This window comes from Oceanicola sp. 22II-s10i, assembly GCF_002210105.1.
Classification (GTDB): Bacteria; Pseudomonadota; Alphaproteobacteria; order Rhodobacterales; family Rhodobacteraceae; genus Pseudooceanicola.
On record NZ_AQQU01000003.1, the window covers coordinates 220,296 to 275,889 of the forward strand.

53 protein-coding genes (1 of these 53 running past the window's edge) are annotated in these 55,594 nt (G+C 67.8%); 23 read left to right on the forward strand and 30 right to left on the reverse strand.

Annotation, left to right across the window (positions count from 1 at the left end):
- The 6 genes in view from ATO6_RS11210 to ATO6_RS11235 are tightly spaced (at most 16 nt apart) and all read right to left on the reverse strand, a layout consistent with a single transcriptional unit that may run on beyond the window.
- Positions 1-495 carry the 5' end (the start) of an SDR family oxidoreductase gene (locus ATO6_RS11210; RefSeq protein WP_088624085.1) on the reverse strand. The gene continues 807 nt to the left of window position 1, outside the view, so 495 of the gene's 1,302 nt are visible here — the first part of the coding sequence; its start codon is at positions 493-495; the stop codon falls past the left edge of the window.
- Positions 492-1,334, reverse strand: a complete 843-nt coding sequence (gene rsmA / locus ATO6_RS11215) for a 16S rRNA (adenine(1518)-N(6)/adenine(1519)-N(6))-dimethyltransferase RsmA (RefSeq protein WP_088624086.1) — start codon at positions 1,332-1,334, stop codon at positions 492-494. Before rsmA ends, ATO6_RS11210 begins: the two co-directional genes overlap by 4 nt.
- Positions 1,335-1,350: 16 nt before the next feature.
- Positions 1,351-2,601, reverse strand: a complete 1,251-nt coding sequence (locus ATO6_RS11220) for a peptidylprolyl isomerase (protein ID WP_254919125.1) — start codon at positions 2,599-2,601, stop codon at positions 1,351-1,353.
- Positions 2,598-4,763, reverse strand: a complete 2,166-nt coding sequence (locus ATO6_RS11225) for an LPS-assembly protein LptD (RefSeq protein WP_088624088.1) — start codon at positions 4,761-4,763, stop codon at positions 2,598-2,600. Before ATO6_RS11225 ends, ATO6_RS11220 begins: the two co-directional genes overlap by 4 nt.
- Before the next feature lies 1 nt (position 4,764).
- Entirely contained in the window at positions 4,765-5,862 is a 1,098-nt protein-coding gene (gene lptG / locus ATO6_RS11230; RefSeq protein ID WP_088624089.1) for an LPS export ABC transporter permease LptG, read from the reverse strand.
- Entirely contained in the window at positions 5,859-7,004 is a 1,146-nt protein-coding gene (locus ATO6_RS11235) for an LptF/LptG family permease (RefSeq protein WP_141101970.1), read from the reverse strand. The genes lptG and ATO6_RS11235 overlap by 4 nt, the downstream gene beginning before the upstream one ends.
- 160 nt (positions 7,005-7,164) lie before the next feature.
- On the opposite strand from ATO6_RS11235, the gene ATO6_RS11240 reads away from it, so the two are divergent.
- A complete protein-coding gene (locus ATO6_RS11240) occupies positions 7,165-8,634 on the forward strand; it encodes a leucyl aminopeptidase (RefSeq protein ID WP_088624091.1) in 1,470 nt (489 codons plus the stop codon).
- Between the two features lie 3 nt (positions 8,635-8,637).
- Positions 8,638-9,105, forward strand: coding sequence for a DNA polymerase III subunit chi (locus ATO6_RS11245; RefSeq protein WP_088624092.1), 468 nt, complete (start codon positions 8,638-8,640; stop codon positions 9,103-9,105).
- Positions 9,106-9,243: 138 nt separating this feature from the next.
- On the opposite strand, the gene ATO6_RS11250 is transcribed toward ATO6_RS11245, so the two are convergent.
- The 4 genes from ATO6_RS11250 to hpt all read right to left on the reverse strand — a co-directional run bounded on the left by ATO6_RS11250 (position 9,244) and on the right by hpt (position 11,515).
- Entirely contained in the window at positions 9,244-10,134 is an 891-nt protein-coding gene (locus ATO6_RS11250; RefSeq protein WP_088624093.1) for a cytochrome c, read from the reverse strand.
- 39 nt (positions 10,135-10,173) lie between these two features.
- On the reverse strand, positions 10,174-10,650 hold the full coding sequence (locus ATO6_RS11255; protein ID WP_088624094.1) for a cytochrome c: 477 nt from the start codon (positions 10,648-10,650) through the stop codon (positions 10,174-10,176).
- 147 nt (positions 10,651-10,797) lie between these two features.
- Entirely contained in the window at positions 10,798-10,974 is a 177-nt protein-coding gene (locus tag ATO6_RS25055) for a hypothetical protein (RefSeq protein ID WP_176440897.1), read from the reverse strand.
- 1 nt (position 10,975) lies between these two features.
- Positions 10,976-11,515: a hypoxanthine phosphoribosyltransferase gene (gene hpt, locus ATO6_RS11260; protein ID WP_088624095.1), complete on the reverse strand. Its 540-nt coding sequence runs from the start codon at positions 11,513-11,515 to the stop codon at positions 10,976-10,978.
- A 66-nt stretch (positions 11,516-11,581) separates the two neighbouring features.
- Here hpt and ATO6_RS11265 point away from each other — a divergent pair, with 66 nt between their 5' ends.
- Entirely contained in the window at positions 11,582-12,031 is a 450-nt protein-coding gene (locus ATO6_RS11265) for a type II toxin-antitoxin system RatA family toxin (protein WP_088624096.1), read from the forward strand.
- Between the two features lie 29 nt (positions 12,032-12,060).
- On the opposite strand, the gene ATO6_RS11270 is transcribed toward ATO6_RS11265, so the two are convergent.
- Positions 12,061-13,239, reverse strand: a complete 1,179-nt coding sequence (locus ATO6_RS11270) for an ammonium transporter (protein ID WP_088624097.1) — start codon at positions 13,237-13,239, stop codon at positions 12,061-12,063.
- Positions 13,240-13,363: 124 nt separating this feature from the next.
- Entirely contained in the window at positions 13,364-13,852 is a 489-nt protein-coding gene (locus ATO6_RS11275; protein WP_088624098.1) for a CinA family protein, read from the reverse strand.
- 155 nt (positions 13,853-14,007) lie between these two features.
- Between ATO6_RS11275 and ATO6_RS11280 the strand changes: the two genes are divergently transcribed.
- A complete protein-coding gene (locus tag ATO6_RS11280) occupies positions 14,008-14,547 on the forward strand; it encodes a hypothetical protein (RefSeq protein ID WP_141101971.1) in 540 nt (179 codons plus the stop codon).
- A gap of 55 nt (positions 14,548-14,602) precedes the next feature.
- On the opposite strand, the gene ATO6_RS11285 is transcribed toward ATO6_RS11280, so the two are convergent.
- Both ATO6_RS11285 and ATO6_RS11290 read right to left on the reverse strand, forming a co-directional pair.
- Entirely contained in the window at positions 14,603-15,094 is a 492-nt protein-coding gene (locus tag ATO6_RS11285; protein ID WP_088624100.1) for a phosphatidylglycerophosphatase A, read from the reverse strand.
- Complete coding sequence (locus tag ATO6_RS11290) at positions 15,091-16,248, reverse strand: bifunctional 2-C-methyl-D-erythritol 4-phosphate cytidylyltransferase/2-C-methyl-D-erythritol 2,4-cyclodiphosphate synthase (RefSeq protein WP_088624101.1); 1,158 nt, start codon at positions 16,246-16,248, stop codon at positions 15,091-15,093. Before ATO6_RS11290 ends, ATO6_RS11285 begins: the two co-directional genes overlap by 4 nt.
- 182 nt (positions 16,249-16,430) lie before the next feature.
- On the opposite strand from ATO6_RS11290, the gene dusB reads away from it, so the two are divergent.
- From dusB to ATO6_RS11315, 5 genes are all read left to right on the forward strand, one after another.
- Positions 16,431-17,420 (forward strand): tRNA dihydrouridine synthase DusB, encoded by a 990-nt coding sequence (dusB, locus tag ATO6_RS11295; RefSeq protein ID WP_088624102.1) that lies wholly within the window; start codon positions 16,431-16,433, stop codon positions 17,418-17,420.
- The gene (locus tag ATO6_RS11300; protein ID WP_088624103.1) at positions 17,417-18,499 is read left to right on the forward strand and encodes a nitrogen regulation protein NR(II); all 1,083 of its coding nucleotides are present in this window, start codon (positions 17,417-17,419) and stop codon (positions 18,497-18,499) included. Before dusB ends, ATO6_RS11300 begins: the two co-directional genes overlap by 4 nt.
- A 6-nt stretch (positions 18,500-18,505) precedes the next feature.
- The gene (locus ATO6_RS11305) at positions 18,506-19,879 is read left to right on the forward strand and encodes a response regulator (RefSeq protein ID WP_088624104.1); all 1,374 of its coding nucleotides are present in this window, start codon (positions 18,506-18,508) and stop codon (positions 19,877-19,879) included.
- 95 nt (positions 19,880-19,974) lie between these two features.
- Positions 19,975-22,260 carry a PAS domain-containing sensor histidine kinase gene (locus ATO6_RS11310; protein ID WP_088624105.1) on the forward strand — a complete coding sequence of 762 codons (2,286 nt, stop codon included), beginning with the start codon at positions 19,975-19,977 and terminating at the stop codon, positions 22,258-22,260.
- Positions 22,257-23,675 carry a sigma-54 dependent transcriptional regulator gene (locus ATO6_RS11315; protein WP_088624106.1) on the forward strand — a complete coding sequence of 473 codons (1,419 nt, stop codon included), beginning with the start codon at positions 22,257-22,259 and terminating at the stop codon, positions 23,673-23,675. Before ATO6_RS11310 ends, ATO6_RS11315 begins: the two co-directional genes overlap by 4 nt.
- Before the next feature lie 150 nt (positions 23,676-23,825).
- Here ATO6_RS11315 and ATO6_RS11320 read toward each other — a convergent pair whose 3' ends face one another.
- A complete protein-coding gene (locus tag ATO6_RS11320; RefSeq protein ID WP_088624107.1) occupies positions 23,826-25,136 on the reverse strand; it encodes an HlyC/CorC family transporter in 1,311 nt (436 codons plus the stop codon).
- Positions 25,137-25,221: 85 nt separating this feature from the next.
- Positions 25,222-25,815 (reverse strand): gamma-glutamyl kinase, encoded by a 594-nt coding sequence (locus tag ATO6_RS11325; protein ID WP_088624108.1) that lies wholly within the window; start codon positions 25,813-25,815, stop codon positions 25,222-25,224.
- A gap of 201 nt (positions 25,816-26,016) precedes the next feature.
- Between ATO6_RS11325 and recA the strand changes: the two genes are divergently transcribed.
- The 3 genes from recA to ATO6_RS11340 all read left to right on the forward strand — a co-directional run bounded on the left by recA (position 26,017) and on the right by ATO6_RS11340 (position 30,250).
- Positions 26,017-27,087 carry a recombinase RecA gene (gene recA / locus ATO6_RS11330; protein WP_088624109.1) on the forward strand — a complete coding sequence of 357 codons (1,071 nt, stop codon included), beginning with the start codon at positions 26,017-26,019 and terminating at the stop codon, positions 27,085-27,087.
- A gap of 215 nt (positions 27,088-27,302) precedes the next feature.
- Positions 27,303-29,960 (forward strand): alanine--tRNA ligase, encoded by a 2,658-nt coding sequence (alaS, locus tag ATO6_RS11335; protein ID WP_088624110.1) that lies wholly within the window; start codon positions 27,303-27,305, stop codon positions 29,958-29,960.
- Positions 29,961-29,962: 2 nt separating this feature from the next.
- Entirely contained in the window at positions 29,963-30,250 is a 288-nt protein-coding gene (locus ATO6_RS11340; protein WP_088624111.1) for a DUF1330 domain-containing protein, read from the forward strand.
- A 158-nt stretch (positions 30,251-30,408) separates the two neighbouring features.
- On the opposite strand, the gene ATO6_RS11345 is transcribed toward ATO6_RS11340, so the two are convergent.
- From ATO6_RS11345 to ATO6_RS11375, 7 genes are all read right to left on the reverse strand, one after another.
- Positions 30,409-31,704 carry a branched-chain amino acid ABC transporter permease gene (locus ATO6_RS11345; protein WP_088624112.1) on the reverse strand — a complete coding sequence of 432 codons (1,296 nt, stop codon included), beginning with the start codon at positions 31,702-31,704 and terminating at the stop codon, positions 30,409-30,411.
- On the reverse strand, positions 31,701-32,711 hold the full coding sequence (locus ATO6_RS11350) for a branched-chain amino acid ABC transporter permease (RefSeq protein ID WP_088624113.1): 1,011 nt from the start codon (positions 32,709-32,711) through the stop codon (positions 31,701-31,703). Before ATO6_RS11350 ends, ATO6_RS11345 begins: the two co-directional genes overlap by 4 nt.
- On the reverse strand, positions 32,711-33,112 hold the full coding sequence (locus ATO6_RS11355; RefSeq protein ID WP_088624114.1) for a hypothetical protein: 402 nt from the start codon (positions 33,110-33,112) through the stop codon (positions 32,711-32,713). Before ATO6_RS11355 ends, ATO6_RS11350 begins: the two co-directional genes overlap by 1 nt.
- Positions 33,112-33,546, reverse strand: coding sequence for a hypothetical protein (locus tag ATO6_RS11360; protein WP_088624115.1), 435 nt, complete (start codon positions 33,544-33,546; stop codon positions 33,112-33,114). The genes ATO6_RS11355 and ATO6_RS11360 overlap by 1 nt, the downstream gene beginning before the upstream one ends.
- Before the next feature lie 4 nt (positions 33,547-33,550).
- Entirely contained in the window at positions 33,551-34,369 is an 819-nt protein-coding gene (locus tag ATO6_RS11365) for an ABC transporter ATP-binding protein (protein ID WP_088624116.1), read from the reverse strand.
- The gene (locus ATO6_RS11370; RefSeq protein ID WP_088624117.1) at positions 34,366-35,151 is read right to left on the reverse strand and encodes an ABC transporter ATP-binding protein; all 786 of its coding nucleotides are present in this window, start codon (positions 35,149-35,151) and stop codon (positions 34,366-34,368) included. Before ATO6_RS11370 ends, ATO6_RS11365 begins: the two co-directional genes overlap by 4 nt.
- A gap of 84 nt (positions 35,152-35,235) precedes the next feature.
- Complete coding sequence (locus tag ATO6_RS11375; RefSeq protein ID WP_088624118.1) at positions 35,236-36,411, reverse strand: ABC transporter substrate-binding protein; 1,176 nt, start codon at positions 36,409-36,411, stop codon at positions 35,236-35,238.
- A gap of 168 nt (positions 36,412-36,579) precedes the next feature.
- On the opposite strand from ATO6_RS11375, the gene ATO6_RS11380 reads away from it, so the two are divergent.
- Positions 36,580-37,671, forward strand: coding sequence for a PQQ-dependent sugar dehydrogenase (locus ATO6_RS11380; protein ID WP_088624119.1), 1,092 nt, complete (start codon positions 36,580-36,582; stop codon positions 37,669-37,671).
- A gap of 25 nt (positions 37,672-37,696) precedes the next feature.
- Here the strand turns inward: ATO6_RS11380 and ATO6_RS11385 are convergent, their stop codons facing one another.
- Positions 37,697-38,701, reverse strand: a complete 1,005-nt coding sequence (locus ATO6_RS11385) for a GlxA family transcriptional regulator (protein WP_088624120.1) — start codon at positions 38,699-38,701, stop codon at positions 37,697-37,699.
- Between the two features lie 200 nt (positions 38,702-38,901).
- Between ATO6_RS11385 and ATO6_RS11390 the strand changes: the two genes are divergently transcribed.
- Entirely contained in the window at positions 38,902-40,278 is a 1,377-nt protein-coding gene (locus ATO6_RS11390) for a class II 3-deoxy-7-phosphoheptulonate synthase (protein WP_088624121.1), read from the forward strand.
- Positions 40,279-40,492: 214 nt separating this feature from the next.
- Positions 40,493-41,068, forward strand: a complete 576-nt coding sequence (locus tag ATO6_RS11395) for a hypothetical protein (RefSeq protein ID WP_088624122.1) — start codon at positions 40,493-40,495, stop codon at positions 41,066-41,068.
- A gap of 92 nt (positions 41,069-41,160) precedes the next feature.
- On the opposite strand, the gene ATO6_RS11400 is transcribed toward ATO6_RS11395, so the two are convergent.
- Positions 41,161-41,853, reverse strand: a complete 693-nt coding sequence (locus ATO6_RS11400) for a PAS domain-containing protein (protein ID WP_254919126.1) — start codon at positions 41,851-41,853, stop codon at positions 41,161-41,163.
- A gap of 227 nt (positions 41,854-42,080) precedes the next feature.
- Between ATO6_RS11400 and ATO6_RS11405 the strand changes: the two genes are divergently transcribed.
- On the forward strand, positions 42,081-42,971 hold the full coding sequence (locus ATO6_RS11405; protein ID WP_088624123.1) for a YicC/YloC family endoribonuclease: 891 nt from the start codon (positions 42,081-42,083) through the stop codon (positions 42,969-42,971).
- A gap of 80 nt (positions 42,972-43,051) precedes the next feature.
- Entirely contained in the window at positions 43,052-43,444 is a 393-nt protein-coding gene (locus ATO6_RS11410) for a hypothetical protein (RefSeq protein ID WP_088624124.1), read from the forward strand.
- Here ATO6_RS11410 and ATO6_RS11415 read toward each other — a convergent pair whose 3' ends face one another.
- The gene (locus tag ATO6_RS11415; RefSeq protein WP_088624125.1) at positions 43,445-44,047 is read right to left on the reverse strand and encodes a YitT family protein; all 603 of its coding nucleotides are present in this window, start codon (positions 44,045-44,047) and stop codon (positions 43,445-43,447) included.
- Between the two features lie 8 nt (positions 44,048-44,055).
- Positions 44,056-44,682 (reverse strand): YitT family protein, encoded by a 627-nt coding sequence (locus ATO6_RS11420; RefSeq protein ID WP_088624126.1) that lies wholly within the window; start codon positions 44,680-44,682, stop codon positions 44,056-44,058.
- Between the two features lie 157 nt (positions 44,683-44,839).
- Here ATO6_RS11420 and argC point away from each other — a divergent pair, with 157 nt between their 5' ends.
- A complete protein-coding gene (gene argC, locus ATO6_RS11425; protein ID WP_088624127.1) occupies positions 44,840-45,760 on the forward strand; it encodes an N-acetyl-gamma-glutamyl-phosphate reductase in 921 nt (306 codons plus the stop codon).
- Between the two features lie 375 nt (positions 45,761-46,135).
- Here the strand turns inward: argC and ATO6_RS11430 are convergent, their stop codons facing one another.
- The 3 genes from ATO6_RS11430 to ATO6_RS11440 all read right to left on the reverse strand — a co-directional run bounded on the left by ATO6_RS11430 (position 46,136) and on the right by ATO6_RS11440 (position 48,469).
- On the reverse strand, positions 46,136-47,113 hold the full coding sequence (locus ATO6_RS11430; protein ID WP_088624128.1) for a methyltetrahydrofolate cobalamin methyltransferase: 978 nt from the start codon (positions 47,111-47,113) through the stop codon (positions 46,136-46,138).
- Between the two features lie 100 nt (positions 47,114-47,213).
- Positions 47,214-48,146, reverse strand: coding sequence for a 5,10-methylenetetrahydrofolate reductase (locus ATO6_RS11435; RefSeq protein ID WP_088624129.1), 933 nt, complete (start codon positions 48,144-48,146; stop codon positions 47,214-47,216).
- 26 nt (positions 48,147-48,172) lie between these two features.
- A complete protein-coding gene (locus tag ATO6_RS11440; RefSeq protein ID WP_088624130.1) occupies positions 48,173-48,469 on the reverse strand; it encodes a virulence factor in 297 nt (98 codons plus the stop codon).
- Positions 48,470-48,678: 209 nt separating this feature from the next.
- On the opposite strand from ATO6_RS11440, the gene ATO6_RS11445 reads away from it, so the two are divergent.
- The 5 genes from ATO6_RS11445 (at position 48,679) to ATO6_RS11465 (ending at position 55,277) form a co-directional block, all read left to right on the forward strand.
- Positions 48,679-49,791: a Ppx/GppA phosphatase family protein gene (locus ATO6_RS11445; protein WP_088624131.1), complete on the forward strand. Its 1,113-nt coding sequence runs from the start codon at positions 48,679-48,681 to the stop codon at positions 49,789-49,791.
- 101 nt (positions 49,792-49,892) lie between these two features.
- A complete protein-coding gene (locus ATO6_RS11450; protein ID WP_088624132.1) occupies positions 49,893-51,725 on the forward strand; it encodes an ABC-F family ATP-binding cassette domain-containing protein in 1,833 nt (610 codons plus the stop codon).
- Positions 51,726-51,805: 80 nt separating this feature from the next.
- Positions 51,806-53,038 (forward strand): CaiB/BaiF CoA-transferase family protein, encoded by a 1,233-nt coding sequence (locus ATO6_RS11455; RefSeq protein ID WP_088624133.1) that lies wholly within the window; start codon positions 51,806-51,808, stop codon positions 53,036-53,038.
- A 12-nt stretch (positions 53,039-53,050) separates the two neighbouring features.
- Positions 53,051-54,103, forward strand: coding sequence for an acyl-CoA dehydrogenase family protein (locus tag ATO6_RS11460; protein ID WP_088624134.1), 1,053 nt, complete (start codon positions 53,051-53,053; stop codon positions 54,101-54,103).
- A 13-nt stretch (positions 54,104-54,116) separates the two neighbouring features.
- Positions 54,117-55,277 carry an acyl-CoA dehydrogenase family protein gene (locus tag ATO6_RS11465; RefSeq protein ID WP_088624135.1) on the forward strand — a complete coding sequence of 387 codons (1,161 nt, stop codon included), beginning with the start codon at positions 54,117-54,119 and terminating at the stop codon, positions 55,275-55,277.
- Positions 55,278-55,594: the final 317 nt, after the last annotated feature.

The following is a 55,594-nucleotide window of genomic DNA, read 5'->3' on the forward strand; positions in this document are numbered from 1 at the left end:
GGCGCGCAGCAAAGCCGTGCCGCCATAGGCTTCGGGGGCCAGCACCAGAGTCGGGCGCAGGATCACGTGGTCGGCCATCCCCGCCACCACCGCATCGCCGCGCGCCTTGGAGCGGAAGAACTCCGTTCCGGCTATCTCCGATACGCCTGCCGCCGAGATCTGCACGAACCGCAGCGCACGCCCCTCCGCCGCCCCGGCAATCCGCGACAGGGCGGTGACGTGAATCGCCTCCAGATCGTCACGCGCCCCGTCCTGCAGCGCGCCCGAGGCGTTCACCACCGCGTCCACGCCGTCGAGGAGGACGCGCCAGTCGTCGACGCTGACCTGACCTATGTCCCGGATGTGCCAGTGTATGTCCGGCGCCACGGCTTCGGCCGACCGCGCGGACCGGCCCATGCCGGTGACCTCGAACCCCTGGGCCTTCAGCGCCCGCAGACAGGCGGAACCGATCAGGCCGTAGCCGCCCAGAACCAGAACACGCCGGACCCCGGTCATCCCGCCTTGACAGCGCGGGCCAGCGCGCAGAACTGTTCCAGCGACACCGTCTCGGCCCGGTCGGTCGGCTCGATGCCGGACGCGATCAGACGGTCTTCCAGATCGGGGACCAGCCCCTTGAGCGCCGCGCGCAGCATCTTGCGCCGCTGGTTGAAGGCCATCGCCACCACCCGTTCCAGCACCTTGGGATCGGCCTCGAACCGCGGCGCGGGCAGGGCGGTCAGGTGCACGACGGCGGAGGAGACCTTGGGCGCGGGGGTGAAGGCCTCGGGTGGCAGGCTCAGCACGATGCGCGGATCGGCGCGCCACTGGGCCAGCAGGGCGAGACGGCCGTACGCCTTCGATCCCGGCGCGGCGGTGATGCGCTCGGCCACCTCCTTCTGGAACATCAGCGTCAGGCTTTCCCAGAACGGCGGCCATTCGGCGGGGGTCAGCCAGCGCACCAGCAGTTCGGTCCCGACATTGTAGGGCAGGTTCGCCGCGACCCGGATCGGCGGGGTCAGATGCGCCAGCGGGTCGACTTCCAGCGCGTCCCCGTTGATGACCTCAAGCCGCCCCGGATAGACCGCCGCGATCTCGGCCAGCGCGGGCATGCAGCGGGCGTCCTTCTCGATCGCCAGCACGCGCCGCGCGCCTTCGGCCAGCAGGCCACGGGTCAGGCCGCCGGGGCCGGGCCCGATTTCCAGCACGTCGCAGGCCGACATATCCCCCGCGAGGCGGGCGATCTTGGCGGTCAGGTTCAGGTCCAGCAGGAAGTTCTGGCCGAGCGCCTTCTTCGCGCTCAGCCCGTGGGTCGCGATGACATCGCGCAGGGGCGGCAGGCCGTCGATGGTCGCCACGGACGGCCCCGCCCGGTCAGTAGATGACGATCCGCGTCTCGGCGCGGAGCTGTTCCAGCAGGGTGGCGCCATAGCTTTCCAGCTTGGCGTTCTGCAGCTGCGCGCGCAGTTCCTCGCGGTCCACGCCCTCGGCGGCCTCGGTGTTGCGCTTGCACAGCATCAGGAACACCAGCGTCTGCCCGTTGGAGCGGGTCAGCGCGGTCGAGACCTCGTTGGTGTCCAGCTTGGCCAGTTCGTAGGCGACATCTGTCGGGATCTCGCCCAGGGCCTTTTCGCCCCGGTCCAGAACGCTCGGCGGCTGGCCCTTGGCGACGCCGTAGAGATCGTCACAGGTGTCCACGGTGTTGCGCAGCTTGGCGGCCTCGGCCAGCGTGGCCTCGCTGCGGCCCCCGGCAAGGTAATAGGCGGCATAGTCGATTCCGGTCACCTTGCGCGGCTTGAACTCGCCTTCCTCGATGGCGCGCAGCTGGAACAGCGCGATGGCGCCGGGGATGGTCAGCGGGCTGGAAACCTCGCCGACCTTCAGCCCGAGGATGACCTGCCGCAGCGCGGGCGGCATGTCGGGCACGTTCATCCAGTTGACGCGGCCACCGGACCGGCCCGAAGGCGCGGCGGAATACTCACGCGCGGCGGCGGCGAAGCCTTCCAAGGTGGTGATCCGGGCGATCTGGCTGGCGATGGCCTGTGCCTGACCCTCCTGTCCCGGCGGGGTCGGGATGAAGATCTCGGAAATCAGCACGCGCACGTTGTCGCCCGAGCCCGAGGTGGTCAGCACCTGGTCGATGTCGCGGTCGGTGATGTCCACCAGACGGCCATAGCGGCCACGGACGACCTTGCGCCACAGCAGGCCGGCGCGGACGAAATCGTCGAAAGTCTGTTCGGCCACGCCCGCGCCGGCCAGCGCCTGCACGAACTGTTCCGAGGTCAGGTTGGCACGCGCCGCGAATTCCGTCTTGCCGGTCGCCAGCTCGCCCTCTTCCAGCTCGGCCCCGACCTGCCGGGCCGCTTCCAGCCGCAGGCGGTCGTCGATCAGCTGCTGCTGCGCGATTTCCTCGGGATCGCCGGGGGCGTTCAGGACTTCCAGCAGGCGCACGCGCTGCTGGAACTCGAACTGGGTCACGACCTCGTCCCCGACCTTGATGGCGGGGGCGAACAGGCCCTGCGCGGAAACGTTGCCCGCAGCCAGGGTCAGGACTAGCGCCAGGACTGCGCCGATGAATCGGGAGACATGAAATCGTGTCGTGGTCATCTGTGCTCGATACGTCATTTGCAGGTCCGGGTGAAGCGCTGGCCGCCGGCCTTGGCTGAAAAGCCGCGCAGCCCGATGGAAAAGCTGAACTCGGTCGATGGCTGGACGATAGTGGAAGAGGTGAAGCGGCGCGAGGCCGAAAACTCCATCTCGACGCACTCGTTGATATAGGCGATCCCGAAGCCTGCCTCGGCGGTGGCATCGGCCAGCAGGTCATAGCGCCAGCTCGCGCTAAGCAGGACGTTCTCGGTCACGCGGAAGGTGCTGTCGATCGACCATTCCGACAGCGTGTCGGGCCGGTTTTCCTGCGGATCGTCGTCCAGCCACAGGTAACTCGCCCCGATCGCGACCTTGGGCGTGATCCAGCTGGCCCGCGCTTCGGCCTTGGTCAGGTCGCGGCGGTCGCGGAAAATTGCACGGGCGGTGAACGCCAGATTCTCGGGCGAGGTGATCTGACCGGCTACCAGCAGGTCCGAACTCCGCCCCGACAGGCCCGAGGACAGGTGGAAATCGCCGTCGTTGTCCTCGCGCACGATCTGGCCCAGCGTCACGCGGTTCTGCCAGCCCGTGGCGGTGAAGCGCGACCAGTTCAGCCCGATCGCCGCCCGCCGCCCGCGTTCGCGCCGGTCGGTCGAGGGAAAGCGGGACATGGCCAGCAGGTTGCCCTCGTCGAACTCGACGCGGGTGCTTTCCTCGTTGGCGACCGTCAGGTCCTGCCCGCCGGTCCATGCGAACTGGGCCACCGGTTCGATGATGTTGACCGACCCGTCGCCGCCGCGCCGCGACCACGGCCAGCGCAGGGTGATGCCGGTGCGCGGCGCGATGCCGGTGTCCGAGGCGGGCAGGGTGCTGTCCTGCCCGGTGCGGATCGCATCCACCGAGACGCCGAACTCCATCCCGAGCCGCAGCCCGAGCGGCAGCGTTTCCGTCCGGTGATAGGCCGCGTCGACGCTCAGCCGTCCCACGTCGCGCCCGTCCACGATCGTATCCGGATCCGGCCCGTCGGTGTCGCGGTCGGACCAGCGCAGATGGCTGTGCGCCTCGGCCCCCAGCCGGAACTCGCCCCCGAAGCGGGCGGGGAAGAACCGCCGTTCATAGGTGACGTTGCCGATGAAGGCCGGGATCGTGTTGTTGTCCTCGTTCACCCGCAGGGTGCGGAAGCTGGTGATCGCGCCCCGGATGAACTCGTCGCGGCGGACCCGGATGACCGAGACCTCGCTGTCCAGCCGGTCCTTGTCGGAATAGTCGTATTCGGTCGGATAGGCCGCGTCGGTCGTGGCCTCGATGTCGAACTCGAGCCGGAAGTCGCGGGGCAGGCGGAAGCTGCCGCCGCCCGAGATGAAGCCACGGATGTCGCCGGGCCGGATGTCGTCGTCGCTGATCGCGCCGTTGAACTCGATCCGACCGGTGCGGAACGCCTGACGATAGCGCGCCTCAAGCGTCCGGGTCCGGTCCGAGACATAGGGCGTCAGCGTCAGGTCGCGGCTTTGCCCGAGTGTGATGAAGTAGGGGACCTTGACCCCGGTCCCGGTTTCCGAGTTGCGGCGGAGCGAGGGGATCAGGAACCCGGTCGCGCGATCCTGCGTCGGGTCGGGAAAGCGCATCCGGGGCAGCCAGAAGATCGGAATCCCGACCACCTCGAACCGGGCGTCTTCGAAATAGAGCTGCCGCTCGGTCTGGTCGTGGACCACCCGCCGCGCCCGGATCTGCCAGAGCGGCGGAGTGCCGTCATCGCAGACGTGGCAGGATGTCACCGTCGCCTTGTAGAGCTGGGTATAGCGCCCCTCGATCCGGTTCAGCTGGTACGAGGCGAGCTGCACCTGCTGGTCCAGCATCATCCGCGCCCCGCGCACCAGACCGTTGCGCAGGTCGGCGTCCAGAGCGGCGCTGTCGGCGATGATGACGGCGCGGCCGGTCTCCTCGGTCAGGACGATCGGGCCCTCGATATAGAGCTTGTCGCCAGTCCGGTCATAGACGATCCGCCGGGCCTGCAGGCGGGTGCCATCGCGCAGCGCCTCGACATTGCCCGTCGCGACGACCCGGTTGCGCCCGTCCAGTTCCACCCGGTCGGCCACCAGCACCGCGCTGCCGCTCTGCGCCATGGCCGGACGGGGGCCGGCCGCGGCAAGCGCGGCGGCAATCCCGAGGGCGGCGAGGAGGGTGGTCAGGCGGCGGATCATCTCATGCATCCTCCTGATGCAGGATGAGGCCGAGCGCAAGCATCACCGCCGCAACTGGCGGAGTCCATGCGGCGACGATCAGCGGAACCTGCCCGTTTTCCCCGAGGATCTGGGCGAAGTTGCGGATGTAGTGCAGCGCGAATCCCACAAGCACCGAGGCCAGCACCGCGATGCCCGTCCGCCCGCTGCGGATGTGGCGCATGGTGAAGGCGGCGGCGATCATCACCAGCGCGGTCAGGAACACCGGCCGCGCCAGTTCCGTCTGGAACCGCAGCAGGTGCCGCCGCGCGGTAAAACCCGCCTCTTCCAACGTGTCCGCATAGGCGGGCAGGTCCCAGACCGACACGGTGAGCGGGCGGGAAAAGCCCTCGCGGATGCGGTCGACCGTCAGGGTGGAGGGCAGGGTCATCTCGGCCCGCACCACGACCTGCGCCTCGGGGTTGACCACGCCGTCGAAATTCCACTGCGTGACGTTGCGCAGCCGCCAGACCCCGCCGCCGAGGCGTGCGACCTCGGCCTCGATCCGCCCGGTCAGCCCGCCCTCGGGCGCATAGGTGTAGAAGGTCGCGCCGTGCAGCCGCGCGCCGTCCTCGTCGGCGCGGTCCGCGCGGATAACGGTCTGCCCCTCGGGGCCGCCCTGCCTGAGCCACAGCCCGTCCTGGCTGATCGACAGGGCGTCGGTGGTGCCGAAACGGTAGAAGTCGCGCAGCGCGGAATATTGCCGGGCGGTGGTCGCGACGATCGGATTGATGACTGCCAGCGCCAGTATCCCGATGACCAGCATGGCCGCCATCGGCGCCAGCAGGCTGGTCAGCCCCGACCGCCCGGCCGCCCGGACCACGACCATCTCGGACGAGCGGGCCAGCCCGAGATAGGTGGCCACGGTGGCCAGAATGGCGATCAGCGGCAGGATCTCGTAGATCGTCTCGGGCGCATGCAGCAGCGCCATCCTTACCGAATCCGCGAACCCGGCACTGGTGTCCGACAGGATGCGGATCTGTTCGATCAGCTCGATCAGTGCCGTCAGCAGGCACAGGAGCAGGGCCAGGACGCCGAAGGCGCGCAGGAACCGGCGGGCGAAATAGGCATGCAGCGTCATGCTGTCCGGGCCCCGCCGCCAGCCGGCGCGCGCCGTCGGCCCGTCCAGCCCAGAAACGCCGCCGTGATGGCCAGCCCCAGCACCAGCGGCGCATAGATCGCGGGCCACATGGCCGGGTCCCGCAGTGTCGCGGCGGCGGTGATGTTCTCGGTCATCTTGACCAGCGCCAGCACCACGACGGCCAGCCCCATCTGCCGCCACGGCGCGAAGCGGCTGAAGCCGGCGTTCAGCATCACCGCGAACCCGGCCAGCGCCGTCACCAGGCAGGCGAGGCTGTCGCGCACCCGCCCGTGGCCCTCGGCCAGCACGAAACCCGTCGTTTCGCCGGTCAGCACCGCGATCGCCGCCGGATCGCGCAGAAGCGTCGCCGTCGGCAGCGCCAGCACCGGGGTCTCGTCGCCGATGCCCATGTCGATCAGCCGGGTCAGATCATACGAAAAGTCCTGAAACCGGGTGGTCAGCAACCGCCCGCTCTCCGCGTCCAGCGACTGCGCCATTCCGCCCAGCATCACCAGCCGCGGCTGCGCCCCGGAGTCCGCCTCCGGCTCGGCCGTATTCACAAGGTAGGCCCGCGCGGCGGTGTAGGTCTCGGCATGATCGTCCGCACGCCGGTCCGACAGAAACACGTCGTGCAGCGTTCCACTGTCGTCGATCCGCCGGATGTAGAACGTGACCCCCTGCACCGGGTGCAGGAACGTGCCCTCGCTCAGCAGCCGCGCCGCGACGTCCCGCGCAAGGCTGCGCTTCATGTCCGTCATCTCGCCCCGCGCCGAGGGCAGGACGACATGCACCAGCAGCGCCGCCCCCAGCGACACGGCCAGCCCGAACAGCACCACCGGCCGCGCCAGACGCCAGCCCGAGAAGCCCGCCGACTGCAGCACCAGCAGCTCGCTTTCCCCGTTCAGCCAGTTGGTCACGTAGACCACCGCGGCAAAGACCGCGATCGGCAGGACGATGCCGATCACCTCGGGCAGCGACAGTGCGGAATAGCGCAGCACCAGCCCCGCGCTCTGGCCGTCGCCGATCAGCCGGTCGAACACCTGAACGGCGGTGTTGATCCAGTAGATGCCGACCAGCACGAGGGCGAAAAATCCAAACAGGCGCGCCAATTGCGACAGCATGTATCTGTCGAACCGTGTCACCGCCCCTTGTCCCCTTCTCCGCGGGGGCACGTGCCTGTGCCGCCGCCTCACGGGGCGAAGCCTAGCCCAATCCCCGGCACGGGAAAACTGCTATCTGGCCAAACCGGGGGGGCGGCGCTAGCCTGCCCGGCGACACCCGATCACCCGACAGGAGCCCCCCTTGACCGACCCCGTTTCCGTAAGCTTCGCCGCCACCGACCTCGACGCCATCGCCACCGCCAAGGGGACCGTCGTCGTTCTCGCCGACGAGGAGGGCAGGACCGGTCCGGTCGGCCGCCGGGTGAACAAGCTGACGCGCGGCGCGCTGAACCGGCTGACGGAGAGCGAGGGCTTTGCCAAGGTCAAGACCGGCCAGACCCGGACCATCGCGATGCCCGTGGGGATGGAAGCCGAGACGCTGGTCGTCCTGCGCCTGCCCAAGAAGGCCACGCAGGACGAGGCCCGCCGCGCAGGCGGCGCCCTGGCCGCCACGCTCGGCACCGGCGGCCTGACGCTCTGCGCCGACAAGGCGCGGCGCGCCGGTGACATCGCCTTCGGCCTGATGCTGCGCGCCTATGCCTTCGACGCCCGCAAGACCGAAAAGGCCGATGCCAAGGGCGCCGTCACCGTCATGGTCGCCGATCCCGACGCCGCCGAGGCCGCATTCGCCGCGCCCCGCGCGCTGGCGGAGTCGGTGTTCTTCACCCGCGATCTGGTGAACGAACCCGCCAACGTCCTGACCACCACCGAATTCGCCGACCGGCTGCTGGCGATGAAGGACCTCGGGCTCAAGGTCGAGGTGCTGGAAGAGGCGGACATGGAAAAGCTTGGCATGAACGCGCTGCTGGCCGTCGGCATGGCCTCGGTTATGCCCTCCAAGGTCGTGGTCATGCAGTGGAACGGCGGCGGCGACGAGGCGCCGCTGGCGCTGATCGGCAAGGGCGTCGTCTTCGACACCGGCGGCATCTCCCTCAAGCCCGCGGGCGGGATGGAAGAGATGACGATGGACATGGGCGGCGCGGGCGTCGTCGCGGGCACCATGCGCGCACTGGCGCTGCGCAAGGCCAAGGCCAACGTGGTCGGCCTCGTCGGGCTGGTCGAGAACACGGTGGCGGGCAACGCCCAGCGTCCGGGCGACGTGGTCACGACGATGAAGGGCGACACGGTCGAGGTCATCAACACCGACGCCGAGGGCCGCATGGTTCTGTGCGACGTCATGTGGTACGCGCAGGACCGCTTCAAGCCCGCGGGCATGATCGACCTCGCCACCCTGACCGGGGCGATGATTATCGCGCTCGGACACGAACATGCGGGCATCTTCTCCAACGACGACGCCTTCTGCGGCGCGCTGCTCAAGGCGGCGGGGACCGAGGGCGAGGGGGCCTGGCGGATGCCGCTCGGCGACAAGTATGCCGAACAGCTGAAAAGCCGTATCGCCGACTGCAAGAACGTCGGCGGCCGTCCGGCGGGCTCGATCACCGCGGCGGAGTTCCTCAAACGGTTCGTCAAGGATGACACGCCGTGGTGTCACATCGACATCGCGGGCGTCGCGCTGAAGTCCGGGGACAGCCCGCTGTCGCCCAAGGGGGCGACCGGCTGGGGTGTTCTGACGCTCGACCGGCTGGTCGCGGACGGATACGAAAAGGGCTGATCCTTGGGCGAGGCCTATTTCTACCACCTGACCCGCCAGCCGCTCGAGGCCGCGTTGCCCAAGCTGCTCGAGGCCGCGATGTCGCGCGGCTGGCGCGTCGCCGTGCGTGGCCGCAATCCGCGTTTCATCGACTGGCTGGACCAGAAGCTGTGGCAGGGCCCGGACGAGGGCTTCCTGCCGCATGGCCAGTCGGGCGGCCCCCACGATGCGCTGCAACCGGTCCTGCTGACCACGGCCCCGAAGGCCGCGAACAACGCCACCTGCGTCATGAGCGTCGAGGGCGCCGAGATCGCCCCGGACGAGGTCCGCGCGCTGGACCGCAGCTGCATCATCTTCGACGGGGCCGACCCGGCCGCGCTCGACCGCGCGCGCCAGCAGTGGCGCGACCTGACCGGCGCGGGCTGCGGCGCGCAATACTGGTCGGACGAAAGCGGCTCATGGGCCAAGAAGGCCGAAAAACCCGCCACCTGACCGCGTGCGCCGCCCGATGGTGTCTCTCGCAGGCCCCCTGCTTCTTCTGGTCAAAAATACCTCGGGGGAGGCGCGGCCCAACGGGCCGTGACGGGGGCAGAGCCCCCATCGGCGCTCACCCCCGGACCGACGTCCCGGTCACTGAACCGCCGGCACCGCCTTCAGATAGGCCGCGATCGCCGCCCGGTCCTCGTCGCTCAGCCGCGCGGTGTTCTGAACCACTTCGGCCATCTCGCCGCCGACCACGTCGAATTCGGGCGTGAAGCCGGACTTGAGGTATTCCGCGATGTCGCCCTCGGACCAGTCCAGCCCGCCCGGCGTGATGTTGGGGATCCGTCCTTCGCCCGACGGGCTCGCCGCGCCGCCGAGCCAGCTGCCCGTCTCCAGCCCGCCGAGCGCGTTGCGCGGGGTGTGGCATTCGGCGCAGTGGCCGAGCGCCTCGACCAGATACCGGCCACGCTGCAGTTCCGGCGACAGCTCGCCCTCAAGCACCCAGTCGTCCTTGAAGAACAGGAATTTCCACCCCCCCATGAGCCGCCGGATACTGAACGGCAGGCCGACGTCATGCGGCTGGCTCGGCGTGTCCGAGCCGGGCAGGGTGGTCAGGAAGGCGTGCAGGTCCGCGATGTCCTGCGGTTCTGCCTTCACGTAGGAGGTATAGGGGAAGGCTGGGTAATAATGCTGACCCTCTGGCCCCACGCCCGCCTGCATCGCATTGGCGAGGTCGGTGAGGCTCCACCCGCCGATGCCGTGATCCGGATCGGACGAGATGTTGGGCGCGTAGAAGGTGCCGAAGTCGGTCTTGAACGGCAGACCGCCCGCCAGTACCAGCCGGGCCTCCTCCGCCGCGCCGGGGACCGCGTGACACGCCGCGCAGCCGCCGGCATAGAACACGGCCTCGCCGTGTTCCGGATCGCCGGTCAGGCCATCGAACCGCGCCGCGTCGACGCCCTGCGGCCGCGTGATGAACCAGAACGCCGCGCCGCCGAGCAGCGCGAGGATGAAGACGAGCCTGAGAAACCGATACATCCGACCTCAGCCCTCCACGGCGCGACGTCTGGTCATCATTCAGCTTTCCGGCGCGCGGTAAGCTTTGTGGCAGGCGCCACAGGCACCGCCGACACCGGCCATCGCACCCTGAAGCGCGGCCTGATCGTTGCCCGCCACTTCGGCCATCGTCGCGGTGGCTTCGGTCAGGGCCATCGCCTTGGCGCCGACGTCTTCCATGTTTTCCCAGATCGCGGGCAGGGCGCGGGTGCCCTCGACCGACCCGTTGTCCGACCCCTGCGGCCACAGCGACATCTGGTTCATCGAAGCCAACGCATGAAGGTTCTCGGCTGCCGCCTTGGCCGCGTCCGCGTTGTATTCCACGTCGCCCTTGGCCATCGCACCAAGCTGGCCGAGGTTGTAGGCGTAGAGATCCATCACCGCCTTGCGGGCCTTCACCGCGCCGGCGATTGCCGGGTCCGCGTGGCTTGCACCGATAGCCGCCCCGCCGACACCAAGCGCGGCCATAGCGGCCAACGCCATACCAAGTTTCTTCATATCCTAGCTCCCTGTGCTTGGAATTTTCGTATCCTACTTCTAGCAAGCGGAGCGTGTCGCACCGCTGACGAATTCGTGAGCCTTTCCGACACAGCTGAACACGGAGTGTGCATGCGCGCACACAATGCCCGCTTCTCGTGCACAGCTTCAGCGCAGGCGGGACGGCGGGCGAACCTGCTCCTTGTCCCACGGAAACCCGAAGACCTGTTCGAGCCCCCAGATCGCCAGGCAGGCCAGAACGACCGATCCCACCAGGATGATCCGGTTCCGCGAGGGCGGGTGACGCGCCCATCGGGTCATTCGGATCAGCCAGATCGGGTCCATCTCAGGTGAACCGCACTTTCCCGATGTAGGGCAGGTTGCGGTTGCACTGGGCATAGTCGATCCCGTAGCCGACCACGAACTCGTCCGGGATCTCGAACCCGATCCAGTCGGCGCGGAAGTCGACCTCGCGCCGCGACGGCTTGTCCAGCAGGGCGATGGTCTTCAGCTTCTTGGGGCGCCGTGCGGACAGCAGGTGGATGACGTGGCTCAGCGTATAGCCGGTGTCGACGATGTCCTCGACCACCAGCACGTTGCGACCTTCGATCTCGCCCCGCAGGTCCTTGAGGATACGCACCTCGCGGCTCGACTCGGTCGCATTGCCGTAGGACGAGGCCTCGAGGAAATCGACCTCGACGTCGCGGTCGCCCAGTTCGCGCACGAGGTCCGCGATGAACACGAAGGACCCGCGGAGCAGGCCGACGACGACCAGCCGCTCGTCCTTGGGAAACTCCGCCTTGATGTCGCGGCACAGCGCCTCGATCCGCGCCGCGATCGCCTTGGCGCTGATCATCTGGTCGATGACATATGGACGCTCTGCCATGATACCCCCTTGATCTCGCGGGCTCACTCTACGACATGGGGACCCACTGACAAGCACGGGAGCGTCATGCCAACCCATTCGGAAACCAGAGTGCTGCCCTATACGGCGGATCAGATGTACGACCTCGTGGCCGACGTGGGATCCTATCCGCAGTTCCTGCCGTGGTGCGCCGCGGCGCGTGTGAACCGGCGGACCGAGATCGAGGGCGGCGAGGTGATGGAAGCGGACCTCGTCATCTCGTTCAAGGTGTTCCGGGAAAAGTTCGGCAGCCGCGTGACGCTGTGGCCCGAACAGAAGAAGATCGACACCGAATACATCGACGGGCCGTTCAAATACATGAAGTCGAACTGGGCTTTCCGCGATGTCGACGGCGGCTGCGAGGTCTCGTTCTTCGTGGATTTCGAATTCAAGAACGCCGTGCTTCAGGGAATCATTGGCATCGTCTTCAACGATGCGATGCGCCGGATCGTCCGCGCGTTCGAGAACCGGGCGCAGGACCTCTACGGGACGGCGTGACCGGCGGCTGACCGGTCACGCCCCTCGCGTCAGGACACGTGGTCGTAGGCGCGTTCGCCGTGCTGCATCAGGTCGAGCCCGTTGGTCTCGGTCTCGGCATCGACCCGCATCGGCATCAGGAAGCCCACCAGTTTCGCCAGAACGAAGGTCACGACGACCGTGAACACGCCCACGATGGCCAGCGACCCGAGCTGTGCTGCAAAGCTGCCCGCGCCGAAGACCGCGATCATGATGGTCCCGAAGATGCCGCCGACGCCGTGGACGGCAAAGACGTCCAGCGTGTCGTCGATCTGCAGGACGCCGCGCATCAGGTTGACCGCCTCCTGACACAGGATCCCGGCGATGGCGCCGATCACCACGGCCTCGACCGGGCCGACATAGCCCGAGGCGGGGGTGATGGAGGCGAGACCGGCGATGGTGCCGGTGACGAGACCGACGAGCGACGCCTTGCCGTGCTTCATCCGTTCCCACATCGCCCATGTGAGCGATGCGGCGGCGGCGGACAGGTGCGTGACCACGATCGCCATCGCCGCGCCGCCATCCGCCGCCAGCTGCGAGCCGCCGTTGAAGCCGAACCAGCCGACCCAGAGCATCGAGGCGCCGATCATCACGAAGCCGGGGTTGTGCGGCGGCTTGGTCTTGTCGCGCCGCGGCCCGAGCATCAGCGCGATCACGATGGCCGCCAGCCCCGCAGTTTCATGCACCACTATCCCGCCCGCGAAGTCACGCGCACCGGTTTCACCGAAGATGCCGCCATCCGCCAGCATCCCGCCGCCCCAGATCCAGTGGACCACCGGCGCGTAGCACAGCAGCATCCACAGGGTTGAGAAGGTCAGGACCCAGCCGAAGGACGCCCGTTCGACATAGGCGCCGACGATCAGCGCGGGCGTGATGATCGCGAATGTCATCTGGAAGGCAAAGAACAGGATCTCGGGCAGGGTGCCCGACAGGCTCTCCGTGTCGATCCCGAGCAGCAGGGCCTTGCCGAAGCCGCCCCAGACCGCATTGCCATCCCCGAAGGCGATGGAATAGCCGAAGGCGAACCATGCGAGGCTCATCGCGCAGGCGATGGCAAAGCAGTGCATGAAGACCGAAAGCACGTTCCGCGCGCGGACAAGGCCGCCGTAGAACAGCGCCAGTCCCGGCAATGTCATGAATAGGACCAGGGCCGTGGCCACGATGATCCATGCGGTGTCCGCTGCGTTCACTGTCCCCTCCCGCGCAACCCGAATGATTTCAGGTGCACCACAGGGGGCGATTAGAAAAGGGGCAAAATTCCCTGGACCCGATTAATCGGGGCGCAGTTTGCAAAGAGACACATGGGTGGCGGGCTCAGGGACGGAACTCGGCCGCCTCCTTGAGCAGCTCCATCGCCCGGTCGCGTGACACCGCACGCACCCGGTCCCGGCCGAGCGCACCGAAATCCTGCGTCTCGCTGCGGGTCTCCATGCCTTCGCGGGCGACGGCGAAACAGACCCGGCCCTCGGGCTTGTCGCCCGCGCCGCCGGGGCCCGCGATCCCGGTGATCCCGACCGCCACACCGGCCCTCAGCGCGCGGCGCGCGCCCTCGGCCATCTCGACCGCCGTCTCCTCGCTGACCGCGCCGTAGGCTTTCAGCGTGTTCGTATCGACCCCCAGGACATCGCGCTTGGCGGCGTTGGAATAGGCGACGATCCCGCCCAGAACCACGTCCGAAGACCCGGCGACGTCGATCAGCCGGGCGCTCACCATGCCGCCCGTGCAGCTTTCCGCGGTGGCCAGTTTCAGTCCTGCGGCGCGGCAGGCGTCCAGCACCGACTCGGGGGTGATCTCAGCACTCATGGGGGCATTCCTCACGCTTAGGTTGAACGGCTCTGGCGCTGGCACATCCGGCGGCAGGTATCGCCCCGTGATGACCTGCGCCGCGCCATAATGGGAACGTTTTTCTAAGACATTTCATATCCCTGCACTCAGATGCAACAGAGGAGAAAGTGAGGATGCTTTCATCCATAGGGCTGGGCAGCGTTCCCCTGCTGTCCCAGCTTCAACAGGCGGTCAGCGCATCGTCGTCTTCGGGTTCGCCCGGAAACGGCAATTCGACGACCGTCGACACGTCGGGCAGCACCGCCACTTCGGGCGGCGAGGCCACAGGCGGTTCGTCCCTTGTGGACGAGGCGCTGAACGACGTACCGGTCAGCCCCGTGCCGACCGCGGACAAGTCGGCCCAGGCCGCCGGGTCCGTGTCCGGCACACAGGGCGTGGCCCAGGTCGTGGGGACCCAGTCCGCAGGTGAGCGTGCCTATGCGCCGCGCAGCTCGGGCGGGTTCGATTTCGACCGGGTTGCGGCCGAGGCCGTGCAGCGGGCGGATTTCCGTTCCCTGCTGATCGACCGGATCGGGCAGGCACCCGACACCGAGGATTTGACGACCGTCAAGCCCTCCTCCGGTGGCTACGACGCGCCGAACCCGTTCGCCTCCGGACAGGCACAGGGCCAGTCGGCTCCGCCTGCCGCCAAGTCGCTCGATTACGCTTACTGATCGTCATGTGACCTTACGGCGCGCCGCCTCCCTCGGTCGGCGCGCCGCATATGTCCTAAATCACCGCGTGGAACAGTCCGCCCATCACGGCCACGACCACCGCGGCGAAAACCCCCGCGATCACATCGTCCAGCATCACGCCCGTCGCATCCGCACGCCGGTCCGCCCAGCCGATCGGACCGGGTTTCAGGATGTCGAACGCCCGGAAGGCGATGAACGCCACGACCCAGCCGGGCCAGAGCGCCAGCACGTTCACCCCGGCATGATCCGCCCCGATCAGAACCGGCAGCAGGGCGATCCACTGGCCCGCCACCTCGTCGATCACCACGTGCGACGGATCGTGGTTGCCCGTCCGCTCGACCTCGCGCGCCGTGGCCCAGACCCCGACGAAATAGGCGACCGGAATGGCGAGGATCACCAGCCACGCGCCGCCGATGGCATGCAGCTGCCATGCCGACAGCAGCCCGGCGGCCGAGCCCCATGTGCCGGGCATCGGGCGCATGTGGCCCGTGCCGCCGAAGGTCGCGATCAGGTGGCTGGGGGTCATTGGCTGTCTCCGGTGGCGAACAGGGTTGCGGTGGCAAGGGCGGCGATGCCTTCCTCGCGGCCGGTGAAGCCCAGCCGTTCCGAGGTCGTCGCCTTGACCGAGATGCGGTCGGCGGGGGTGCCGAGGATGCGCGCCAGTTCGGCCTGCATCGTCAGGGCGTGGGGGCCGATCTTGGGGCGTTCGCAGACCAGCGTGCAGTCGATATTGCCGATCTCGTAGCCCTTCGACCGGGCCAGCGCCCCGGCATGGGCCAGGAATATCCCGCTCGCCGCGCCCTTCCACTGGGGATCGGAGGGCGGGAAGTGGCGGCCGATGTCGCCCTCGGCCAGCGCGCCGTAGATCGCGTCGGTGATCGCGTGCATCCCGACATCGGCATCCGAATGCCCGACCAGCCCGTGCCCGTGATCGACCCGCACACCGCAGAGCATCACGTGATCGCCCGGCCCGAAGGCATGGACGTCGTAGCCGTTGCCCAGCCTCACCGGAACCCGTGTGGCGCCTGTCATCTTGCTGCCCCTCAATATGCGCTCGGCCCGCGCGAAATCGGCGGGCGCGGTGATCTTGATGTTGTCCGGATCGCCCGGAACCATCTGCACGGCGATGCCTGCGGCCCGCGTGACCTCCACGTCATCCGCCGCACCGCCCATATGCGCCCGGTGTGCGTCGAGGATGGTGCCAAAGCGGAAGCCCTGCGGGGTCTGCGCGCGGAACAGGCCGTCACGGTCCTGCGTGCCCGCCACGTGCCCGTCCGCCCCGCGCCACAGGGCATCGCTGACCGGCAGGCCGGGCGCGGCGGCCTCGGTACCGTCCAGCGCGTCCACGACCGAGCTGATCAGCTCCGCCGTCACGCAGGGCCGGGCGATGTCGTGGATCAGCACCTTGTCCGGCGGCGTCTCCGCCAGCGCCTCCAGCCCCGCGCGGACCGAGGCGTCGCGGGTCGCGCCGCCGGTCACGCGGATCACGCCCTCGGGCAGGGGAATCGCGCGGTCGTCGGGATGCAGCACGACCACGATCCTGTCGACGCCGGCGGCGGCAAAGGCGGCCAGCGTCCAGTCGGCCACGCGGCGGCCGGCAAGGGGCCGCCACTGCTTGGGCAGGCCGCCTCCGGCGCGGGTGCCGCGTCCAGCGGCGACGATCACTGCGGCTGTGGTCATGGGCTTCCTTCGTCTGGCCCCTGCATAGGCCCAAGGCCGGGGCGGGGCAATCGCAGAGGTGTCGCGGGTTGATGCCCAAAAAACGGGCGATTACGGGAATGTCAGGCCGCTTACGCGGGTGCATTTGTTGAACCTTTGTGCAATGTGTTCTAGCCAGATGACGTTGCACAAGGAATAGGCACATGACGCCGACCCGGGGCGACCTGGCATTAAACCCTCCCGTCCTGCTGGCCCCGATGGCCGGAATCACCGATCTGCCGTTCCGCGATCTGGTGAGCCGCTTCGGTGCGGGCCTCGTCGTGAGCGAGATGGTGGCGAGCCAGGAGATGATCCAGGGCAAGCCCGGCGTCCGGGAAAAGGCCGAGCTCGGCATCGGCCGGGCACGCACCTCGGTCCAGCTGGCCGGGCGCGACGCGGGCTGGATGGCCCGTGCCGCACGCGAGGTCGCCGACCAGGGCGCGCAGGTCATCGACATCAACATGGGCTGCCCGGCCAAGAAGGTCGTGGGCGGGATGTCCGGCTCGGCCCTGATGCGCGAACCCGACCATGCGCTCTCGCTGGTCGAGGCGGTGGTGAACGCGGTCGACGTGCCGGTCACGCTCAAGATGCGGCTCGGCTGGGACGACGACTGCCTGAACGCGCCTGAGATCGCGGGGCGGGCCGAGGCGGCGGGCGTGCGGATGCTGGTGATCCACGGCCGGACACGCTGCCAGTTCTACAAGGGGCAGGCGGACTGGGCCGCGATCGCGGCGGTCAAGCGGGCGGTGTCGGTGCCGGTGATCGCCAACGGCGACATCGTCAGTGCGGCGACGGCGCGCGAGGCGCTGCGCCTGTCCGGCGCGGACGGCGTGATGATCGGGCGCGGCGCGCAGGGGCGGCCCTGGCTGCCCGCGCAGGTCGCGCATGAGCTCTATGGCCAGCCGGCCCCGACGATCCCGAACGGAGGCGATCTTTCCGACATGGTCTCAGAACATTACGAGGCGATCCTCAGCTTCTATGGCGCCGCGCTCGGCACCCGCGTCGCGCGCAAGCACCTTGGCTGGTACATGGATGCGGCGGGCACCGGCGCGGCCCTGCGGCAGCGCATCCTGCGCAGTTTCGACACCTCCGAAGTCCTGCTGCTGCTGCCGCGCGCACTGGCGGCGCAGCAAGATGAAAAGGCCGCCGCATGACCCTGGCCGAAAACTCCATCTGGGCCTCGCTGCCGGTTCCGGCGCTGCTGCTCGACCCCGAGGACCGGATCGCGGACATCAACCCGGCGGCCGAAGGCTTCCTGAACACCTCCTCCAAGTCGATCCGCGGCCAGCACCTGTGGGAACGGGTGATGATCAACTCGCCGCTCGAGGACGCGTTCAACCGGGCGCGCGAGACGGTGTCGCCGCTCTTCGTCAACGATGTCGACGTCGGCACCGGGGACCGCGCGCCGCTGCACTGCAACCTGCAGATCGCGCCGCTGCAGGACCAGCCGGGCTACATGATCTTCCTGATCTCGCCGCGCGAACTGGCGGGCCGGATGACGCAGGACCATTCGGTCAAGTCCGCCGCCAAGTCCGCCATCGGCATGGCCGAGATGCTGGCGCACGAGATCAAGAACCCGCTGGCCGGCATCACCGGCGCCGCGCAGCTCCTGTCCATGGGCCTGAACGCCGAGGACCGTGAGCTGACCGACCTGATCGTGGGTGAGACGCGGCGCATCGTGAAGCTGCTGGAGCAGGTGGAGCAGTTCGGCAACCTGACGCTGCCCGACCTCAAGCCGGTCAACATCCACGACGTTCTGGACCGTGCGCGCCGGTCGGCCCTGCTGGGGTTCGGCGCGAACATGAAGATCGTCGAGGATTACGACCCCTCGCTGCCGCATGCCATGGGCGACCCGGACCAGTTGCTGCAGGTCATCCTGAACCTGTTGAAGAACGCCGCGCAAGCCGCTGGAAAGGATGGCGGAACCATCCGCCTGCACACCTATTTCGAACACTCGTTCCGCCTGCGCCGCGCCGATGGCGGCGGGCGGTCGCTGCCCCTGCAGATCGAGGTGATCGACGACGGTCCCGGCCTGCCGGACGAGATCGCGGACCAGATCTTCGACCCCTTCGTGTCGGGCCGCGAAAACGGCACCGGTCTGGGCCTCGCTCTGGTCAGCAAGATCATCTCGGACCACGAAGGCTGGATTTCGGTCAACTCCGTGCCCGGCCGCACCGTCTTCAGAATTTCCCTGCCTATGGCCCCGCGCCTCAGAAAGAAGAAAAAGGACTAAATCCAGATGGATGGCACCGTTCTTGTCGCCGATGACGACCGCACGATCCGCACGGTTCTGACACAGGCGCTGACCCGCGCCGGGTGCAAGGTCCACGCGACGTCTTCGCTGACCACGCTGATGAGGTGGGTCGGCGAGGGCAAGGGCGACGTGGTCATCAGCGACGTCATGATGCCCGACGGGAACGGGCTGGAGATGCTGCCCAAGATCGCGCAGGACCGTCCGGGCCTGCCGGTGATCGTGATCTCGGCGCAGAACACCATCATGACCGCGATCCAGGCGGCCGAGGCCGAGGCCTACGATTACCTGCCCAAGCCCTTCGACCTGCCGGACCTGATGAAACGGACGGCCCGCGCGCTGGAACACCGGCGCAAGCTGCCCTCGGGCCCCAAGCCCGAGGTCGAGGAGGTCGACCGCCCCGATGAACTGCCGCTGGTCGGCCGCACCGCCGGGATGCAGGCGCTCTATCGCCTCGTGGCGCGGGTGATGAACACCGACCTGTCGGTGATGATCTCGGGTGAAAGCGGGACCGGCAAGTCCCTGATCGCCAAGGCCATTCACGACTTCAGCGACCGGCGAAACCTGCCGTTCGTCACCGCCTCCGCCGCCGATCTGCAGGACCTCGAAGGACCAGCCCGCATCCTCGCCCGCGCCAAGGGTGGCACGGTGCTGTTCGACGAGATCAGCGATCTGGACCTCGAAATCCAGTCCCGCATCGTTCGGATGATGGACGGCCCCGCCGACACGCTGCCGCGCTTCATGGCAACCTGCCAGACGGATCCGAACCGCGCGATGGAAGAGGGCAAGGTCCGGCAGGACCTCTACTACCGCCTCTGCGGCGCGACGATCCACGTGCCCGCCCTGCGCGAGCGGGTGGAGGACATCCCGCTGCTGGTCGAGCACTTCCTCCAGCGCGCCGAACGTGACGGCGCGCCCCTGCGCCACGTGGCTGACGATGCGCTGGAACTGATGCGCACCTTCTCGTGGCCCGGCAACGTCCGCCAGCTGGAGAACGCGATCCGCCGCCTCGTGCTGACCGCGCGCAGCGACGAGATCACCCGCGCCGAGGTCGAGGCCGTGCTCGGCAACCAGCCGGAAAGCGAGCCGGTGCTGGGCGGTGGCGATACGGAAAAGCTCTCCGCCTCGGTCATGCGTCACCTGCGCCGGTATTTCGACCTGCACGGCAACGCGTTGCCGCCGCCGGGCCTCTATGCCCGCATCCTGAAGGAGATGGAAATGCCGCTGATCGAGATCGCGCTGGAGGCGACGGGCGGCAATCAGGCGAAATGCGCCGATCTTCTCGGCATCAACCGCAATACTTTGCGCAAGAAGATCACTGACCTTGATATTCGCGTGACACGCCGCCGCAAATTGATGTAAAACCGCAACAGAACCGTGGCCGATGAGAGTCGTCTCTCATGACGAGCCACAATATATGGCGGTAGTGGCCGAGAGGCCACGCGAGTAGGCGGGGGATGCCTGTGGCAACCCGAGCACGATCTTCTAGCTGGGAGCGGCTGAGCCGTCTCCGGCGGCAGCGTCGGTTTCAGAGCGTGGCGACCCTCGGGCTCGTCCTGCTCGGGCCCGTGCTGGCCGTGGCGACCTTCCTTGTCCTCGGGCCCCTCGATCAGGGCGCGTCCTCGCTTGCCCTGCGGCTCGTCCTGCTGGCCGACCTCGTCTATGTGCTGACCGTCGCGGCGCTGGTGCTTCAGCGCGTGGCCCAGATGATAGCGGCCCGACGTGCCCGGTCCGCCGGCTCCCGGCTGCACCTGCGCCTGACCGGCGTCTTCGCGCTGATGGCACTGCTGCCCGCCGTCACGGTCGCGATCTTCGCGGCGATCACGATCAACGTCGGTCTCGAAGGCTGGTTCTCGGACCGGGTGCGCAACGTGGTGGGCACCTCGCTTTCGGCCGCGCGCGCCTACGAGGACGAACACCGCGCCGGCCTGCGCGAGGATGCGACGGCGCTGGCCGACTTCATCGACCGCGCCCGCGACAGCGTCTTCTTCATGAGCGATGGCGAACTGCGGCAGGTCCTGACCTCGGGCCAGACCCAGATCCAGCGCGGCCTGCGCGAAGCCTATGTCATCGACGGCGGTGGCGAGATCCGGGCGCGGGGCGAACGCTCCTACCTGTTCGATTTCGAACGCCCCACCACGGCGCAGATCGAACAGGCGGGCGACAGCGGCCTCGCCATCATCGAGGACTGGGACAACAACGAATTCCGCGCGCTTCTGCCGCTCCGGAACTTCACCGACCGTTACCTCTATGTCAGCCGCGAGGTCGACGGCGGTATCCTCAGCCTGCTGGACGACACCCGCGCCACCGTGCAGCTCTACCAGCAGCTGGAAAGCGAGCGGGGCAGGGTGCTCTTTGAATTCGGCCTGCTCTACCTCGGCTTCGCCGTCATCCTGATCCTCGCCGCCGTCTGGCTGGGCCTGTGGTTTGCCGAACGCCTGTCCCGCCCGGTCGGTCGCCTGACCGGCGCCGCCCAGCAGGTCGGTGCGGGCGATCTGGACGTGCAGGTGATCGAGGACGAGGGCGACGACGAGATCGCCATGCTGGGCCGCTACTTCAACCAGATGACCCGGCAGCTGAAACGCCAGCGCGAGACGCTGCTGGAAAACACCGGCCAGATCGAGGGGCGGCGGCGGCTGTTCGACAGCGTGCTGTCCTCGGTGACCTCCGGGGTCGTCGGTCTGGATGCCGAGGGCCGCGTGACCTTCGTCAACCGCTCGGCCGAACGGCTGCTGGCGTGGAACGAGGGCAAGGAGACGCTGGCGATCTGGGTCGCCGTGCCGGAGTTCGGGCCGCTCTTCGACCAGCTCCGCTCGGGCGGGGCCAGCGTGGTGCAGGAAGAGGTCAAGGTCTCGCGCAATGGCCGGATGGAGAACCTGCTGGTCCGTTTGGCCACCCGCCGCAATGCCGAGGGCGCGCGCGAGGGCTATGTGGTGGCCTTCGACGACGTCACCGACCTCGTCACTGCCCAGCGGATGGCGGCGTGGGGCGACGTGGCCCGGCGTATCGCGCACGAGATCAAGAACCCGCTGACGCCGATCCAGCTCTCGGCCGAGCGCATCAAGCGCAAGTTCAGCCGCCATCTGGACGAGGCCCTTGCCGGCGACCTGGAAACGCTGACCGAGGTTATCGTCCGCCAGACCAACGACCTGCGCCGGATCGTCGACGAATTCTCCAAGTTCGCCCGGATGCCCGAGCCCGAGACCCGAGACGAGGATCTCGGCGCGCTCCTGCGCAACGCCGTGGTCCTGCAGCAGGCGGGCCAGCCCGAGGTGGCGATCAGCGGCGACCTGCCGGACGCAGCCCTGCCCGCCGAGGTGGATGCCACGATGATCGGGCAGGCGCTGACCAACCTGATCAAGAACGCGGGCGAGGCGACCGAGACCCTGCGCGAGAAGGGCGCGCCCGACGGCTATGCCCCCGCGATCCACGTCCGCTGCGCGACCGAGGCCGACGAGGCCGGACGCCACTGGGCGATCATCCGGATCGAGGACAACGGCGTCGGCCTGCCCGAGGACCGGGCGCGGCTGTTCGAACCCTACGTGACGACCCGCGACAAGGGCACAGGCCTCGGCCTGCCCATCGTGAAGAAGATTATCGAGGAGCACGGCGGAACGCTGGCACTCGAAGACGCACCCCTATTCGAAGGGTGCACCCACCACGGCGCTGCCGCTGTCATCCGGCTCCCCCTGAAGCCGGGCGCGGAGATAACGGCGCCGGAAAGCGAGCGAGAGGCGATATGAGTGATATTCTGATTGTTGATGACGAACGCGATATCCGGGAACTGATTTCCGACATCCTCGAGGACGAGGGCTATTCCACGCGGCTGGCCGGGAATTCGGACGACTGCATGGCGCAGCTCAACACCGAGGCGCCGGGGCTCATGATCCTCGACATCTGGCTCAAGGACAGCCGGATGGACGGGATCGACATCCTCAAGCACGTCAAGCGCAACAACCCGGACGTTCCGGTGGTCATCATTTCGGGCCACGGCAACATCGAGATCGCGGTCGCGGCGATCAAGCAGGGCGCCTACGACTTCATCGAGAAACCCTTCAACATCGACCAGCTTCTGGTGGTGATCCGCCGCGCCATGGAAACCTCGCGCCTGCGCCGCGAGAACAACCAGCTCAAGCGCAAGGACCCCGCCACGGCCGAGATGATCGGCAACTCCGCCACCTTCCGCGCGATGGTCGGCCAGCTCGACAAGGTGACCAAGTCGAACGGCCGCGTGATGCTGACCGGCCCCGCCGGGGCTGGCAAGGAAATCGCCGCCCGCTACGTTCACACCCATTCCAGCCGCGCCGAGGGGCCGTTCGTCGTGGTGCCCTGCGCCTCGATCGACCCGGACCGGATGGAACAGGTGCTGTTCGGCCGTGAAAGCCCGGAGCGCGGGGTCGAGAAGGGCCTGCTGGAGGAAGCGCATGGCGGCGTCATCTATTTCGACGAGGTCGCGGACATGCCGCTCGGCACCCAGTCGAAAATCCTCCGCGTGCTGGTCGACCAGCAGTTCGCCCGCGTCGGCGGCACCGACAAGGTCCGCGTCGACCTGCGGGTGATCTCCTCGACCGGGCGCGACCTCGATGCCGAGATCGCCGCCGGCACCTTCCGGCAGGAGCTCTACCACCGCCTCAACGTGGTGCCCGTCGCGGTGCCCAGCCTGTCCGAACGGCGCGAGGACATCCCGCTGCTGTCTGACCACTTCATCGAGGACCTGCACAAGACTCAGGGCCTGCCGAAACGCGCGCTCTCGGACGAGGCCGCCGCGCTGATGCAGACGATGAACTGGCCCGGCAACGTCCGCCAGCTGCGCAACGTGATCGAGCGGGTGCTGATCCTCGGCGACAGTCGTGCCGAGATCGGGGTGGAGGAAATCCCCGGCGAGGAAGAGCGCACCGACGGCGAGGGCCGTGTGGTCCTGTCGGGCGCGCTGGCGACCATGCCGCTCCGCGAGGCGCGCGAGGCGTTCGAGCGGGAATACCTGCTGACCCAGATCAACCGCTTCGGCGGCAACATCTCGCGCACCGCGCAGTTCGTCGGCATGGAACGCTCCGCGCTGCACCGCAAGCTCAAGTCGCTGAACGTGGTCACCACCTCCAAGGCCGGCGCCCGCGTGGCCCATGTCGAGGACGAAGACGAAACCGAGCCGGCGGAATAATCCGCTCATCGCGCCTGACGGCGCGCCTCGCAGGTCCCCCTGCTTCTTCTGGTTTCAAATACTTTCGGGGGGTCCGGGGGGCAGACAGCCCCCCGGCCTCTCCGCCGGAACCGCCGCCCGGATCAGGTCACCCCGATAAGCACGCCCCGATCACAGCGGCCGGATCTTCAGCCGCGTGATCCGGTTGTCCTTGCGCGACACGACCTCGAACCGGAAGCCGTGGAACGAGAACACCTGGCCGGTCGTGGGGATTGACTGCGCCTCGTGGATCACCAGCCCCGCGACGGTGTTCGCCTCGTCGTCCGGCAGCGCCCATTCCATCGCCCGGTTCAGGTCGCGGATCGTCATCGCCCCGTCGACCAGGAACTGCCCGTCATCCGCCTTGCGCACCTGCGAATCCGCCGCCGGGTCGAATTCGTCCGTGATTTCGCCCACGATCTCCTCGAGGATGTCCTCAAGCGTGATCAGCCCCTGCAGCGCGCCGTATTCGTCCACCACCAGCGCGAAATGCGACCGCATCCGCAGGAACTGGCGCATCTGTTCGTCCAGCGTCGTGGTTTCCGGCACGAAGTACGGCTTCATCGCCACGTCGGCGAGGCTGAATTCCTGCAGCGCCGCCTCGTAGGTCTGGCCGGCGCCGACGGTCAGCCGGTGGATCGAGCGCAGCAGGTCCTTGGCATGGACCACGCCGATGATGTTTTCCGGATCGTCCTTGTAGACGGGCAGGCGGGTGTGGTTGCTGTCCAGGCACTGGGCGAGGATTTCCTCGGGCGCATCCTCGGCGTTGATCATCTCGATCCGCGAACGGTGGAGCATGATCTCCTCGACCGTCCGGTCGCCGAGGTCCAGCGCGCCGAGGATCCGGTCGCGGTCCTCCTTCTCGACCACGCCCTCGCTGTGCCCCAGATGCAGGGCGCCCGCGATCTCCTCGCGGACCGCCAGCACGTTCGCCTCCGGATCGGTGCGGACGCCGAACACCCGCAGGACCATCCGCACCAGCACACGGACGGCGCTGACCACCGGAGAAAAGACGGTGATGATGACCGCGATCGGGCCCGAGACCCGCGCCGCCGCCGCCTCGGCATTGGTGATGGCATAGGTCTTGGGCAGCACCTCGGCAAAGATCAGCACCAGCACCGTCATCGCCAGCGTCGCCAGCGCCACGCCGCTGTCGCCGAACAGCCGCGTGAACAGCGCCGTCGCCAGCGAGGTGGCGAGGATGTTGACCAGGTTGTTGCCCAGCAGGACCGAGCCGATCAGGCGCTCGTTGTCCTCGGTAATGACCAGCGCCCGCTGCGCCCCGCGCGATCCCTTGTCGGCCTGGCTGCGCAGCTTGCCGCGCGACGCGGCGGTCAGCGCGGTTTCTGAGCCCGAGAAGAAGGCGGACATCACCAGCAGCGACAGGATCGCCCCCGCGCTGATCCAGAAGGCGGTGTCGAGAAAGGCGGTCGTGTCGTCCATCGGGCGTACAGGGCTCAGGAAAGGAAAGGGATGTCAGTGGTTATGGGGGCCGGCAGGCGCGGGTTCAAGCTGCGCCGCGGCGGGATCAGCCGATCGTGGCGTAAAGCTCGAATTCCTCGGCACATTTGCGACGGTATTTCTCGGCCGTGCCGGGCGACAGCTCGACCGGCATCTCGGGCGAGACGTTTTCGCGGGCGAGATCGATCTTCATCTCCAGCCGCTCTTCGAGGAACCGCAGCAGCGCGCCCTGATCCTCGTAACGGAACAGCCGGGTCACCCGCGTGCCGTTCGGCTGCGCCTCGAGGAACTTGGCCTGGCTGCCGACATCCGCGAATCCGGGCCGGTTGCCCTTGCAATAGGCGTCCACGAAATCGTCGAAGCTGATCCCGTGGGTCGCGTTCGCCTTGCCCTCCATGAAGGGCCGCTGCCGGAATCGCCACCACGATCCCAGCCAGGACACCGGCTCGCGCATCACCGCGATGACCTCCAGCTCAGGGGCCACGAATTTCTCCAGCATCGGGCGGAAGAAGCGGTTGTAGCGATAGACCGGCGCGTGTTTCAGCTCGGGGGGATTCTGCACCCAGATGTCCGACACGGGGCCGAGCGCCGACTCGAACGCCGTCGTCCCGGTCTTGGGCACCGAGAGCATCACCAGACGAGCCTTTGAAAACACGAGCATTTCCCGCCAGACCTTTCCCTGTCCGCTGCATCACGCCTGCGTAAACTACTCCTTAACCCTGCTGGTCAACACTTCTTTCGGGAAGAAAATTGTTGAAATGTTCTCCTTTTGATCCTATTCATTCCGGAACAAGAGGCGAACATAAACGGTAGCCCCGCGTGATTGCCCTCGGGCGGCGGGTGTGAAAAAAGGATGACAGGCATGGCAACGGCAGACCTTCTTTCAATGGACAGCAAACGCGACCCGAACAAGCAGAAGGCGCTCGATTCGGCGCTGGCCCAGATCGAACGCCAGTTCGGCAAGGGCTCGATCATGAAGCTCGGAGGCGACAACCCGATCAAGGATATCGAGGCGACGTCGACCGGCTCTCTCGGCCTCGACATCGCGCTCGGCATCGGCGGCCTGCCCAAGGGCCGGATCATCGAGATCTACGGCCCGGAAAGCTCGGGCAAGACGACGCTCACGCTGCATTGCGTGGCCGAGGAACAGAAAAAGGGCGGCGTCTGCGCCTTCGTCGACGCGGAACACGCACTTGACCCGCTCTATGCGAAAAAGCTGGGCGTCGACCTGGACGAACTGCTGATCTCGCAGCCCGACACCGGCGAACAGGCGCTGGAAATCACCGACACGCTGGTCCGCTCCGGTGCGGTGTCCATGGTCATCGTCGACTCGGTCGCGGCCCTGACGCCCAAGTCCGAGCTTGAGGGCGACATGGGCGACTCGAGCGTCGGCGTCCACGCCCGCCTGATGTCGCAGGCGATGCGCAAGCTGACCGGGTCGATCGCGCGGTCGAACTGCATGGTGATCTTCATCAACCAGATCCGGATGAAGATCGGGGTGATGTTCGGCTCGCCCGAAACCACCACGGGCGGCAACGCGCTCAAGTTCTACTCCTCCGTCCGCCTCGACATCCGCCGCATCGGCTCGATCAAGGACCGGGACGAGGTCGTGGGCAACACCACCCGCGTCAAGGTCGTCAAGAACAAGGTCGCCCCGCCGTTCAAGCAGGTGGAATTCGACATCATGTATGGCGAAGGCATCTCCAAGACCGGCGAACTGCTGGACCTCGGCGTCAAGGCCGGCGTGGTCGAGAAATCGGGCTCCTGGTATTCCTACGGCGACGAACGGATCGGCCAGGGGCGTGAGAACGCCAAGACCTTCCTCAAGGAAAACACCGGCATCGCCTACGAGATCGAGGACAAGATCCGCGCCTCGCACGGGCTGGATTTCGGCGGCGGCGACGAGGAATCCGAGGCCGTCCTCGACGACTGATCGCCTGGACGCAGACGGCCACTGCAGAAAGGCCCCTCCGCCCGGACGCTGGCGGTGAGAATATCCGGGAAAGGGCGGCCGACGGGCCGCCTTTTCTCGTTCCGGCCCCACGTCCGTGTCCGGCACCGGCGGCGCGTGCCCAAGTTGTGGACACCGGCCCGCCGCATCGCTACATCAGGCCAACGCGACGCCGCCTGATCCGGAAAGTGCCGACAATGCAGACCCTGAACGATATCCGTTCGACGTTCCTCAATTATTTCGCCAAGCAGGGCCACACGATCGTGCCCTCCAGCCCGCTTGTCCCGCGCAACGACCCCACGCTAATGTTCACCAACTCCGGCATGGTGCAGTTCAAGAACTGCTTCACCGGGGTCGAACACCGCGACTACACCCGCGCCACAACCGCGCAGAAATGCGTCCGCGCGGGCGGCAAGCACAATGACCTCGACAACGTCGGCTACACCGCGCGGCACCACACTTTTTTCGAGATGCTGGGGAACTTCTCCTTCGGTGACTACTTCAAGACCGAGGCGATCCCCTTCGCCTGGGAGCTTGTGACCAAGGATTTCGGCATCCCCAAGGACAAGCTCTACACGACGGTCTACCACACCGACGACGAGGCCTTCGAGATCTGGAAGAAGGTCGGCGTGCCGGAAAGCCGGATCATCCGCATCGCGACCTCGGACAACTTCTGGCAGATGGGGCCGACCGGCCCCTGCGGCCCCTGCACCGAGATCTTCTATGACCACGGCGAGAAATACTGGGGCGGCCCTCCGGGAAGTCCGGAAGAGGATGGCGACCGGTTCATCGAGATCTGGAACGTCGTCTTCATGCAGAACGAGCAGTTCGAGGACGGCTCGATGCGGGCGCTCGACATGCAGTCGATCGACACCGGCATGGGCATCGAACGGGTCGCGGCGCTGCTGCAGGGCACCAACGACAACTACGCCACCGACCTGATGCGCGCGCTGATCGAGGCCTCGGCCCATGCGACGTCTTCGGACCCCGACGGCCCCGGCAAGACGCATCACCGCGTTATCGCCGACCACCTGCGCTCGACCTCCTTCCTCATCGCCGACGGCGTCATGCCCTCGAACGACGGCCGCGGCTACGTGCTGCGCCGGATCATGCGCCGTGCCATGCGCCACGCGCACCTGCTGGGCGCGCAGGATCCGCTGATGCACCGGCTGGTCCCGGAACTCGTCCGCCAGATGGGCGAGGCCTATCCCGAACTCCGTGCCGCCCAGCCGATGATCGAGGAAACGCTGAAGCTGGAGGAAACCCGCTTCCGCCAGACCCTCGACCGTGGCCTCAAGCTGCTGGACGACGAACTGGGCAAGCTGCCGGACGGCTCCGATCTGCCGGGCGAGGCCGCGTTCAAGCTCTACGACACCTACGGTTTCCCCCTCGACCTGACGCAGGACGCCCTGCGCGAGATGGGGCGCAAGGTCGACACCGGCGGCTTCGACGCCGCCATGGCCGAACAGAAGGCCAAGGCCCGCGCCGCTTGGGCCGGGACCGGCGAGGCCGCGGACGGCAAGGTCTGGTTCGACCTGTCCGAAAAGCACGGCGCGACCGAATTCCTCGGCTACGACACCGAGGCCGCCGAGGGCCAGATCCTCGCCGTCGTCGCCGACGGGGCCGAGACGGACGCGAAAGGGGCCGGCGAGGCCTGCCAGATCGTGGTGAACCAGACCCCGTTCTACGGCGAGTCCGGCGGCCAGGTCGGCGACACCGGCACGATCACGACCGAGACCGGCACCGCGCGAGTCACCGACACCAAGAAGGCGGCGGGCGTGTTCATCCACTTCGCCGAGGTGGAGCAGGGCACGATCTCCAGGGGTCAGGCCGCCAAGCTGACCGTGGACCACGACCGGCGCGGCCTGATCCGCTCCAACCACTCGGCCACGCACCTGCTGCACGAGGCCCTGCGCGAGGCACTCGGCGACCATGTCGCGCAACGCGGCTCACTCAACGCGCCCGACCGGCTGCGCTTCGACTTCAGCCACGCCAAGGCGCTCAGCCCCGAAGAGATCGCGCAGGTCGAACGCGACGTGAATGCCTACATCCGGCAGAACACGCCGGTCGAGACGCGGATCATGACCCCCGACGACGCCCGCGCCATCGGCGCGCAGGCGCTCTTCGGCGAGAAATACGGCGACGAGGTCCGCGTGGTCTCCATGGGCAGCGCGCCGACCGGCAAGGGGCAGGACGGCCAGACCTATTCGCTGGAGCTCTGCGGCGGCACCCACGTCCGCCGGACCGGTGACATCGGCGCCTTCGCCCTGACCTCGGAAAGCGCGTCCTCCGCCGGTGTCCGCCGGATCGAGGCGCTGACCGGACAGGCGGCCCTCTCCGCCCTGCGGGGCCGCGACGTGGCGCTGTCGGAAATCGAGGGCCTGCTCAAGGTCGCCGGGTCCGGCGTGGTCGACCGCGTCCGCGCACTGGTCGACGAACGCCGCACGCTGTCGAACGAGGTCGCCCAGCTCCGCCGCGAACTGGCGATGGCCGGCGGCGGCGGGCAGGGCGCTGCGCCCGAGGCCGAGGAGGTCGCGGGCGTCAAGTTCCTCGCCCAGGTCATGTCCGGCGTGTCCGGCAAGGACCTGCCTTCGCTGATCGACGAGATGAAGGCCCGGATCGGCTCCGGCGCCGTCCTCCTGATCGCCGAGGCCGACGGCAAGGCGGCTGTCGCCGCCGGTGTCACCGGCGACCTGACCGACCGCGTCTCGGCTGTCGATCTGGTGCGCGCGGCGGTCCCCGCGCTCGGCGGCAAGGGCGGCGGCGGCCGCCCCGACATGGCGCAGGGCGGCGGCAAGGACGCCGCCAATGCGAACGAGGCCATAGCGGCGGCCCGCGCCGTCATCGGAGGTTAACCATGCCCGCCCTCTGGATCGCCCACGTGACCGTCACCGACGAGGAGGCCTACGGCAAGTACGCCGCCCTCGCCGGACCGGCCATTGCCAAGCACGGCGGCCACTTCATCGCCCGCGCCGCCCGCTACGTGCAGCTCGAAGGCAAGGACCGCCCCCGCAACGTGGTGGCCAAGTTTCCCACGGTCGAGGCGGCCGTCGAGTGCTACCACTCGCCCGAGTACCAGGAGGCGCTCAGCCACGCGCGCGGCGCCTCCGAACGCGAACTGCTGGTCGTCGAAACAAGCGAGTAGCGCGTCGCCTTCGTGGATCGCCGGCCAATATGCGCCGGTCCCGTGCTTCTTCTGGTCTCAAATACTTCGGGGGAGCCGGGCCGCAGGCCCGGCGGGGGCAGAGCCCCCCGCCTGCGCGACGGCGCCAGCCGTCGCAACACCTCCCAGAAGCACCGCCCTCACCGCTCCGGGATCAGCCCCCGCGGCGCGAACCGTAGCACCACCAGCAGGATCACCCCCATCGTCAGCAGCCGCATATGCGCCGCGCTGTCCAGCAGGTGATCCTTCAGCGGCCCGGCCGACATGCCAGAGGTCGCAAGCTCCAGCAGCCAGCGTCCGAAGGGCTCCACCTGCACCCAGGCGAACCAGATCAGGAACCCGCCCAGAACGGCACCGAGGTTGTTGCCCGATCCGCCCACGATCACCATCACCCAGATCAGGAAGGTGAAGCGCAGCGGCTGGTAGGTGCCCGGCGTCAGCTGCCCGTCCAGCGTGGTCATCATCGCCCCCGCGATCCCGCAGATGGCCGAGCCGAGGATGAAGATCTGCAGGTGCCGCCCGGTGACGTCCTTGCCCATGGCCTCGGCCGCGACCTCGTTGTCACGGATCGCCCGCATCATCCGGCCCCATGGCGAATGCAATGCCCGCTGCGCCAGCACCAGCAGCACGATCAGCACCACGGCGAAGAGGACCGAGTAGAGCCCCTTGACCCAGAGCGTCGAGGCCGTGACGGGGTCGAGCCCAAGCGAACCCGCCCGCTCCACGAACCCCGCCGAATTCTGCAGGTCGATCTCGTAGGGCACGGGCCGGGGCAGGCCGATCACGTTCTTGACCCCGCGCGCCAGCCAGTCCTCGTTCTTCATCACCGCGACGACGATTTCCGCGATCCCGAGCGAGGCGATGGCGAGGTAGTCGGACCGGAGCCCGAGCGCCGTCTTGCCGATGATCCACGCGGCCCCCGCCGCCAGCAGCCCGCCGACCGGCCAGGACAGCAGCACCGGCAGGCCGAGCCCGCCGAGGAAGCCGCTGGTGGCCGGGTCCACCGCCTCGACCGCCTCGACGCCCGCATCGAACACCCAGCGGTATAGGAAGAAGCCCAGTACCAGCAGGCCGATCATGGCGAGCATACCGTGCCGCTTCAGCCGCGTGAGTGCCAGCGCCGCCGCGACGATCACCGCCGCCCCGGTCAGCAGGCCGAGGATCAGCCGCACGCCACCCGCCGCCCAGGCCTCGGTCACCGGCGGCACGGCGACCAGCACCGTCGCCAGACCGCCGAGTGCGACGAAGCCCATGACACCGACGTTGAACAGCCCGGCAAAGCCCCATTGCAGGTTCAGCCCCAGCGACATCACCGCCGACACCAGCCCCATGTTCAGGATCAGCAGGGCGGAGTTCCAGCTCTGCAGCACCCCGGTGCCGATGATCAGCAGGGCGACCAGCCCGAACAGGGCGAATTTGCGGGTCGTGTCAGTCATACCGATTTCCCCCGGAACAGGCCCGTCGGGCGGAACAGCAGGACGATCAGCAGGATCAGGAAGCTGACCGCGAACTTGTAATCGGTGGAGAGGAACTGCACGAGCCCGTCGGGTTCCAGGCTCTCGGGCAGGGCGTAGCCCAGCACCTTCTTCCAGGCATAGGTCACCGTGACCTCGGAAAAGGCGATCAGGAACCCGCCCGCGATCGCGCCGAGCGGCGAGCCGAGGCCGCCGACGATGGCCGAGGCGAAGATCGGCAGCAGCAACTGGAAATAGGTGAAGGGCTTGAACGACTTGTCCAGCCCGTAGAGCACCCCCGCCACGGTCGCCAGCGCTGCCACGATCAGCCATGTCACCGTCACCACCCGCTCCGGGTTGATGCCCGACAGCAGCGCCAGATCCTCGTTGTCGGAATAGGCCCGCATCGACTTGCCGGTGCGGGTCCGGTTCAGGAACCAGAACAGCAGCGCCACGACGATCACCGCCGTCACGACCGTCAGCACCTGCGTCGACTTGATCGCCAGACCCTCGTCCAGCCCGCTCCAGTCCTTGAAGTCGCGGGCGGTGATCAGGAACCGCGCGCCATCGGCAAAACGCTGTTCGTCCGGCCCGATGATGAAGCGGACGACACCGTTCATGATGAACATCACCCCGATCGAGACGATGACGAGGATCACGGGTTTCGCCCGCACCTCGCGGTAGAACCGATAGACCATCCGGTCCGTCACCAGCACCAGCACCGCGCAGGCCGCGATGCCGAAGGGCAGGGCCAGCAGCGCGGTCGGCAGCGGCCCGAAGGTGACGCCCGCCGCCTGAAAGCCCCATGTCACGAGGATCGTCACCATCGTGCCGAAGGCCATCACGTCGCCATGCGCGAAGTTGGAAAACCGCAGGATCCCGTAGACCAGCGTCACCCCGAGCGCCCCGATGGCCAGCTGGCTGCCATAGGCGACGGCGGGCACGATCACGAAGTTCAGAAGCGCGACAACCGCGTTCAGCAGGTCCATCAGAACGTCACCTCGCAGGTCAGGAAGTCGGTATCGGTGGTCCCGCCGACGGTCTGGCGGATCAGCAGGGCCGTCGTTTCGCCGGTCAGCGCCAGCGTCATCAACTGTCCTTCCTCGGGGCTCCACAGGAACGGCCCGGTGCGTGACAGCCCGCTGGCCGCCTGCGCGGCCCCGTCATCCACCCAGACCGAGTAGTCGCCGCGCCCCTGCGGGTCGAGCGCTTCGGGCTCCACCACGAAACGCAGTGTCGCGCCACTTTCGGCGTCGGCCTGCGCACAGGTGCCATCGGCGGCGCAGGTGGCGGTGACCGAACAGGCCAGTTCCAACCGCGCGCCTTCGGCGGCGGCGCCCAGGGGCAGGGCGCAGAGCAGGGGCAGGGCGTAACCGGACAGGGCCCGCATCATGTGCTCCTCGCCGGAACGCTCCGGCAGTGGCCGGAGGTGCGCGCGACGATCTCGCCGCTGGCGCTCGGGAATTCCTTTTCCAGCCGGAAGCTGTTGTCGGCGGCAAGGGTGATGCGCAGGTTTCCGTCCTCGTTCGTGCCGTTGTAATACTCGATCCCGCCGTCCACACGCAGCGCGCTCAGCGACGACGGGCGGCCCGACATGCTGAGGTAGGGCCGGTCGTATTGCCCGCGCGGCGTCAGCACGAAATCCGGCGCGAGCTCCGCACAGCCGGTCCCCTCGCAGACCCCGTCGATGACGCAGTCCAGCCGGTCGTAGCTGACCTTGTCGGCGCCCCAGAACCCGTCGGAAAAGATCATCGACACGGCCCAGCCGAAGATGACGGCAAAGGCGACGACGAAGGCACCGAGGAACAGCCAGAGGCGGGACATGCGCTCAGCCCCCCAGGAAACTGCGGCGGACCTCGGGATCGGCCAGCAGGTCCTTGCCCGTGCCGGTATGCGCATTGCGCCCCTGCACGAGGACATAGGCCTTGTCCGCGATCTCGAGCGCCTGCCGCGCGTTCTGTTCCACCATCAGCACCGGCAGGCCGGTGCGGGCGATCTCGATGATCCGGTCGAACAGTTCGTCCATGACGATGGGGCTCACGCCCGCCGTCGGCTCGTCCAGCATCAGCACCTTGGGCTGTGTCATCAGCGCGCGCCCGACCGCCACCTGCTGGCGCTGGCCGCCCGACAACTCGCCCGCCGCCTGCCGCCGCTTTTCGCGCAGGATCGGGAACAGGTCATAGACCTGCTCCATCGTCGGGCGGAAATCGTCGCGCCGCAGGAAGGCGCCCATCTCGAGGTTCTCCTCGACCGTCATCGAGGTGAAGATGTTGGCGACCTGCGGGACAAAGCCCATGCCCTTGGCCACCCGGTCCTGCGGGCTCAGCGCCGTGATGTCCTCGCCATCCAGCCTGACCGCGCCGGACCGCACGTCCAGCATCCCGAAGACCGCCTTCATCGCCGTTGACTTGCCCGCGCCGTTCGGGCCGACGATCACCGCGATCTCGCCCTTCTCGACGGCGATGGTGCACTCGTGCAGGATGTCGGGCCCCTTGCCGTAGCCGCCCGTCATCGCATCGCCGATCAGGAAGGGGCCGGGCCCGCCGGGTTTCGCGTCGCCGCCCTTGGGGTGATAGCCCGCACCTGCGCCGGGCCTGGTGATCGAGCGGTCGTTGTTGCCGCGATCGTCCTGATAGGCGTCGCTCATGTCGTCGCCGCCTTCTGCTTGTTCTTCAGCCCGGTGCCCAGATAGGCCTCAATCACCCGCTCGTCGGCCTTGATCTCGTCCAGCGTGCCCTCGGCCAGCACGCGGCCCTCGGCCATGCAGATGACCGGGTCGCAGAGGCGGCCGATGAAATCCATGTCGTGCTCGATCACCACGAAGGTATAGCCGCGTTCCTGGTTCAGCCGGATGATCGCGTCGCCAATGGTGTTCAGCAGCGTGCGGTTCACGCCCGCGCCCACCTCGTCCAGAAAGACGATGCGCGCGTCGACCATCATGGTCCGGCCCAGCTCCAGCAGCTTCTTCTGCCCGCCGGACAGGTTGCCGGCCTTTTCGTCCGCGAGATGAGAAATCGTCAGGAAGTCGAGGACTTCATTGGCCTTTTCCGCCAGCGCCCGTTCCTCGCCCGCGATCACGCCGCGCCGGAACAGGGCCGTCCACAGCCGTTCGCCGGACTGGGTGCCGGGCACCATCATCAGGTTCTCGCGCACCGTCATCGAGGCGAATTCATGCGCGATCTGGAACGTCCTGAGCAGGCCCTTGTGGAACAGTTCGTGCGGGGGAAGGCCGGTGATGTCCTCGCCCGCCATGGTGACACGGCCCGAGGTCGGTTGATGAACCCCCGCGATCACGTTGAAAAGAGTGGTTTTTCCCGCGCCGTTCGGCCCGATCAGGCCGGTGATCGACCCTTCGCGGATCGTCAGGCTGGCACCGTCGACGGCATGGAACCCGCCGAAATGCTTGTGCACGTCATCGACAACGATCATCGGTGCCCTCATGTGGGTCGGCGCGTCGGGGCGCTCTCTTCCCGTGAAGGGGGCGGCGCGGGCTGGCCGGCCGCCCCGATCGGTTCAGCGGAACTTCACCGTTTCGAACTTGCCGTCCTTGACGACGTATTCGCGATAGGTGCCCGCGGCTTCGCCCGGACCGATCAGTTCCACGTTGGTCGCGCCGACATAGTCGACGTCGCCGCCGCTGGCCAGGATCTCGAAGGCCTTGGCCAGTTCGCCCGGCAGGATCTTCTCGCCCGGAGCGTTCGCCACCGCCAGCAGGTTCTCCTTGACCGCGGCCGAGGTGGCCGCGCCGCCCTTGACCATCGCCATGGCGATCAGCGCCGCCGCGTCATAGCTTTCACGGGTGAACGAGCTTTCGCCGTTGACGCCGGCGGCCTCGGTCACGGCCTTGAACGCATCCGCGCCTTCGCCTTCGGACCACGGAACCGACCCGATCGTGCCGTCCAGGTCGGACCCGAAATCGGCCAGCAGGCTGTCGCCGTACATGCCGTCACCCAGCACGAACATGTCGAATGCGCCGCTGTCCAGCGCCGCCCGGATCATGCCCTTGCCGCCGCTGTCGGCATAGCCGAACACCGCCAGCGCCTTGCCGCCGGCCGAGGCAAGCGCCCCGATCTCGGCCGAGTAGTCGGCCTTGTTGTCCTCGTGCGGGGCGGACAGGGTGATCGTGCCCTCGTACTGCGCGGCAAAGCTGTCGGCCAGGCCCTTGCCATAGTCGTTGTTGGTGTAGGTCAAGGCGATCTCGTCGATGCCCTGTTCCTTGAGGATCGCCGCCAAGACCGCGCCCTGGCGGGCGTCGGACGGCGCGGTGCGGAAGAACAGGTCATCGTCCGCGGCGGTCGACAGCGCGGGCGAGGTGGCCGAGGGCGACACCATCGGAACGCCGTTCGGCACGGCCACGTTGGCCAGGACCGCGCCGGTCACGCCGGAACAGTCGGCGCCCATGATCGCGACGATGCCGTCCGAGGTCACCAGGCGCTCGGCCGCGGCGGTTGCGGCGGCCGAGTCGACGCAGGTGCTGTCCGCGCGGACCGGAACCAGCGTGACGCCGTCCAGGAACTTGCCGGACTCGTTGGCTTCCTTCAGTGCCAGTTCGGCCGAGTCGGCCATCATCGGCGTCAGCGATTCAATCGGGCCGGTATACCCGAGGATGACGCCGATCTTGACGTCCTCGGCCATCGCGCCACCGGCCATCACGGCCGTGGCCGCAGAGGCCATCAGAAATTTTTTCATGGTTCATTCTCCCTGATCGGAACTGGGTCCGGCCCGGAGCGTAGGCGTTGGAGAATGAAAAGAAAAGTACCGAGGCGGCGCGCAACGTAACGGAAACGTCAGGTCTGCGTGGGTGGCGGAACGGGGGGACAGGACTAACCTTGGCGGCAACCGACACAAGGGATCTCCATGCGCCGCCACCTGTTTCCGCTCCTCGCCGCACTGACACTCGCCACCCCCGCGCTCGCGCTCGACACCGAGACGGGACCGGTGCGGATCGAACCTGTCGTGCAGGGCCTCAACGACCCGTGGTCCTTCGCCTTCCTGCCCGGCGGCGGCCTGCTGGTGACTGAAAAGGGCGGCCGCCTGCTGCACATCACCGCCGAGGGATCGCAGGTGGTCGAGGGTGCGCCGGAGGTTGTCACATCGGGGCAGGGCGGTCTGCTGGACGTGCTGGTGCCCCGCGACTTCGCCGAGACGCGGCAGATCTACCTGACCCATTCGAAACGGCAGGACGGCGGCGCGGGCACCGCGCTGGCCGTCGGGCGGCTGTCCGAGGACGGCGCGCGGCTGGAGGACACGCAGGTCATCTTCGAGATCGCTGAAGGCACCTCCGGCGGGCGCCACTTCGGCTCGCGTCTGGCCGAGGGGCCGGACGGGATGCTCTACATGTCCGTCGGCGACCGCGGCGACCGGCCCGCGGCACAGGACCTGTCGCGGCACAACGGGTCCGTCCTGCGGCTGAACCGCGACGGCTCGGTCCCCGAGGACAATCCCTTCGTCAGCCAGGACGGCGCGCAGCCCGAGATCTGGTCCTACGGCCACCGCAATGCACAGGGCATGGCCGTCGATGCGCAGGGCCGGGTCTGGGTGAACGAGCACGGCGCGCAGGGCGGCGACGAGGTGAACCTGATCGAGAAGGGCGCGAACTTCGGCTGGCCGGTGATTTCCTACGGCCGCCACTACTCCGGCGCGACCATCGGCGAGGGGACCGAGAAGGAGGGCATGAAACAGCCCGTCCACTACTGGGACCCGTCCATCGCGCCGTCGGGCATGGCCTTCCATTCCGGCACCGGGCGGTCCGGCTGGCAGGGCAACGCCTTTGTCGGCTCGCTCAAGTTCGACTACATCGCCCGCCTTGCCGGTGATCCGCTGGCCGAGGTCGAAAAGATCGAGAGCCCCGAGACCAAACGCGTCCGCGACGTGCGCGAGGGCCCGAACGGCGGCGTCTGGTTCCTGTCCGAGGACAACGGCACGCTGTATCGCATGGTGCCGGAGTGATCCGGCCCGGCGGGCCCGGCGCGGCTCAGATCGACAGCCGCGTCCCGTGGCTGCCGCGTTCGCGATAGGGCGTGGTTTCATACTGCGCCCGGTAGCACTTCGAGAAATGCGAGGGGCTGGCGAAACCGCAGGCGAGCGCGACGTTGATCACGCTCATGTCCGTCTGCATCAGCAGGTTCCGCGCCTTCTGCAGCCGCAGTTCCATGTAGTAGCGCTTGGGTGAGCGGTTCAGGTAGCGGCGGAACAGCCGTTCCAGCTGCCGGGTCGACATGCCGACATCGCGGGCAAGGATCGCGGGGCTGATCGGATCCTCGATATTGGCCTCCATGATCTGGATGACCTGGCTCAGCTTGGGGTGACGCACCCCGATCCGGGTGGGGACGGACAGGCGCTGCGTGTCCTGATCGGTGCGGATCGAGGAATAGATCAGCTGGTCCGCCACGAGGTTCGCCAGCTCCTCGCCCTGCTGATCCGCGATCAGCTTCAGCATCAGGTCGATGGAGGAGGTGCCGCCGGCCGTGGTCATCCGGTTGCCGTCGACGACAAAGACCGACTTGGTCAGCGTGACGTCCTCGAACTCCTCGGAAAAGCTGTCCTGGTTCTCCCAGTGGATCGTCGCGCGCTTGCCGTCCAGCAGGCCGGACTTGGCCAGGACGTAGGACGCGGTGCACAGCCCGCCGACCACCAGCCCGCGCCGCGCCTCGCGCCGGAGCCAGTTGATCAGCTTGCGCGACGCCTCGTCCTGCACGGACAGCCCGGCGCAGACCATCAGCGAATCCTCGCGGCTCAGTTCCTCGAGCGCCATGTCCACGGCGAAGGAGGCCCCGGCCGAGCACTTGACCATCTCGCCGTCCTCGCTGGCCAGCGTCCAGGTGTAGAGCGCCTGCCCGGACATCCGGTTGGCGATCCTGAGGCATTCCACGGCCGAAGCGAAACTGAGCAGCGAGAAGTTGTTCAGCAGGACAAAAACGAACCGCCGGGTCTTGGGCGCCGGGGTGGTTTCGGGGCGGGTCCGGGTGTCGGTCTTCATTGGCGACTCTGCTTATGATCCAAGGACAGAAGCAGGAAATTTCCGCCCCCGCAAGGATCCGCGGGCCGTTCCCGACCGCGAATGTCGTTTTGTGCGGATCGACGTGCCGAAAATGTTCCCGTGCGACGTGACCGCTATGGGTTTGCACCGGGCATCCGAGGCTCTATAAGCCCTGCACCGCTTTTTACGGGAGAGAGACGATGAGCGATTGGACCAAGACCGGCTGGCGGAGCCGCCCGCGGGTCCAGATGCCGGACTATACCGACGCCGCCGCGCTGGCGGATGTCGAGGCGAAGCTGTCGAAGTATCCCCCGCTCGTGTTTGCCGGTGAGGCGCGCAGGCTGAAGTCCGTTCTGGGCCAGGCCGCGAAGGGCGAAGCCTTCCTGCTGCAGGGCGGGGACTGCGCCGAGAGCTTTGACCAGTTCAGCGCGGATTCAATCCGCGACACCTTCAAGGTGATGCTGCAGATGGCGATGGTGCTGACCTTCGGCGCCAAGGTGCCGGTCATCAAGGTGGGCCGCATGGCCGGCCAGTTCGCCAAGCCCCGGTCCGCCCCGACCGAGGTGGTGGATGGCGTCGAACTGCCGTCCTACCGCGGTGACATCATCAACGACCTCGCCTTCACCCCCGAGGCCCGGATCCCCGATCCCGCCCGGATGCTGCAGGCCTATACCCAGTCGGCGGCCACGCTGAACCTGATCCGCGCCTTTTCGACCGGCGGCTATGCCGACGTGAACGAGGTGCACCGCTGGATCCTCGGCTTCACCGAAAGCGAAGAGGCCGAACGGTTCCGCGACATGGCGAACCGGATCACCGACACGCTCGATTTCATCCGCGCGGCCGGTGTCAGCGCCGAGCGTCAGCACACCCTGCGGCAGGTGGATTTCTACACCAGCCACGAGGCGCTGCTGCTGGAATACGAAGAGGCGCTGTGCCGGGTCGACTCGACCACCGGCAAGTGGCTGGCGGGCTCGGGCCACCTGCTGTGGATCGGTGACCGCACGCGGCAGCCGGACGGCGCGCATGTGGAGTTCCTGCAGGGCGTCCAGAACCCGATCGGCCTGAAATGCGGGCCCTCGCTGACCTCCGAGGACCTCAAGGTCCTGATGGCCAAGCTGAACCCGCAGAACGAACCGGGCCGGCTGACACTGATCGCGCGGTTCGGCGCGGGCAAGGTCGCGGACCATCTGCCGCGCCTGATCCGCACGGTCGAGGAAGAGGGCGCGAACGTGCTCTGGGTCTGCGATCCGATGCATGGCAACACGATCAAGTCGGCGACCGGCTACAAGACGCGGCCCTTCGACTACGTGCTGCGCGAGGTGCAGGAGTTCTTTGCCGTCCACCGCAACATGGGCACCATCCCCGGCGGCGTGCATTTCGAGATGACCGGTCTCGACGTCACCGAATGCACCGGCGGCGTGCAGGCGGTCAGCGACGAGGACCTGCACGACCGTTACCACACCGCCTGCGATCCGCGCCTCAACGCCTCGCAGTCGCTGGAGCTGGCGTTCCTCGTGGCCGAGGAACTGACCGCGCGCCGCAATGACGGCGACGGGCGGCAGGTGGCTGTCGGCTGATCCGCATACGGATCCGGATTTCAACCCCCGCCGGCGCGATCCGGCGGGGGTTTTTCATTCACGATCAGTCTATTAGCGAACAACCGCCGCCGCATCGGCGGGGTTTCGCGGGGTTCGGGCGCCACCCCGAAACAGCGTGGAACGGACCGCTCCGCTGACCGTTCTCCTGTCACCCGACGCGAGCAGGCGTCGGAAAACAAACAGGAGAAGTAACATGCAACGCAAGACACAGACCGCACTCGCCGCCCTGATGGCCCTCGGTATCGCAGGTGGCGCAACGGCTGGCTCCCTCGGTGCCAGCGCGGATGTGAACGCGGGCAATGCCGGTTCCGTCGGCGCCTCGATGAGCGCATCCAGCGACAACGCCATGGGCGCCAATGCGAACGCCAACGCGAACGCCGGGAGCATGGGCTCCGAGATGAGCAACTCGACCACCGCGGACGCCTCGACCGAGATGTCGGGCGAAGGCTTCAAGACCTACGGCGACCTCGTGTCGAGCTTCCGCACCGCGGACACCTCGGCAGCCGACCTGTCGGGCTTCGACGCGGAATCGGACGTGTCGTTCACGACGCTGTCTTCGCTGCAGGGTGAAGGCGCCGAGAACGGCCAGGCGCTGGACAACATGCTGTCCGAGCGGACCGCCGAACTGGACGAGATGCGTGGCCAGATCGAGGCCAACTCCGACCTGATGGCCGCTCTGGAAGCAGAGGGCTACGAAGCTGAAGACGTGATCGCGGTTCAGGCGAACAGCGACACCAGCGTGAACATCGTGGTCGACGACCGGTCGTAAGACCCTCGTCCACGCCGCGACGGTCGCCCCCCGTTTCGTCGCGGTTCCGGGCGGTCCTGCCGACATTATGGCGGGGCCGCCCTTTTCCTTGTTCAGTCGTCAGACCGGATCAGGCGAAGGTGCGGCCGTTCGGACCGCAGCGGTTGCCGGTCCTGCGTGAACGGCGCGGGCGACTCGGCCATGCCGTGCTGGAGTTCGGGCGGATTCAGGGGGGCGGCGGGGCTGTCTGCCCGCCGTTCCGCGCCGACCCCGACGGTCAGGTCCCGCAGGCTGTGCCCCGTGATGTTGAACCGCCGGGGACTGCGCCCGATCGCGCCCTGGGTCGAGAAACAGCCAAGCGCACGGCTCACATCCCCCAGGTCGCTCTTCATCGGCAGCAGGATCATCCGCGCGTCGATGGCCGGTTTGCCGATCCCGCGCTCGGCGCTCAGGATCAGTTCCGCCGTCGCGGGCCCGTCGAACACCTGTTCCAGAACGTCACCGCACAGGGTCCGCGCATCCGGCGTGAAGAAGGCCGACAACGGCATCCCCCGCACCTCCATCCCCATCAGGTCGCTCAGATGCGACCCGGCGATCCTGAGCCGCGCGAGGCCCGGCGCGATCCGTTCCGCGATGAAGGCATATTCCAGCGACCGCTCGATCCCGCGCGGATCGACCTCGGACCGGCGCGGCACCAGACGTCCGGCGCGCAGGGCCTGCCAGTAGGCCTCGACCTCGCGGATCGACGGATGACGGCTGTCGTTCAGGAACGGGGACATGTCGATCACGTTGCGCTGGTTATCCATTTTCGTCCACTCCGGTCCGGCTGCGATACCGCGCGAAATCAGGCAGGCCCGAGGTGGTCGGGTTAACCCTATTTTGCGAGGTCTTACTCGACCATTAACATCGCAGATCCTTCGTGAATTTCGTGCAAATTCGAGGCAAATGGTTAACCACCCCTGAGGCCTCCGCCCGCTGCCACCGCTTGCCCCGGCGCGCGGTCCTACGTAACAGGGGGCCAAAGGAGACAGGCATGATCAAGTCGATGACGGGTTTCGCGACCGGACGTGGCACGTTCGGCGCTTTCGAGTGGACGTGGGACCTGCGGTCGGTGAACGGGCGCGGGCTGGACCTGCGGCTGAGGGTGCCGGACTGGGTCTCGGGGCTGGAACAGGCGCTGCGCAAACGGCTGGGCGAGGCGCTGAGCCGGGGGAACGTGTCGCTGTCGCTGCGGCTCGGCCGCGAAGGCGGGACGGGCGGTGTGGCGCTGGACATGGCGCAGCTCGACGCCGTGCTCGATGCGCTGGCCGAGGTCGAGGCGCGCGCGCTGGAACGCGGCATGACGCTTGCGCCCTCGCGGGCGGGCGACGTGCTGATGCAGCGCGGTGTTCTGGACACCCCGCGCGACGATGACGAGACCGGGCCGCTGCTGGCCGCAATCATGAAGGATTTCGAACCGGTGCTGGCCGCCTTCATCGAAACCCGCGCGCGCGAAGGCGCGGCGATGAAGACGGTGCTGGCGGGGCAGGTCGACCGGATCGAGGCGCTGACCGCCGATGCTGCCGGACTGATCGACGCCCGCAAGGAGGCCGCCGCCGAGGCCTTCCGCGCCGCGCTGGCCCGGATCATGGACACCGGCGCCGATGCCGATCCCGCCCGCGTGGCGCAGGAAATCGCGCTGCTCGCCGTCAAGAACGACGTGACCGAGGAGATCGACCGCCTGCGCGCCCACGTGTCGGCGGCGCGCGACCTGCTGGGATCGAAGGCGCCGGTCGGCCGCAAGCTCGACTTCCTGACGCAGGAGTTCAACCGCGAGGCCAATACGCTCTGCTCCAAATCGCAGAACGCCGAACTGACGGGCGTGGGGCTGGAGCTGAAGGCGGTGATCGACCAGCTGCGCGAGCAGGTGCAGAACGTCGAATAGCGCGATCCCGCGCAGGGCCTGGCAGGGCGGAACGACGGCGGGGCGGATGCGTTGACCTCCACTGAACAGGAGATGCCCGGATGCTGAAGACCCTCGTCATGCTCGCCATGCCCGCCCTTGCCACGACCTGCGCCATGCCGGGCCCCGGCACGGAGGCCCCGGCGGGTCTGCCCGCCGCGATGACCGGCTCATGGGGCCTCACGGCGGGCGACTGCCTGGGCGGTGCCGCGACCAAGGGGCTGATGGAGGTGACGCCGACGACGCTCAGCTTCTACGAAAGCCGCGCCACGCTGACCCGCGTGGTGAAGCGCAGAGACAACCGGGTGGTGGCGGAGTACGACTTCACCGGCGAGGGGATGGAATGGTCCCGGCGCGAGGTGTTCACCCTGCGCGGCCCCGACGGCCCGCTGGTCCGGCAGGAATTTATCGACGACGCCGACGCGGGCACCTTCCAGTACGCGCCCTGCGACTGATCAGGTCGCCACGTACCAGTCGCGCCGGTGGTTGATCGCGATCACGAGGTTCACCACCAGCGCGCCGAGCGCCGACCAGATCACCTTGTCGAAGGGGATCACGAAGATCGCGAAGGTGAAGACGAAGATGTCGAACACGATCTGCGTCCAGCCCGCCCGGAACCTCGTCTTGTCCTGCAGGTAGAGCGCGAGGATCCCTACGCCCCCCAGCGACGCGCCGTGCCGGAACAGCGCCAGCAGCCCCGCGCCCACGATCATGCCGAAGATCACCGCCCCGACCGCCGGGTGCAGGTAGGCGATCTGGAACGCCTGCGGCAGCCATGTCGAGGTGATGGACATCAGCGCCACGGCTAGGAAGGTCTTGATCGTGAAGGCCAGCCCGATCCGGCGGTAGCCCAGCCAGTAGAACGGCAGGTTCACCACGAAGAACACCGCCCCGAACTTCCACCCGGTGGCGTAGGAGATCACGACCGCCAGCCCGGCGGTCTGGCCGGTGACCAGCCCGAGATGCGTCAGGATCAGGATCCCCACGGCGGCCATCGTCGTGCCGAAGACGATCCCCTGCGCATCGGCCAGGGGTGTGTGGGCGGCTTTGTCTTTCATGAGCGCTCTCAGTCGGCGATGTAGCGGTCGCGGCGGTGGTTGAACGCGATGACCCCGTTCAGGATCACCGCGCCGAAGAGCGAATAGAGCACGACGCGGGTGTCGAAAAGGAAGAAGGCGACGAAAAACAGCACCGCGTCGACCATCAGCTGGACATAACCCGCCCGGAACCCGGTCCGGTCCTGCACCATCAGCGCCACGACGCCGAGCCCCCCGAGCGAGCCCTTGTGCCGGAAGACGCCGAGCAGGCCGAAGCCGGTCAGCACGCCGAAGATCGCCGTGCCGAGGACCGGATCGAGGTGGTCGAACCGCATCAGCCCCGGAAGCCAGTCCACCAGCACCGACAGGATCACCACGCAGGCCAGCGACTTGAGCGTGAACTCGGCCCCGAGCCGTTTCCACGCCAGCGCGTAGAACGGCAGGTTCACCAGCGTGAAGACCACGCCGAAGGACCAGCCGGTCAGGTAGGAGACGATCAGCGCCAGCCCGGCGGTCTGGCCGGTCAGAAAACCCAGCTGGGTCAGGAAGGTCAGCCCGACCGCCGCCGTCAGCAGGCCGATCGCCAGCCCCTGCACATCGTCTAGGACCGTGTGGTCGACCGTGTCGTCGGTGTTATATGGAACCGGAGCGGGCATGACCCGACCATAGGCGCCGGGGCCCCCGCCGCAAGCCGGGGCGCGGCGTCACCCGCAGGGCCGGGCGTTGGACTGCCCAAGGCTTGGGCAGGGCGCGAGAGTTGTTGACGCAGCGGGCGCTTGGGTGTTGAACGGGCGCGCAAAACAGGAGGGTCGGATGGCCTACAAGATCTTCATCGACGGCGAGGTTGGCACCACGGGTCTGCAGATCCGCGAACGGCTGGACGCCCGCGCGGATATCGAGCTTCTGAGCCTCTCCGAAGACCGCCGCAAGGACGTGAACGCCCGCGCCGACGCCGCGCGCGAGGCCGACGTCTCGATCCTCTGCCTGCCCGACGCGGCGGCGAAGGACCTCGTCGCGGCGCTCGGCCCCGACGAGGGCCGGCTGATCGACGCCTCGACGGCGCACCGGGTCGATCCGGACTGGGTTTTCGGCTTTCCGGAAATGGCCGAAGGCCAGCGGCAGGCGCTGTCGTCCGCGCGGCGGGTGTCGAACCCCGGCTGCTGGTCGACCTGCGCGATCGCCCTGATCCGCCCGATGGTCGAGGCCGGGCTGATGGCCCCGGACGCCGCCCACGCGGTGTCGGGTGTCTCGGGCTATACCGGCGGCGGCAAGGCGATGATCGCGGAATTCGAGACGGGCGAGGCAGAGGGGTCTTTCCTCTATGGTGTGTCTCAGGCGCACAAGCACCTGCCGGAGATGACGAAATACGGCAAGCTGACCGTCGCGCCGGTGTTCGTCCCCTCGGTCGGGGCCTATGCGCAGGGCATGGCGGTGGCCGTGCATCTGGGCGAGATGGGGCCGGACGGGATGACGGCCGCGAAGGATGCGCTGAGCGCGGCCTACGAGGGGCAGCAGTTCGTCTCGGTGGTCGACGCGTCGGTCCACGAACCGCGCGTCCTGCCGCAGCGGCTGAACGGGACCAACCGGCTGGAGCTGTCGGTGCATGGCAACCCGGCAACCGGGGCGGTGACGCTGATCGCGGTGCTCGACAACCTCGGAAAGGGGGCCTCGGGCGCGGCGGTGCAGAACATGAACCTGATGCTCGGCGCGGAGGAAAGCGCGGGGCTGGTCTGAGCGGCCTGATCGGGAAATGTTGACTGCTGTCAACTGGTTAACGCCGGGTGTTCGCGTCCGGCGTTAGTGTTTTGTTAGGGGGGTTGTGATCAGGGGGAGTCCACGCCTGTGGCGGGCCGGGATTTGGGGGCGCTGCCCTCTGGCCCCCCGGAGTTTATCGGGCCAGATGAAGCCGGGGATCGGGGCGAAGGTGGGCGTAGTGCCGGAGACGGTGACGTCCACGCTTGTTGCGGGCCGGATTTGGGGGCGCTGCCCCGTCGCCATTGGTTGCCGAACCTATGGCGCACCAAGAGCGACCCCCGGCATATTTCTGGAAAGGTGAAGCAGGGGAGCTGGTCTTGATCCCCTGCGTTTTCATGGGCTTGCGGGGCGGGATTAACCCCGGCGGCGGCGGCGGCCACCGCCGCGACCGGCTTCCATGGCGGCCTTGGCGGCGTCGGGGAAGGTGGCGCCTTCGTTGACGGCGTCGATGACGCGGCTGAAGCCGATCCACTGGCCGCCGTTCGGGTCGTGGTTCATCAGGAAGTTGGCGGCCTTGATCGCCTCCATCTCGACCTGGCGGACCGGGTTCATGATCGCGCTGGTCATGCCGGCGCCGATGGCCATCGGCAGGAAGGCGGCGTTGATCCCGTGACGGTGCGGCAGGCCGAAGGAGATGTTCGACGCGCCGCAGGTGGTGTTCACGCCCAGTTCGTCACGCAGGCGGCGGACGAGGGTGAAGACCTGCTGGCCGGCGGAGGCCATGGCGCCGACGGGCATCACCAGCGGGTCGACCACGATGTCATGGGCGGGAATGCCGAAATCGGCGGCGCGTTCGACGATCTTCTTGGCGACGGCGAAGCGGACGTCCGGATCCTCGGAGATGCCGGTGTCGTCGTTGGAGATCGCGACGACCGGGACGTTGTATTTCTTGACCAGCGGCAGGACGAGCTCGAGGCGTTCCTCTTCGCCCGTCACGGAGTTCAGCAGCGGGCGGCCGTTGGCCTTGGCGAGGCCGGTTTCCAGTGCGCCGGGGACCGAGCTGTCGATGCAGAGCGGCACGTCGACGATGCCCTGCACGCATTCCACCAGCTGGCCCATCAGGGTCGGCTCGACGAAGTTGTTGTCGGCGTAGCGCGGATCCTCGGCCATCTTGTTGGTGAAGACCGCGCCCGAGTTCACGTCGAGCACCATCGCGCCGCAGGCGACCTGCTCCAGCGCGTCCTTCTCGACGGTCGAGAAGTTGCCCATCTCGAGCTCGGCGGCGAGCTTCTTGCGGCCCGTCGGGTTGATGCGTTCGCCGATGACGCAGAAGGGTTCGTCAAAGCCGATGACGACGGTCTTGGTCTGGCTCTCGATCACGGTGCGGGTCATGTGCGGTCCTTCGGATGCAGGGTATCGGGGCGCCGCCGGGGCGCCGTGCTGATGTCGGTGATAGCCGGGTGCGGCGCCGGTGCCAACCGGGTCGCGGGGATCAGCCCGCGGCGGCGACGGCTGCCGGTGTGCCCGCGGCGCCCGCGTTGTCGGTGATCCACTGGGCCGCCGTCTTGATCCCGCCGAGGGGGAAGACATGGACCTGCTCGATCAGGCTGTCCGGCTTCGCGGCCTTGTGGGCGGCGAGATCGGCCAGCACGTCGTGCGGTTCATAGGGCAGGACCAGCTTGGTCACGTCCATCGCGCGCTTCTGCAGGACCTTGAGCGAGGGACCGACACCGCAGGCGACGGCGAACTTGATCAGGGTCTGCAGCTTGGCGGGACCGGCCACGCCGACATGGACGGGCAGGTGGATGCCGTTCGCCTGCAGGCGCTCGGTCCAGTCGATGATCGGCTGCGCCTCGAAGGCGAACTGGGTGGCCATTGCGACGGAGGCGGCGGTGCGTTCGGACCAGTCCTGCTTCCATTTCGCGGCGGCCATCACGGCGCGCTCGCCGCCGTCGGTGTCGATGTCGCGGTTGCCCTCGGGGTGGCCGGCGACGTGGAGGTGGGTGAAGCCCGCCTTGTCGAAGAGCCCGGTCTCGATCAGCTGCATGGAATTGTCGAAATCACCGCGCGGGGTGGCGATCCCGCCGCCGAGCAGCAGGCCCTGACGGATCCCGGCCTCGCCCTGGTAGCGGGCGATCCAGTCGGCCAGCGTGGCCGCGTCGGCGATCGAGCGGGCGGGGAAGTGCGGCATCACGTCGAAGCCCTGGCCGGCGATGCGGCGGGCGGTGGCGACCATGTCGTCGATCTCGGTCCCGTCGATATGGGCGATGTAGACGCGGGTGCCCTTCGGCAGGAGGGCGCGGAAATCCTCGACCTTCTCGGCGGTGCGGGGCATCACCTCGATCGAGTAGCCCGAGAGGAAGCCGTCCAGCGAACCGGAGGCGACACGCGCCGTTTCCCGGCGGCGGAAGTTCAACAGAGCCATCATGGCCTCCTTTACAGTTCGGGCGGTCAGGCCCATCCGTCGTTTCCGATCAGCACCTTGAGCCGGTCCTGGTCATAGTCGCTTTCGAGCTGCGCGGCCGTGGCCTGCGCGACTTCGTCCGGGTCGCCGTCGGCCTGGCCCGAGGGGGCCTTGCGCCATTCGGCGAGGTAGTCGTCGGTGCCGGCGGCGCCCGATTTCATGGCAGCGCGGTCGATGGCCTGTTCGAAACGTTCGGACAGCTGCACCTTGGCGCCGCGGCGGCCTTTTCCGACAATCACCTGCGCCGGGATGTCCCGCCAGTAGACGATCGTGATATCGGCCATACGCTTGATTCCTTCAGGTTTCCCTGCGCCTTCTCTACGGCACGCGGGGCGGTTGCTTTGGGTCGTTTTCGACATGCTTGGCACGTCTTGCGACGTCGCTATCCGACATGGCGTCCGGATGCACCTCACCATATCGTTCGATGCGCATGCTTGCGCCAACAGCCGTCTGCGGCTACGTTTGTTTCAACACGAAATGGAGGGCGTACAAGATGGCGCCCAAGCGTCCCGAAGGTGCGGGCGCATTCCCGAAACCGGTTGAGAACCCCGCACTGAACCAACCCGATCCGTCGGAGCTGTACGCAGCGCTGGATCTGGGAACGAATGCCTGTCGCATGCTGATTGCCCAACCCAAGGGCAGCCAGTTCCATGTGGTGGACAGCTTCTCGAAATCCGTGCAGCTCGGCGCCGGGCTGGAGCGGTCCGGTCGCCTTGGCCGGGCCTCGATGACCCGCGCCGTGCAGGCGATCCGCGTCTGCCGGCAGAAGCTGGACCGGCACGGCGTCAAGCGGATGCGGCTGGTCGCGACCGAGGCCTGCCGCCGCGCGGTCAATGCGCCGGGTTTCCTCGAGGAGGTCAAGCGCGAGACGGGGCTTTTGCTCGACATCATCCAGCCCGAGGAGGAGGCGCGTCTGGCCGTTGTCTCCTGCGCGCCACTGGTGTCGACGCGGACCGAGCAGCTTCTGGTGGTGGACATCGGCGGGGGCTCGACCGAGCTGGTGTGGATCGACCTGTCGTCTGTCCCCGCGCTGGAGCGGCCGCGTGCGATCATGCGGCTGCATGCCGGGTTCCACCCGCAGGAAAGCCCGTTTCCCGCCGCCAAGGTGGTGGACTGGATTTCCGTGCCGCTTGGCGTGGCGACCCTGCGCGACCAGTTCCGCGACGTGGAGGACGATTCGGGGCGCTTCGCGCTGATGTCGTGGTTCTTCGAGGAGAACCTGGCCGAATTCGCGCCTTACAAGGACGAGCAGGTGCGCGAGGGGTTCCAGATCATCGGCACCAGCGGGACCGTGACGACCGTCGCGGCGAGCCATCTGGGGCTGAAGCGGTATGACCGGACCAAGGTCGACGGGCTGCGGATGACGTCGGACCAGATCGACGAGGTGATCCGGGGCTATCTGGACCTCGGGCCCGAGGGGCGGCGCAAGGATCCGCGCATCGGGCAGGACCGGCAGGCGCTGATCATGTCGGGTTCGGCCATCCTACAGGCGCTGCTGCGCTGCTGGCCGACGGACCGGCTGTCGGTGGCGGACCGTGGGCTGCGCGAGGGTCTGCTTTATGCGCAGATGAGCGCGGACGGCGTGCTGGAGGACGGCCCGTTCTGATCTGAGGCGGTGCGCCTTTTCCGCCGGGTTTTGCCCGCCGGAGGGGCAGGGCGCATCCGCGGGGCGTTGACGCCGCCGCGGGGCGCGATTAGCTGCGCGGCATGGCACGCGCACCCCTTCTCCAGCTTTCCGACATCTCGCTCACCTTCGGCGGGGATCCCGTTTTCGACGGGCTTTCGCTCAATATACAGCCGGGGGACCGGGTGGCGCTCGTGGGGCGGAACGGGTCCGGGAAATCCACGCTGATGAAGGTGATGGCGGGGCTCGTCGAGGCCGACAAGGGCGACCGGGTGCTCTCGCCCGGCACCTCCGTCGGCTACATGCAGCAGGAGCCGGACATGTCGGGCTTCGAGACGCTGGGCGATTTCGCGGGCGCGGGGCTGGATCCGTCCGAGGCCTACAAGGTCGAGATGGCCTCCGAGGGGCTGAAGTTCGATCCGGCGCGCCCGGTCGCGACCGCTTCGGGCGGCGAGCGGCGGCGCGCGGCGCTGGCGCGGCTCTGGGCCGAGGGGCCGGAGCTGATGCTGCTGGACGAACCGACCAACCACCTGGATATCGAGGCGATCGGCTGGCTGGAAGATCAGCTGCGCGAGACGCGGCGCGCCTTTGTCCTGATCTCGCACGACCGGGCCTTCCTGCGCGCGCTGACCCGCGCGACGCTGTGGATCGACCGGGGTGCGGTGCGGCGGCAGGAGAAGGGCTTCGAGGATTTCGAGGCCTGGCGCGACAAGGTCTGGGAGGACGAGGACGTCGCCCGCCACAAGCTGGACCGCAAGATCAAGTCCGAGGCCCGTTGGGCCGTCGAGGGGATCAGCGCACGGCGCAAGCGGAACCAGGGCCGGGTGCGTGCGCTGGCCGCGCTGCGCGAGGACCGGGCAAGCCAGATCCGGCGGCAGGGGACGGCGGCCATGGCGCTCGATTCGGGGCCGAAGTCGGGGCGCAAGGTGATTGAGGCCGCGGGCATCGCCAAGGGCTTCGGCGCGCGCACGCTGCTGAAGGATTTCTCGCTGACCGTGATGCGCGGCGACCGGGTGGCCTTTGTCGGGCCGAACGGGGTCGGCAAGACCACGCTGATCGGCATGCTGACGGGCGAGATCGCGCCGGACCGGGGCGAGGTGAAGCTGGGCACGAACCTGATGCCCGCCATATTCGACCAGTCGCGGTCGGCGCTGGACCCGGACCGCACGCTCTGGGACAGCCTGACGCTGGACCCCGGCATGCGGGTGTCGGGCGAGGCGGATCAGGTCATGGTGCGCGGCCAGCCGAAACACGTGGTCGGCTACCTCAAGGACTTCCTGTTCGACGAGGCGCAGGCAAGGGCGCCTGTGCGATCCCTGTCGGGTGGCGAAAAGGCGCGCCTGCTGCTGGCGCGGCTGATGGCGAAGGAAAGCAACCTTCTGGTGCTGGACGAACCGACCAACGATCTGGACGTCGAGACGCTGGACCTGCTGCAGGAACTGCTGGACGATTACGACGGCACGGTGCTGCTGGTCAGCCACGACCGGGATTTCATCGACCGTGTGGCGACGACCACGGTGGCGATGGAGGGCGACGGGCGGGCTGTGGTCTATGCCGGGGGCTGGTCCGACTACCGGGCGCAGCGGGGCGAGGCTGCGACGACGGATAAGGCCGTGAAGTCAGATGCTTCCGCGCCGAAAGTCAAGCAGGACGCGAAGCCGCAGGGGCAGGCCCGGAAGGCCGGGCTCAGCTTCACCGAGAGCCATCGGCTCAAGGAACTGCCCGGCGTGATGGACCGGCTGGGGGCCGAGATCGCAAAGCTCGAGGGCCTGCTGTCGGATGCCGACCTGTTCACCCGCGAGCCGGTGAAGTTCCGCAAGGCGACCGAGGCGCTGACCGAACGGCAGAACGCGCTGGCCGCCGCCGAGGAAGAGTGGCTGACGCTGGAAGAAAAGGCGGAGGCCTCCGGTGGGTAAACCAACTTGCCGATCGGTAAAATCATCTATGGAATCTCCTCCGCGCCCGGTGCATGATCCGCGTGGGAGGATTTTCGAACATGACGGACAGCGCTGTTCTGCCCTTGTCGGGCATTCGCGTAATCGACCTGACGCAGGTCTATCAGGGACCCTATTGCACGCTTCTGATGGCCAAGGCCGGGGCGGATGTGATCAAGGTCGAACCGCTCAAGGGTGAACCGATCCGCATCCGGCAGGAAGTGTCGCGCGGGTCTGCCGTGCCCTTCGCGATGCTGAACCAGAACAAGCGCGACATGACGCTCGATCTGAAGAGCCCCGAGGGCAAGGATATCCTCCGCCGCCTCGTCAAGGATGCCGACGTGCTGGTCGAGAACTACGCCCCCGGCGTGATGGACCGCCTCGGCCTCGGCTTCGAGGCGCTGCGCGAGATCAATCCGCGCCTCGTCTATGCCAGCGGGTCGGGCTACGGGATCACCGGGCCGGACAAGGACCGGCAGGCGATGGACATCACCGTGCAGGCCGCGTCGGGCATGATGAGCGTCACCGGGTTCCCCGACGGGCCGCCGGTGAAATGCGGGCCGGCCGTCATCGACTTCCTGTCCGGCACGCACCTTTACGGGGCGATCATGACCGCGCTGTTCCACCGGACCCGCACGGGCAAGGGGCAACTGGTCGAGGTGGCGATGCAGGAATGCGTCTACCCCGCGCTCGCCTCGAACCTCGGGATGATCTACGACACCGACGCCCCGCCGCCCCGCACCGGGAACCGGCATGGTGGCCTCGCGTCGTGCCCCTACAACGTCTACCCGTGCTCGGACGGCTACGTCGCGATCATCTGCACCAACGAGACGCATTTCGTGAACCTCTGCACCGCCATGGGGCAGCCGGAACTGGCGAGTGATCCGCGTTTCTGCGACCGCGCGTCCCGCGTGCGGAACATGGACCTGACGGATGCCACGATCGGCGCTTGGACCGGCGAACGGCCCAAGGCCGAGGTGGCGCGCATCTTCGGCGCGACCAAGGTGCCGCATGCACTGGTGCGCGATCTGATCGAGGTCACGAACGACAGCCACATGCATGCGCGCGGCGCGCTCGGCTGGGTGGATCACCCGGAATTCGGGCGGATCGTGGTGCCGCAGTCGCCGCTGCGCCTGCACGACGCGCCGGGCCTGCCGTTCGACGCTGCCCCCAGCCTCGGCGCGCATTCGCGGCAGGTGCTGGCGGTGGAACTCGGGTATTCCGAGGCCGATATCGACCGGCTGGAGGACGAGGGCGTGATCGCACGCGCCAAGGCCGTTCAGGCGGCGGAATAGGGAGGAAAGACAATGGCGCTCGACAGCGACGACATTCATATCTCGACGGCGGAACGGATCTTTGCCGATCTCGCCGATCTGACCAGCGTGGCCCATGACAAGACCGGGGCCTACAAGCCGAAGCTCTGGCAGGCGGTGGTCGACAACGGCCTGACGCTGGCCATGATGCCCGAAGAGGCGGGCGGCGTCGGGCTGACGCTGGAACAGGGCTTTGCCCTGCTGCGCGCCGCCGGACGCTGGGGCGTCTCCGTGCCGATGGCCGAGACGATCCTGTCCGGCTGGGCGCTGTCCGCCGCCGGGCTGGACGTGCCCGAGGGCGTGCTGATCCCGCTGATCCCCGCGCCGCGCGGATCGCTGAGGATCGACGGGTCGGGCAAGGTGACGGGCGACGTGCCCGAGGTGCCGTTCGGGCGCGAGGCCACCGCCTTCGTCGCTCTGTGTGACGGGCCGGACGGGCCGGTGATCGCGGTGCTGGACCCCGCTGGCTGCACGGTGACCGAGGGCGAGACGCTGTCGTTCGAACCGCTGGACGACGTCTCGGTCGACGCAACGGCCACCGCGAGCGCCCCGGCGGGCGCCGCCGCGCGTCTGCCCGAGATGGCGGCGACCGCGCGGGCAAACCAGATCGCGGGCGCGCTTGAGACGATGCTGGACATGACCGTCCAGTACGCCACCGAGCGCAAGGCGTTCGAGCGGACGATCTCCAAGTTCCAGGCCGTGCAGCACCTGCTGGCGCAACTGGGCGAGGAATGTGCCGCCGCCGTCGCCGCCGCCGTGTCCGCCGCCGACACCCTGTCGCGTGGCGACGAGGGCGCGGGCCTGCTGCTGGAGGTCGCCGCCGCCAAGGTCCGCTGCGGCGAAGCCGCCAACCAGGCCGGGCATATCGCGCACCAGGTGCACGGGGCCATCGGCTTCACCGCCGAACACCCGCTGCACCGCCTGACCCTGAACGCCCTGTCGTGGCGCGAGGATTTCGGGACCGAGGCGCATTGGGCGCTGAAACTGGGCCAGCACGTGTCGCAGGGCAACGGCGACGCGCTGTGGCAGCTCCTGTCGAGCCGCTGAGGGAGGATCACACATGAACGTCGCACTGCGTTTCGACCCCGTCCGCCTGCCGGACTACTGCCAGGCCCTCCGCCAGGAGGTCCGCGCCTTCATCGCCGAACAGGTGGACAAGGGCGTGTACGACCCGAATGCCTCGGAGCATGACATCGAGTCGATGAAGGCCTTTGCCAAGGCCGTGTCCGCCAAGGGCTGGATCGGCATGGCATGGCCCAAGGAATACGGCGGGCAGGAGCGGTCCTTCCTCGAACGCTACGTGGTCAGCGAGGAGATGCTGGTCCACCGCGCGCCGACGCGGAAATACTTCGTCGCCGACCGGCAGAGCGGGCCGACCCTGATCCGCTACGCCTCCGAGAACATCAAGCGGCAGGTCCTGCCCAAGATCATCGCGGGCGAGGCGATGTTCTGCATCGGGATGAGTGAGCCGAACTCGGGCTCCGACCTCTTCGCGGCGAATGCCAAGGCGACCAAGGTCGATGGCGGATGGCGGCTGAACGGGGCCAAGATCTGGACCTCGGGCGCGCAGCATGCCGATTACATGATCGGCCTGTTCCGCACCTCGCAGCCGACCAAGGAGAACCGGCGGCACGGGCTGACGTCGTTCCTCGTGGACATGCATGCCGAGGGCGTGACGGTGAACCCGATCCAGCAGATCACCGGGATCGCCGAGTTCAACGAATGCGTCTTCGACAACGTGTTCCTGCCCGACGATTACGTCATCGGCGAGATCGACGGGGCGTGGAAGCAGGCGACCTCGGAGCTGGCCTATGAACGGTCCGGGCCCGAGCGGTTCCTCGAGACCTTCGGCGCGATGCGGGCGTTTCTGGCGGCGGTCGAGGGGACGGATGATCCCCGCGTGCAGGAAGGGCTGGGGCGGCTGATCGCGCAGCTTCACACGATGCGGCGGATGTCGGTGTCGGTGGCGGGGATGCTGGAGGCGGGGCGCGAGCCCGTGACCGAGGCGGCCATCGTCAAGGACCTCGGCACCGTCTGGGACAAGGCCCTGCCGCGCGAGCTGCGGGAACTGGTGTCGCTGATGGATTACGACAAGTACGACGTTGCGGCCTATCGCGAGCGGATGAACTATTTCACCCGCATGTCGACCAAGCTGACGATCCAGGGCGGCACGACGGAAATCCTGCGCGGGATCGTCGCGCGGGGTCTCGGGCTGCGGTGATTTGGTGGGGCGGGGGAGACTCCGCCCTTATCTGCGCGGCGCGGGGTGGGTCTCTCTCAACCCGCGCAACGCGAGCCGGGCGCGCGCCTGCCCGTGGGGTGGCGCGGCCTGACCCCGGAACGGCGCGCTTTATGGCGGCCAAATTCTTCTGCAATATGAGCGTCGCGCGCGGGCCCCAAAGCGCCAGCCCGTCGGGACGGGCAGGCGCTCGCCCGGCGCCTTCGGCTTGATTCCGGGCTGGCTGCGCGCTGTAGGTAGGGGTGCAATCGGAACCCCGCGTCATCCTCGGGCCTGACCCGAGGATCTCCCGTCACGAG

Bases quoted from the DNA above. Each gene is read 5' to 3' on its own strand.
- ATO6_RS11220 (WP_254919125.1), bottom strand. From the start codon at position 2,601: ATGACGTATCGAGCACAGATGACCACGACACGATTTCATGTCTCCCGA.
- ATO6_RS11225 (WP_088624088.1), bottom strand. From the start codon at position 4,763: ATGATCCGCCGCCTGACCACCCTCCTCGCCGCCCTCGGGATTGCCGCC.
- lptG (WP_088624089.1), bottom strand. From the start codon at position 5,862: ATGACGCTGCATGCCTATTTCGCCCGCCGGTTCCTGCGCGCCTTCGGC.
- ATO6_RS11250 (WP_088624093.1), bottom strand. From the start codon at position 10,134: ATGTATCGGTTTCTCAGGCTCGTCTTCATCCTCGCGCTGCTCGGCGGC.
- ATO6_RS11255 (WP_088624094.1), bottom strand. From the start codon at position 10,650: ATGAAGAAACTTGGTATGGCGTTGGCCGCTATGGCCGCGCTTGGTGTC.
- ATO6_RS25055 (WP_176440897.1), bottom strand. From the start codon at position 10,974: ATGGACCCGATCTGGCTGATCCGAATGACCCGATGGGCGCGTCACCCG.
- hpt (WP_088624095.1), bottom strand. From the start codon at position 11,515: ATGGCAGAGCGTCCATATGTCATCGACCAGATGATCAGCGCCAAGGCG.
- ATO6_RS11265 (WP_088624096.1), top strand. From the start codon at position 11,582: ATGCCAACCCATTCGGAAACCAGAGTGCTGCCCTATACGGCGGATCAG.
- ATO6_RS11275 (WP_088624098.1), bottom strand. From the start codon at position 13,852: ATGAGTGCTGAGATCACCCCCGAGTCGGTGCTGGACGCCTGCCGCGCC.
- ATO6_RS11280 (WP_141101971.1), top strand. From the start codon at position 14,008: ATGCTTTCATCCATAGGGCTGGGCAGCGTTCCCCTGCTGTCCCAGCTT.
- ATO6_RS11285 (WP_088624100.1), bottom strand. From the start codon at position 15,094: ATGACCCCCAGCCACCTGATCGCGACCTTCGGCGGCACGGGCCACATG.
- ATO6_RS11290 (WP_088624101.1), bottom strand. From the start codon at position 16,248: ATGACCACAGCCGCAGTGATCGTCGCCGCTGGACGCGGCACCCGCGCC.
- dusB (WP_088624102.1), top strand. From the start codon at position 16,431: ATGACGCCGACCCGGGGCGACCTGGCATTAAACCCTCCCGTCCTGCTG.
- ATO6_RS11300 (WP_088624103.1), top strand. From the start codon at position 17,417: ATGACCCTGGCCGAAAACTCCATCTGGGCCTCGCTGCCGGTTCCGGCG.
- ATO6_RS11305 (WP_088624104.1), top strand. From the start codon at position 18,506: ATGGATGGCACCGTTCTTGTCGCCGATGACGACCGCACGATCCGCACG.
- ATO6_RS11310 (WP_088624105.1), top strand. From the start codon at position 19,975: ATGCCTGTGGCAACCCGAGCACGATCTTCTAGCTGGGAGCGGCTGAGC.
- ATO6_RS11315 (WP_088624106.1), top strand. From the start codon at position 22,257: ATGAGTGATATTCTGATTGTTGATGACGAACGCGATATCCGGGAACTG.
- ATO6_RS11320 (WP_088624107.1), bottom strand. From the start codon at position 25,136: ATGGACGACACGACCGCCTTTCTCGACACCGCCTTCTGGATCAGCGCG.
- ATO6_RS11325 (WP_088624108.1), bottom strand. From the start codon at position 25,815: ATGCTCGTGTTTTCAAAGGCTCGTCTGGTGATGCTCTCGGTGCCCAAG.
- recA (WP_088624109.1), top strand. From the start codon at position 26,017: ATGGCAACGGCAGACCTTCTTTCAATGGACAGCAAACGCGACCCGAAC.
- alaS (WP_088624110.1), top strand. From the start codon at position 27,303: ATGCAGACCCTGAACGATATCCGTTCGACGTTCCTCAATTATTTCGCC.
- ATO6_RS11340 (WP_088624111.1), top strand. From the start codon at position 29,963: ATGCCCGCCCTCTGGATCGCCCACGTGACCGTCACCGACGAGGAGGCC.
- ATO6_RS11345 (WP_088624112.1), bottom strand. From the start codon at position 31,704: ATGACTGACACGACCCGCAAATTCGCCCTGTTCGGGCTGGTCGCCCTG.
- ATO6_RS11350 (WP_088624113.1), bottom strand. From the start codon at position 32,711: ATGGACCTGCTGAACGCGGTTGTCGCGCTTCTGAACTTCGTGATCGTG.
- ATO6_RS11355 (WP_088624114.1), bottom strand. From the start codon at position 33,112: ATGCGGGCCCTGTCCGGTTACGCCCTGCCCCTGCTCTGCGCCCTGCCC.
- ATO6_RS11360 (WP_088624115.1), bottom strand. From the start codon at position 33,546: ATGTCCCGCCTCTGGCTGTTCCTCGGTGCCTTCGTCGTCGCCTTTGCC.
- ATO6_RS11365 (WP_088624116.1), bottom strand. From the start codon at position 34,369: ATGAGCGACGCCTATCAGGACGATCGCGGCAACAACGACCGCTCGATC.
- ATO6_RS11370 (WP_088624117.1), bottom strand. From the start codon at position 35,151: ATGATCGTTGTCGATGACGTGCACAAGCATTTCGGCGGGTTCCATGCC.
- ATO6_RS11375 (WP_088624118.1), bottom strand. From the start codon at position 36,411: ATGAAAAAATTTCTGATGGCCTCTGCGGCCACGGCCGTGATGGCCGGT.
- ATO6_RS11380 (WP_088624119.1), top strand. From the start codon at position 36,580: ATGCGCCGCCACCTGTTTCCGCTCCTCGCCGCACTGACACTCGCCACC.
- ATO6_RS11385 (WP_088624120.1), bottom strand. From the start codon at position 38,701: ATGAAGACCGACACCCGGACCCGCCCCGAAACCACCCCGGCGCCCAAG.
- ATO6_RS11390 (WP_088624121.1), top strand. From the start codon at position 38,902: ATGAGCGATTGGACCAAGACCGGCTGGCGGAGCCGCCCGCGGGTCCAG.
- ATO6_RS11395 (WP_088624122.1), top strand. From the start codon at position 40,493: ATGCAACGCAAGACACAGACCGCACTCGCCGCCCTGATGGCCCTCGGT.
- ATO6_RS11400 (WP_254919126.1), bottom strand. From the start codon at position 41,853: ATGGATAACCAGCGCAACGTGATCGACATGTCCCCGTTCCTGAACGAC.
- ATO6_RS11405 (WP_088624123.1), top strand. From the start codon at position 42,081: ATGATCAAGTCGATGACGGGTTTCGCGACCGGACGTGGCACGTTCGGC.
- ATO6_RS11410 (WP_088624124.1), top strand. From the start codon at position 43,052: ATGCTGAAGACCCTCGTCATGCTCGCCATGCCCGCCCTTGCCACGACC.
- ATO6_RS11415 (WP_088624125.1), bottom strand. From the start codon at position 44,047: ATGAAAGACAAAGCCGCCCACACACCCCTGGCCGATGCGCAGGGGATC.
- ATO6_RS11420 (WP_088624126.1), bottom strand. From the start codon at position 44,682: ATGCCCGCTCCGGTTCCATATAACACCGACGACACGGTCGACCACACG.
- argC (WP_088624127.1), top strand. From the start codon at position 44,840: ATGGCCTACAAGATCTTCATCGACGGCGAGGTTGGCACCACGGGTCTG.
- ATO6_RS11430 (WP_088624128.1), bottom strand. From the start codon at position 47,113: ATGACCCGCACCGTGATCGAGAGCCAGACCAAGACCGTCGTCATCGGC.
- ATO6_RS11435 (WP_088624129.1), bottom strand. From the start codon at position 48,146: ATGGCTCTGTTGAACTTCCGCCGCCGGGAAACGGCGCGTGTCGCCTCC.
- ATO6_RS11440 (WP_088624130.1), bottom strand. From the start codon at position 48,469: ATGGCCGATATCACGATCGTCTACTGGCGGGACATCCCGGCGCAGGTG.
- ATO6_RS11445 (WP_088624131.1), top strand. From the start codon at position 48,679: ATGGCGCCCAAGCGTCCCGAAGGTGCGGGCGCATTCCCGAAACCGGTT.
- ATO6_RS11450 (WP_088624132.1), top strand. From the start codon at position 49,893: ATGGCACGCGCACCCCTTCTCCAGCTTTCCGACATCTCGCTCACCTTC.
- ATO6_RS11455 (WP_088624133.1), top strand. From the start codon at position 51,806: ATGACGGACAGCGCTGTTCTGCCCTTGTCGGGCATTCGCGTAATCGAC.
- ATO6_RS11460 (WP_088624134.1), top strand. From the start codon at position 53,051: ATGGCGCTCGACAGCGACGACATTCATATCTCGACGGCGGAACGGATC.
- ATO6_RS11465 (WP_088624135.1), top strand. From the start codon at position 54,117: ATGAACGTCGCACTGCGTTTCGACCCCGTCCGCCTGCCGGACTACTGC.